This is a genomic window from Micromonospora sp. WMMD730 (assembly GCF_049178955.1).
GTDB lineage: Bacteria > Actinomycetota > Actinomycetes > Mycobacteriales > Micromonosporaceae > Micromonospora > Micromonospora wenchangensis.
Window position 1 is genome coordinate 6,701,105 of the sequence record NZ_JBMHML010000002.1, and the last position, 55,915, is coordinate 6,757,019.

Consider the following 55,915-nt stretch of genomic DNA (forward strand, 5'->3'; position numbering starts at 1 on the left):
GTGCTGCGGTCCGGGTCGCCGACGACCGCCCACCGGTAGTCGGGATCGAGCCCGATCACCACGTAGTTCGGCCCACCCAGGTAGATCCACCTACCGCCGAGCTTGAGGAAGGACACGGTCAACGCCGAGTCGGCCGGCGGGTTCTCACTGCGGGCCCGCCCGGTGACCGCGCTGGTGGTGCCCACGATGGTGCGGCAGGTGTTGCGGACCCCGATGGTGCCGTCGGGCTGGACGTCGTACCGCGCCGTCACGTTCTTGTAGCACTGGATCTCGAAGATGGCCGGGATGGCGGCGACCTGGTACCAGTCGCCCGCGTAGCGCTCGACGTCGACGTCGGCCACCGGGGTGAGCGGTCCGGTGTCGACGGCGGTCGGCGCGGCCTGCGCGGGTGCGGCGGTGGCCAGCACCGCCGCCGCGGCGACCGCGACGGCCGCGACGACCTGACGGCGTACTCCCATGGTGTCTCCTCCGGTCTGTCGGTCCGGCGCGACGCAGCGTCACGCCGTCGGCGGAATTGCCCGGACCCACCGGCCGGAAACTGTCGGCATTCTCATTCTCGTCGATGCATCCAGGCGCAGGTCAATGGCCGTATCCCTGGTGGGAGCAGTCCGTCCACACGGCACACCGTGGCCCGACTCACTCCTCCGCTCGGGTCACCGCCGCTGCGCGTACGGCCGGTCGGGGATAGGTTGGACGGGTGATCCGCGTAGCCCCCACCCAGCCGGTCTGGGTGTCGAGGCTGCGCGACCTGACCCGGCTGGCGGTCACCGCGCTGGTGCTCGCCGCCGGCCTCGGCGGGTTCCTCGCCGTCACCGGCGGCCCGGTCGCCGTCACCGCCCGACCGTCCGTGGTGACCTCGCGGGTGGCGACACTGCCCGCCGACGCCCGGCCGACCGGCGATCGGGCCGACGCCCGACCCGGTGACGGGCGGCCCGACGACGGGTCGCTGCGACCCCAGCCGCCGACGCCCGCCGTCGAGAACGCCGCCCGGCCCGTCGCGCCGGCCGCCGGGGCGACGCCGGACCCGGTCCGGGACGCCACCGGCCGCCGCGGCCCGCCCCGGAGCTGAGCCGCGCGGCACCTGCGCCGCCCGGCCGGCCACGACCGGGCCCCTGCCGACCACGGCCCCGGGTGCCCCGGCCGGCCCGACCGCGGTCCGGTCCGGCAGATCCGGTCCGCCCGACCCGGTCCGCCCGTCGCAGGACGCGCCGCCCAGCTTCCGCCCGCTGCCGGGCCCCCGTCCGTCCACATCGTTGTCCACCGTGAGGTGTTGGTGATGCAGACCGTCTTCTCCGCCGTCCTGCCCGATGTTCCCGCCGCCGCCGCGATCTGGCTGATCCTGCTCGCCCTCGCCGCCGTCGCCGTCGCGGCCCTGGTGGTCCGGCCCGGCCGGCTCCGGCTGGCGGCGGCCGGGCGGTTCCGCGACGCCGCCCTGCCCGACGACCCGGAACGGGCCGAGCAGGACCGGGAGCACACCCGGTACGCCGAGGAGGTCGCCGTGGCGGCCGAGCGGGCCGGCACCACGGCGAGCCGGCTGCGGGCCGAGTGGCTCGCCACCCAGGACGAGGTCGAGTCGGCCTGGACCGTCCTGGAGGCGGCCGAGGCGCACCTGCGCCGGCTCGCCGCCGCCGCGGTCATGCCCCTGCCGCACACCGGTCAGACCCCCGCCGAGTACGCCGACCGGGAACGCTGGCTGCACCGGGCCGCCGAGGAGGCGCACCGGCGCGGTGAGCTGTCGGACGAACAGCTCGCCGACGCCCTCGCCCACCGGGCCGGCTGGGACCCGCGCCGGCACCCGGTGGAGCAGGAACTCGTGCTGCGCCGCGCGACCCGGGACCACCTGGCGGCCCGGCACCGGGCGGCGGTCGCCCGGGAGCAGGCGGCCTGGCGGGCCGCCGATCTGGCCGGCGCGGCGGCCCGCAGCCTGCGCGACGAGGCGTTCGCCGCGCGGGAGCGCCGCCCGGAGCGGGCCGAGTCGGTGCTGCCGATGCCGGAGGCCCCACGCTCGGCGGCGGACACCACCCGGGAGAACCCGGTCGTGGCGCGCGGCCGGGCCGCCGTTCCCGCCTACTGACCCACCCCCACGACCTGACCGACCGCACGACGACGTCGCCGCCGACGCCGGGCCGCGCCACCCGCCGGTGACGGCGGCGCGTCACGTCGCGGACAGCGGCACGGTGGGCGGCGCTGCACTAGCGTTGCGGGCATGTCCCGGGAGATGTGGGCGCTCGTCGTCGTCGGCGCGGTCCTGGCGCTGGCGACACTGGTCGGCGCGGTCCTGCTGGCGGTACGGGTGGTCCGCACCCGACGGCTGCTCGGCACGCTCGGTGTGGGCGGCAAGGTGGCGTTCTACGGTGCGCTGATCTACACGATCTGCCCGGTCGACCTCCTGCCCGACCCGATCTACCTGGACGACATGGGCGTGCTGGCCGGGGCGTTGATCTACCTGACCCGGCTGGCCCACCGCCGCCGGGCCGCCGGTCGCAGCCTGCCCGGTCAACCCGGCCGCACGGGTGTCCCGCCCGGTCCGGGCCAGTCCCGCCAGATCGTGTCATGATCGGGGCCTAGCCGGGGTCACGCCGGCCCTGGGACGGGGGACGGACATGGCCGGCAGGCACCGGTTGGACCCGGACGACGAGCGGGTCCTCACGTTCTGCCGCGAGCGGCACCTGGCCACGCTGACCACCCTGCGGCCCGACGGCACGCCGCACGTCGTACCGGTCGGGCTGACCTACGATCCGGCGGCCGGGCTGGCCCGGGTGATCACGTCCGCCGGTTCGGCCAAGGCCCGGTACGTCGCCGCCGCCGGTGCGGCGGGGATCCCCGTGGCGGCGTGTCACCTCGACGGCCGCTGGTGGCTGACCGTCGAGGGCCGGGCGGTGCTGCGGACCGACGCCGCAGCGGTGGCCGAGGCCGAGCGCCGGTACGCCGAGCGCTACCGCCCGCCGCGCCCGAACCCGGAGCGGGTGGTCATCGAGATCGGCGTGACCCGCCTGCTCGGCTCCCTCCCGCCGCTCACGTCCGAATAGGACCGACCGGCGCGACGGCCGGCCGGCTGGCGGGTCGCTGACCGTCGCCAGCGGGCGGGGTCGACGGGTGGTGGCTCATCGACGGTGATGGGTTCGGGTGGCCGGCGGTGGGTACAGGCCCGCCAGGAGCCGATCCGTCCGCAACCGGTAAGGGGCACCGAGATGAGCGACCTACAGGCCACCACGGCTCAGGACGTGGTGGACGTGCTGACCGCCGACCACCACGAGATCGAGGCGATCTTCGTGGAGCTGGAGAACCCGCAGGGCACCGCCGAGCACCGCCGCCGGCTGGCCGACGTGCTGATCGCCGAACTGATCCGGCACGCGGTCGCCGAGGAGATGTACGTCTACCCGACCGCCCGTCGGGCCCTGCCCGACGGCGACCAGCTCGCCGAACACGAGATCGCCGAACACGCCGCCGCCGAGCGGACGCTGAAGGAACTGGAGCCGCTGGACCCGTCGGACGCCCGCTTCGAACCGCTGATCAGCCACCTGGCGAAGAGCATCCGGCACCACGTACGGGAGGAGGAGTCGGAGCTGTTCCCCCGGCTACGGGCGGCGGTCGCCCACGAGGAGCTGGTGGAGCTGGCCGACCGGGTGCTGGCGGCGAAGGGGCACCTGCCGACCCGCCCGCATCCCGGCGCACCTGACCACCCGCCGGCGAACCGGCTGATCAACCCCGGCGCCGGGCTGGTCGACCGGATCAGGGACTCGCTGAGCGGGCGGCCGACCAGCCGGGCCGAGCTGCTCGACGGGCAGGACTGACCGTCGCCGGTGGTCATCTCCGGGTACCCCGCCGGAGGTGACCACCGGGTCCGGTCACGGTTCCGGGGCGACCCGGCTGCCGTCCGCCGCGTCGGACACCACGATCGCCTCCATCGGGCAGGACTCGGCGGCGTCCAGCACCGCGTCCGCCGGGTCGATCCGTTCGGCCACCGGCCGGGACAACCCCCCGTCCACCAGGACGAAGTGGGCCGGGGCGTAACTCGCGCAGATCCCCGCCCCGATGCACCGGGTCGGGTCCACGTGCACCCGCCAGCCGCTGTCCCCCATCTGCTCCACCGTTCCTTTCGCTACCAGTTCACGGGCAACGCCGTCAGACCCCGGACGAGCAGGCCGCTCTTCCAGGTCAGTGCCGCCGGGGGCACCGCCAGCCGCAGGCCCGGGGTGCGGGTCAGCAGCGTCTCCAGGGCCACCTGGAGTTCCATCCGGGCCAGTTGGGCCCCGATGCAGTGGTGCGGGCCGTGACCGAAGGCGAGGTGCGGGTTCGTCTCCCGGTCGAGGACGAGCCGGTCGGCGTCGGGGAAGACGGTCTCGTCCCGGTTGGCCGAGGGGATGGAGACCAGCACCGGCTCCCCGGCGCGGACCAGCACCCCGTCGAGTTCGACGTCCGTCAGGGCGTACCGGGCGAACGCGGAGGTCGCGCCGAGCGGGATGAACCGCAGCAGTTCCTCCACGGCGGACGGCACCAGGGACGGCTCGTCGAGCAGCCGCTGCCAGACGGCGGGCTCGGTGAGCAGGACATAGACCAGGTTGGGGATCTGGGTCACGGTGGTCTCGTGGCCGGCGGCCAGCAGGCCCGCCGCCAGCCGTACCATCTCGTCCTCGGTGAGCCGGTCGGCGTTCTCGTCGCGGGCCCGGACCATCGCCCCGATCAGGTCGTCGGTGGGGGTCACCCGCCGCTTCGCGATCAGCCCCGCCATGTACGACAGCAGTTGGTCGAGGTAGCTCTCGGCCACCTCCGGCCGGAGCGAGGTGGTCGACACGATCGCCTCGGACCAGGTGTGGAACCGGTCCTGGTCGGCGACCGGCACTCCGAGCAGGTCGCAGATCACCCGGATGGGCAGCGGGGTGGCGAGGTGGGCGACCAGGTCGGCCGGTGACCCGGCGGAGATCATGCCGGCGACGAGTTCGTCGGCCAGTTCCCGGGTGCGTGGGCGCAGTTCCTCGACCCGTCGGGCGGTGAACGCCTTGGCCGCCAGCCGCCGCAGCCGGCTGTGCTCGGGCGGGTCCATCCCGAGGATGCCGGACTCCCGCTGGTAGGGGACGCTGCGCGGCTCGTCCCGTCCGACGGCGGCGGCCCGGCTGAACCGCGGATCACCCAGTACGGTCCGCACGTCCGCGTGCCGGGTGGCCAGCCAGGCCGGCTCCCCGAACGGGAGTTGCACCCGGACCAGCGGTTCGTCGCGGCGCAGCCCGGCGTAGCGGGGGTCGACGTCGAGCCGGTGCGGATCGCTGAACGGATACGGCCGGGCCTGCGTGGCGTGTGTTGTCTCGGTCACCGGGGATGCTCCCTCTCGTCGACGGCCCGCGGGCTCGCGTGCCGACCCACTCCACACGACTCCACGGTGAGTCATGCCCCGAGTGCGGATAGTAGCGAGAGTCCTCGATGGTTACCAGAGGTGATCAGCCCTTGACACGATGCTGCCGGGCCGCCCCGGACGGGGTGGCCCGACAGTGGGAAACCGGTCAGCGGCCCTGGTCGCCCTCACCGGTGTGCGCCTGGGCGGCGTCGACGCCCTTGTCGATCTGCTCGTCGTACCTGCCGCCGGTCCGCTTGTCGGCGTAGTCGCCGGCCTTGTCCAGGCCCTGGTCGACCTGCTTGTCGTGCTTGTCCGCGAAGTCCTTGGCCTTGTTCATGAAGTCACTCATGATGTCCCCTCCTCGTTCGCTGTCTGCTGCGTTCCCCGACCATCCGGGCGCAAACACCGGGAGCGCACCACGGCGCGGCAGCAGCGGGCGGTCCTCGCACGGGCGGCACCGTCCGGAAACGACCGTCCTGAACGGAACCTGCCCGCCGGCACGGCGTTGAGCCACCGGGTGTCGCGGTCGGCCCGGTCGGGTATCGACCCCGCCGAGACCGAGGAGGAACCGACGTGGTCGAGGACGGTGCCGGGCGTACGCCCGAGGTGACGGCTGCGGGCGCCCGCCCCAGCCCACGGCAGGCCTGGGCGGCGCTGCCCTGGCTGGTCCGCACGGCGGTGGTGTGGAGCGCCTGCCTGGTGGTCGTGGTGTTCGGCTGCTACCTGCTGGGCCGGGTGGCGGTGCTGCTCGCGCCGCTGGCGATCGCGATGGCGGTCACCCTCTTCCTCACCGCGCTGCTCGACCCGGTGCTGCTGGCCCTGCGCCGGCTGCGGGTTCCGGCCGCGCTCGCCGCGCTGCTGAGCGTCCTGCTGCTGCTCGGGGTGCTGGTCGGGGTGGGGGTGCTGGTGTGGAACCTGACGGCCGCCCAGTTCGGTGAGCTGAGCCAGCAGCTCGACGAGGGGCTGCAACGCTCCCGCGACTTCGTCACCGGGACGCTGCCGGTCAGTGACGCCCAACTCGACAAGCTGATCGGGCAGGTCCGCGACGGGCTGGGCGGCAGCGCCCCCGACCCGGTCGGCGGGGCCCGTACGGCGGCCGAGGCGCTCGGCTCCACCCTGCTCGCCCTGGTGCTGCTGTTCTTCCTGCTCAAGGACGGCCGGTCGATGTGGCACTGGGTGCTGCGCCGGATGACCGGGCCGAACCGTACGGTGGCCGCCGAGGCGGGCCGGGTCGGTTGGCGCACCCTCGGCTCGTACAGCCGGGGCACGATGGTCATCGCGGCCATCGACGCGATCGGGATCGGGCTGGCGCTGGTGCTGCTGGGGGTGCCGTTGGCGCTGCCCCTGGCACTGATCACCTTCCTCGGCGGTTTCGTGCCGATCATCGGGGCGACGGTGGCCGGCGCGGTGGCCGTCCTGGTGGCGTTGGCCGCGAACGGGCCGACCACGGCGCTGCTGGTGCTGGCCGCGGTGATCGCCGTCCAGCAGGTCGAGGGCAACCTGCTGGAACCGTTGATCATGAAGCGGCAGGTGCAGTTGCACCCGGCGGTGATCCTGGTGGTGGTCACGGCGGGCACGCTGATCGCCGGCATCGCCGGGGCCTTCGTCTCGGTGCCGATCGCGGCGGTCGCCTACCGGGTGGTCGACACCGTCCAGCGGCACCGGGAGCAGGTCGCCTCGACCCCGCCGGCCGACCGCCCCCACCACCGCCGCGACGAGCCCCCCGCCGCCGCCCCGGCCTGAGACACCCGGCGCTCTTCGTCGCAAGGCGGGCGATGTTGTGGCATCCGAGCCCTCGGACACCGCAACATCGCCCCCTAGCCTCCCCGGCCTGAGGCCGGCCCGCCGGCCCGCCCCGTCAGGCGGGGACGGGGAGATGGTGGGTGAACCAGTCGGCGGCCGCGTCGGCCACCTGGTCGAGCGTGCCGGGCTCCTCGAACAGGTGACCGGCGCCGGGCACCACGCGCAGTTCGTGCGGGGCGGCGAGCAGCTCGGCGGCCTGCTCGTTCATCGTGATCACCTGGTCGTCGAGGCCACCCACCAGCAGCAGCGTCGCAGCGCGTACCCCGGACAGGGCGGGGCCGGCCAGATCCGGCCGGCCGCCCCGGGACACCACGGCGGCGACCCGCTGCGGGCGGGCGGCGGCGGCCACCAGCGCGGCGGCGGCCCCGGTGCTCGCCCCGAACAGGCCGACCGGCAGCCGGCCCAGCGTGGGTTCGGCGGCGAGCCAGTCGAGGGTGCCGGTGAGCCGGTCGGCCAGCAGGTCGATGTCGAAGCGCCACTGCGCGGTCCGGGCGTCGACCTCGTCCTCCTCGGCGGTGAGCAGGTCCACCAGCACGGTCACCAGCCGGCGACGCTGGAGCACCCGGGCCACCGCCACGTTGCGCGGGCTGTGCCGGGAACTGCCGCTGCCGTGGGCGAAGAGCACCACCCCCGTCGCGTCGTCCGGCCCGTCGACGTCCGCCGGTAGCCGGACCTCCCCCAGCGACACCGTCGCCTCGGCGCGTACCCCCATGGTGGTTGCCCCTTCCCGCTCGCCGGCCGGTGGCGGTTACCCGCCCGGGGGCCGCTCTCACCCGTTGCCTTGACACCGGCGACAAGGTCTAGCGTGACGCCGGGAGACGCCGCCGGGGAGGTCGGGATGCTGATCGGCGAACTGGCGCAGCGGGCCGGGACGAGCACCCGCACGCTGCGGTACTACGAGACGCACGGGTTGGTCCGGCCCCGCCGCTCGGCCAACGGCTACCGGGTGTACGACGAGGCCGAACTGCGGGTGGTGCACGAGATCCGGGCGCTGCTGGCGGTCGGCTTCGGCCTCGACGACATCCGGCCCTTCGTGGCCTGCCTGCGGGCCGGCCACGCCTCCGGGGACGTCTGCCCCGACTCGGTGGCGGTGCTGCGCCGCAAGCTGGCCGAGGTGGACGCCTACCTCGACCGGCTCGGCACGGTCCGCCGCCGGCTGCACGACCAGCTCGCCCAGGCCATCGCACAACGGGAGGAAACATGCCTCAGGACACGGCAGCGCACCGGTTGACCGCCGTCACCGACGCCACCTTCGCCGACACGGTGCTGGCCGCCGACCGGCCGGTGGTGGTCGACTTCTGGGCCGACTGGTGCCCACCCTGCGTCGGCACCTCCCGGCACCTCGCCGAGTTGGCCGAGGAGTTCGGCGACCGGCTGCGGGTGGTCGCCCTGGACACCGACGCGAATCCCGACACCACCCGGGCGTACGGGGTGATGTCGCTGCCCACCATGCTGGTGTTCGTCGGCGGGCAGCTGGCCGGCTCGATCGTCGGCGCCCGCCCCAAGAACCACCTGCGCCTCGCCTTCGCCCGCCACCTCGACACCTGACGGACCCGCGCCCGGCGGCGGTTTGCGGGGGTGGCCGGCGGGAACACGCGCGGGACACCGGCGCAGCCGCGCCGCGCACGGATCACGAGGTTCGCCATGGCCAAGCGGAAGGCACGTCAGCAGACCCGGACCATCGAGCAGGACCGCCCCGAACCGGACGCCGGGCACGAGCCCGACTGGGCGGACGAGGCGGCGCAGGCGCGTACCCCCGAGGACCCTCGGGCGGTCGCCCCGCGCGACGCCGGTGGCCGACCCTCCAACGGCCCCCAGTTCTGACCCGCCGATCAGTCACGGGTGGCGGGTCGCCGTCGCGGTCGCGGCGGCGACCCGTCGGCGGGGTCAGCCGGGGGACTCGGGCAGCCGCAGCAGCGGGGCCCGGCCGGGCGGCTGCTCCGGTGCCGGGCCGCTCCCGTGGCGCTGCGGCACCGGCACGGTCACCGGCGCGGCGGAGGTGACCCGCACGGTCTCGCCGTGGTGCCGCAGCTCCACCACCGTGTCCGGGCCGCCGTTACGCAGCGAGTACGTCGTCTGGTGCGGTCGGACGTCCACCCGCAGCCGCATCGACCGCCACTGCAACGAGAACTCCAACCGGCTCAACCGGCTGGACAGCCGGGGGGCGAACGACAGCTCGCCGTCGTGGTCGCGCAGCCCGCCGAACCCGCCCACCAGCGCGATCCAGGCCCCCGCCAGCGACGCCATGTGCACGCCGTCGCGGGTGTTCTCGTTGAGGTCGTGCAGATCCATCAGCGCGGCTTCCCGCAGGTAGCTGTGCGCCAGCTCGGCGTGGCCCACCTCGGCCGCGAGCACCGCCTGGGTGCAGGCCGACAGGGACGAGTCCCGCACGGTACGCCGCTCGTAGTAGAGGAAGTTGCGCAGCTTCTGCGCGTCGGTGAAGGCGTCCCCCCGCCAGTGCATGGCCAGCACCAGGTCGGCCTGCTTGACCACCTGCTTGCGGTACAGGTCGAAGTACGGGTAGTGCAGCAGCAGCGGGTACTTCTCGGTCGGGGTGTGCGCGAAGTCCCACTCCTGGAGCCGGGTGAACCCCTCCACCTGCTCGTGCACGTCGAGGTCCTCGTCGTACGGGATGTGCATGGCGGTGGCGGCGTCCCGCCACTCGGCCGCCTCCTCCTCGGACACCCCGAGGTCGAGGGCCTCGTCGCGCAGTCGCATCGCGCAGTCGGCGGCGGTGAGCAGGTTCCGCTGCGCCATCAGGTTGGTGTAGATGTTGTCGTTCTTGACGGCGGTGTACTCGTCGGGGCCGGTCACCCCGTCGATGTGGAACCGGCCGTACCGGTCGTGGTGGCCCAGGGAACGCCACAGCCGGGCCGTTTCCACCAGCAGCTCCAGGCCGATGTCCCGTTCGAGCTGCTCGTCGCCGGTGACCAGGACGTAGCGGCGCAGCGCGTCGGCGATGTCGGCGGCGATGTGGAAGGCGGCGGTGCCGGCCGGCCAGTACGCCGAGGACTCCGGCCCCTCGATGGTGCGCCACGGGAACGCCGCGCCGGCCAGGTTCAACGTCCGGGCCCGCTCCCGGGCCTGCTCCAGGGTGGCGTGCCGCCAGTACAGGGCGTCGCGGACCGCGCCCGGCTGGGTGTACGTCAACACCGGCAGCACGAACATCTCGGTGTCCCAGAACGCGTGCCCGTCGTAGCCGGGACCGGTCAGCCCCTTGGCGGAGATCGGCCGGCGTTCGGCCCGCGCCCCGGCCTGGAGCACGTGGAACAGTCCGAACCGGACGGCCTGCTGCACCTCCGGGTCCCCCTCGACCCGCACGTCGGCGGCGTCCCAGAATCCGTCGAGGTATTCGCGCTGCTCCCGGTGCAGCCCGTCCCAGCCGGTCAGCCGGGCGGCGGCCAGCGCCGCGCCGACCTGGTCGCGCAGCGCGGGCAGCGAACGTCGGCTGGACCAGCCGTACGCGAGGTACTTGACCACCCGCACCGTCTCGCCGGGCTGGAGCACGCAGCCGATGGTGGTCCGGACCCAGTCCTCGTACCCCTCGGACTCGAGGGTGGTCCGGCCCGGGGCGTCCACGTCGTGGCCCATGCCGGCGGCCACCCGCAACCCGCTGACCTTGGTGCGGTGGATGAGCAGGCCGCCGTCGTCGGTGGTCAGCTCCTCCTCGGCCTGCAACGGCGACTCCAGCACGGCGGCGACCCGGGGGTCGCGGCTCTGCGCCGGCAGGTTCTCGTTGGCGACCAGCTCGGACTGGAGGATCAGCCGCAGCGGGCCGCTGACCGCCTCCACCTCGTAGTGGATCGCGGCGACCGACCGTTGGGTGAAGGAGACCAGCCGGGTGCTGCGGACCTTCACCTCCCGGCCGGCGGGCGAGTGCCAGTGCATCTCCCGGTGCAGGGTGCCGGCCCGCAGGTCGAGGACCCGTTCGTGGCTCAGCAGCTCGCCGTAGCGCAGGTCGAGCGGTTCGTCGTCGACGAGCAGCCGGATCAGCTTGCCGTTGGTGACGTTGACGATGGTCTGCCCCGACTCGGGGAACCCGAACCCGGCCTCCGCGTACGGCAGCGGACGCAGCTCGTAGAACGAGTTGAGGTAGGTGCCGGGCAGGCCGTGCGGCTCGCCCTCGTCGAGGTTGCCGCGCAGCCCGATGTGGCCGTTGGAGAGCGCGAACACCGACTCGGACTGGGCCAGCACGTCCATGTCGAGGCGGGTCTCCCGGATGTGCCACGGCTCGACCGGGTAGGCGCGTTCCCGGATCATGCGGCCGGCCCGCGTAGCAGCTCGGCGAGGTCGGTGACGACCACGTCGGCGCCGTGGGCGCGCAGCTCGTCGGCCTGGCCGGTCCGGTCCACGCCGATCACGTGGCCGAAGCCGCCGGCCCGGCCGGCGGCCACCCCGGCCAGCGCGTCCTCGAACACGGCGGCGTCGGCGGGGGCCACCCCGAGCAGCTCGGCGGCGGCGAGGAAGGTGTCGGGATGCGGTTTGCCGCGTAGCCCCTCGGCACGGGCGACCAGCCCGTCGACGCGTACCTCCAGCAGGGGTTCCAGGCCGGCGGCGGCGACCACGTCGCGGCAGTTGGCGCTGGCCGAGACGACCGCGCGGCGCAGCCCGGCCTGCTCGGCCGCCTTCAGGTAGGCCACCGACCCGGGATACGCCTGCACGCCGTCGTGGTGGATCCGGTCCAGCAGGACGACGTTCTTGCGGTTGCCGACCCCGTTGACGGTCTCCGCGTCGGGCGGGTCGTCGGGGCTCCCCTCGGGCAGGGTGATGCCCCGGGAGGCGAGGAAGGAACGCACCCCGTCGGCGCGCGGTTTCCCGTCGACGTAGCGGTGGTAGTCCGGGCCGGGGTCGAACGGCCGGAACGGTTCGCCGCCGGCCTCGGCGTGCCGGCGCAGCAGGTCGTCGAAGGTCTGTTTCCAGGCGGCGTTGTGCACCTTGGCGGTCTGGGTCAGCACGCCGTCGAGGTCGAAGAGGCAGGCGGTCACATGAGCAGGTAGGCCCAGCACGCTACGAATCTATCCAGCGCCCCCACCGGGCAAACCCCCGCCACGCGGGTCAGCGGTTGGGGCGCAGCGTCCACAGGACGGTCATGGTGGCGGTGACGGTGCCGTCGGGGGTGCCGATCTCCACCGCCACCGGGAACTCGGGGCGCTGGCCGGCGTCCAGCTCGGCGAGCACCTCGGCCGGGGGGCGGCCGAGCCGTGCGGTGGCCCGCACCTCGCCCGTCGCCACCCGCCGGTACGCGATGTCGGCCCGGACCGCGAGCGGCACCGCCCGGTCGAGCACCTGCCCGAACGCGGCCATCACCACCGCGCCCGAGGCGGTCTCGCCGAGGGTGAACATGGCACCGGCGTGCGGGCCGCCGACGTGGTTGTGGGTGGCCGGCGAGTCGGGCAGCCGGACGACGGCCCGGATCCCGCCCTCGGCCTCCGGCGCGACCTCGACGATGTCGAGCGCGAGTGTGCGGGCGAACGGCACGGCCCGGAGGACCTCGGCCGCCACCTGGCGCGAGTCGATGAACATGCCCCAACGTTACTAGCCGGTAACTTTATGGACAAGGCCACCGGATCGCGCTCCGGCGTGCGGCACGGGAAGCCACCCGGGACGGAGGGCCGGCCGACCGGCCGGCGCACCCCGCCGCGCCCGGGAGAGGTGGTGTCAGCTGACGTTGTAGCAGTAGAACTGCACGCTGGCGGTGTAGTAGTAGTCGCTGATCTTCGTGCTGGTGCTGAAGATGGTGTGACAGTCGATGATGGGGTTGAAGCCGCCCAACTGGGCCTTCCACTTGGCGTCGTTCTCCGCCGACCAGACGGCGAACGTGGGCGAGGAGCCCGACCCGTAACCCGAGTAGTAGCCGACCCCGTTGGCGGCGGCGGACGCGGGGGCCGCACCGGCCAGCAGGGTCACCGCGGTCGCGCCGGTGACGGCGGTGGCCGCGAGAATCTTGTGGATCACGCGCATGACAGCTCCGTTCTGCGTGGAGGGGTTCTCTCGAACCTCACACAGACACCGAGAGTAGGCAATCGATTACCGAATAGTCGACAACCAATTGACGGCACGGGCGGGTTCCGTCCGGCAACCCCGGCCCGGACGGAACCGGGTACCCAGCCGGTCCCGCCCCGCCGACCGTGCGCACGACGGCGCCCGTCACCGGACGGGTCAGCGCCAGCCGACGTCGATCCGGTCGCCGCGTTCGTCGAAGAAGTGCAGGGCGTCCATCCGGACCGCGACCGCCATCGGGTGCCCCGCCGAGATCGCCGGGTACGGGGCCAGCCGGACCGCCAGTTCGGCCGGGCGGCGGTGGTGGCGGCCGGGGTCGTTGAGCACGCTGGTGCGGTTGCCGTCGGATGCCCTGTCGTTCTCCTCCGGGTCGGTGGCCCGCCCGGTGAGCCGGGACATGACCTGGCCGAACCGGCGCAGCCCGCGCTGGCCGGGGACCGCGTCCTCGGCGGGAGCGCTCATCTCGTCGACCATGATGGCGGTGGCGCCGATGTCGAGGAAGGCAAGCGACTCGTGCCCGTGGTGCTCCAGGTAACGCACCCGGCCCTGGAGCACGTCACCGGGGGTGTCCGGGGCGACCGGGGTGAGCGCCTCGGCCCGCATCCCGACCACGATCCGCTCGCCGTGGTAGTGCGCCACCGCCCGACTGCGGATGTCGTCCCACGGCAGGTAGAGCGCCTGGTCACCGAGAGTCAGCGTGACGTACCGGTCGAGGTGGACGTAGACCGACGCCTCCAGCAGGTTCATCCGGGGGCTGCCGAGGAACGCCGCGACGTAGAGGGTCGCCGGGCGGCCGTAGACCTGGGTGGGAGTGCCGACGTCCTGGAGCACGCCCTTGCGCATGATGGCCACCCGGTCGGCCATGGTCAGCGCCTCGGCCTGGTCGTGGGTGACGTAGATGGTGGTGACGCCCAGCTCGCGGGTCAGCGCGGAGATCTCGGCGCGCAGCTCGGCCCGCAGCCCGCTGTCCAGGTTGGACAGCGGCTCGTCCATCAGGAACAGCCCCGGCCGGCGGACGATCGCCCGACCCATCGCGACCCGCTGCCGCTGGCCGCCGGAGAGCTGGCTCGGCTTGCGGCCGAGCACGTCGCCGATGCCGAGCGCGCTGGCCACGTCCTGCACCCGCTCGCCCCGGGGCACCGGCTCGACCCCGGACAGCTTGAGCGGGAAGCCGATGTTGTCGCCGACGGACATGTGCGGGTAGAGCGCGAAGTCCTGGAAGACCATGGCGATCTTCCGGTCGCGCGGCGGCAGGTCGTTGGCGACCTCACCGTCGAGCATCACCGCACCGGTGGTCGGCTCCGCCAGGCCCGCGATCATCCGCAACACGGTCGACTTCCCGCAACCGGACGGGCCCAGCAGCACCATGAACTCCCCGTCGACGACGTCGAGACTGACGTTGTCGACGGCAATTGTCCCGTCCGGGAATACCTTTGTGACGTCCTTCAGCGCGACGGTGGTCACCGTCTCCTCCCCCAGCTTGGCCGAACCCCGGGGTTGACTGTGGCGAGCATCATGGGGTTAGCACATCGGGTAAACGTGCCATGTTCGGCTGATGACAGCCCTATTACGGGCCAGTACGGCGATCCGCCCGGATCCTCACCCTGATTCGCCGAGAAACACCCGCCGGACCACCCGTTCCGCCGCGTGCCCGTCGTCCCAGCCGCAGAACCGCTCCCGGAACGCCCGTCGGGCCCGCTCGGCCGACGCACCGGTCACCGCGTCGGAGCGGAAGACCTCCCGGAGTTCGTCGAAGGTCAGCGCGACCGCGCCCGGCGGCTCGGCGGTCACGTCGAAGTAGACCCCCCGGGCCAGCCGGTAGGCGTCGTGGTCCGGCGCGTAGATCACGATCGGCCGGTCCAGCACGGCGTAGTCGAACATCGCCGACGAGTAGTCGGTGACCAGCACGTCGGCGGCCAGGTAGAGGTCCTCGACGGTGCCGACGTCGCTGACGTCGACCACCCGGCCCTCGGCCCGCCGCCGGACCCGGCCCTCCCGGTCGTGAAAGTAGTGGCTGCGCACCAGCAACCGGCCGGCCGGCTCCAGCACGTCCAGCAGCCGGTACGGGTCGAACGGCGGCCGGTAACCGGGCAGGTGCTCCCGGTGGGTCGGCGCGTACAGCACCACCCGCTCGTCCGGGGCGATCCCGAGCCCGGCCCGGACCGCGCGCACCTCCTCGGCGGTGGCGGTGACCAGCCGGTCGTTGCGCGGGTAGCCCACCTCCAACCGGACGTAGTCCGCCGGGTAGGCGCGGTCCCACATCTGGGTGGAGAAGGCGTTGGAGGTGATGCTGTAGTCCCAGCGGTCCACCCGGCGCAGCAGCCCCGCGAAGTCCATCCCGACCGCGCCGAGCGGATACCGCTGCTGGTCCAGGCCCATCACCTTGACCGGGGTGCCGTGGTGGGTCTGCACGTGCACCTGGCCGGGACGCTTGCGCACGAAGTCCGGGAAGTTGACGTTGTTGACCAGCCAGCGGGCCCGCGCCAGCGCCCGCTGGGCGTCGCGGGTGCCGGCGACGACGTACTCGGTGCCGGGCGGGAGGGTGTCGACCCGGTCCCGGCGGACGATCCACACCCCCCGTACCTGCGGGGCGAGCCGGCGGGCGGCGGCGTGCACCGCCGCCGGGTTGCAGGCGTAGCCCCGGTACCAGTAGGCGGCGTAGACGGCGAGCGTCGGGTCGATCGGCCGGCGCAGCTCGGCCCGGTAGTACTCGTGCAGCAGCGCGTCGCGGGCCAGCCGCGCGGTCCGCCGGGCCACCGGCCGGACCCGCCGCCCGGTCAGCCGGGTGGTCTCCCGGGCCTGGCTGACGGCGCGCAACGCGCTGAAGGTGTGCCACCGGCCGGCGGCGACCAGCCGGTGCTTGAGCCCGTCCCCGCCGTCCGGCACCGGGTAGCCGCCGGGCGGGCGGAAGCGCCTGTGGTCGGCGGTGATCCGCCTGAAGAACGCCGGCCGCAGCGCCGGGGCGATCCGGTCGCCGTTGCCGAGCACGGTCAGGTAGTGCCAGATCATCCGCTCGAAGACCACCGGGCGCAGGCCGGCCAGGTCGGGCCGCCCGTCGAGGAAGGCGAACACCCGGTGCCACTGGCCGAAGACCTCGAAGTGCCGGTCGTCGAGGGTCCGGGTGATCGCGCCCGCCCGGCGCTGCCGGTAGTGCACGCAGACCCGGTCGAGCACGCCGATCCGTCCGGCGGCCAGCAGCACCGGGTAGCTGAACGCGACGTCCTCGTACCAGCCGGGGGCGAAGCGCAGCCCGAGGCCGGTCAGGAACTCCCGGCGGACCAGCCGGTTCCAGGCGGTGTGCAGCAGGCGCAGCGCCTCGGGCCGCTCCGCCAGCCGGAACGTCGCCGCGCCGGGCGGATCGGGGAAGACCTCCGGCAGGGCGCTGCGGGTGGCGTGCTCGTCCCAGTGCACCCGGACGTGGTCGACCAGCAGCACGTCGGGGCGGGTGGCGGTGAGCCGGTCGGCGACCTCGGGCAGGCAGTCGGGGGCGAGCCGGTCGTCACCGTCGAGGAACCAGACGTACTCGCCGGTGGCCCGGTCCAGCCCGATGTTGCGGGCCGGACCGAGCCCGACGTTGCGCGGCAGGCGTACCGCCCGGACCCGGGGGTCGCGGGCGGCGTACTCGTCGAGGATGTCGCCGCAGGCGTCCGGGGAGGCGTCGTCGACCCCGATCACCTCGATGTCCCGGTACGGCTGGCCGAGCAGCGAGTCCAGGCATTCGCGCAGGTAGCCCTGCACCCGGAAGGCCGGTACGACGAAGCTGATCAGCGTCATCCGGCCGCCCCCCGTCGTCAGCCCGGCGAAGCACCCCGCACCGGTACGGCCGCCGCCCGGCCCGCGCGGGCCGGCAGGACCACCCAGGCCAGAACGACACTCGCCACGAAAACCACCAGAAGGTACGTACCGATTGTAGCCATGGCAGGGGTGGCAAATCCGGCGATCGCCGCCACCGCCAGCAGCACCGAACGCCCCTCCCAGCCCAGCGTCCAGGCGTGCAACGGCGGGGCAGCCTGCCGCTTCTCCAACCGGGCGGTCAGGTCGTAGTGGTGCACGGTCAGCACGAAGACGTACCCGAAGACCAGCCACGCCGGCACCCCGCCGACCACCCCGACCACGGCGGCGAACAGGTACTCGCCGGCCCGCAACGCCGCCGGCACCAGCCAGTCCAACGGCCCGTTGTGCGCCGCGCCCGCACCCAGCCCGGCGACCAGCAGCACCACCAACGCCACCGGCAGCCACCAGCGCAGGCCACCCGGGTCACCGTCGCCGACCGCCCGGAACAACCCCACCGCCAGCAGCACCGCCGGCCCGAGCGCCCCGAGCACCGCCAGGGTCAACGGGCCCATCGGCCGGACCACCGGCAGCCGGGCCGCCAGCGGACCATCGTCGCGGTGCAGCGTCGCGTCGACGGTGTCCAGCACCGGCACCCACATCCAGCGCGCCCGCAGGGTCCGCAACGCGCCCGTGTAGCCGAACGCCAGCACCCCCCACACCAGCACCGAGACCAGGCTGACCAGCGGCCCGAACAGCGCGGCGGTGACCGCGATCAACGCCCACCGCTCGCCGATCGGGAAGACCACCGTGCGCTTCAGCCAGTACGACACCGAGCCGGTGTCCGCCTGCACCCGGGTCGAGGCGGCGTTCAGCTTCCCGCCGATCCCCCCGGCGGCCGGGCCGGCCGGGCGCGGACGCCGGGCCGCCTCGTCGTGCAGCACCCCGTACCAGGCGTCGGTCATGTGCCGGACGGTCTGCAATGTCATCGCGGCGATGGCCAGCGCCCAGCCGTACCGGAACCCGGCGTGCGTCGCGCCGTAGCCCAGCCCGGCGTAGACCAGGTACTCCTTGGCCCGGTCGGCCATCGTGTCCAGCCAGCCGCCCCAGGCGCTGAAGTGCCGGGTGTACCGGGCCAACTGCCCGTCCACGCAGTCCAGCACGAACCCCAGGTAGAGCAGGACCGCACCGGCCACCAGGGCGGGCCGCCCGCCGGCGCCGAAGAGCACCGCCGCGACCACCGCGAACAGCACCGAGATCATGGTGACCCCGGTCGGCGTCAGACCCAGCCGGGCACACGCCTTCGTCACGTACGGCGACCAGGTGCTGACGAAGTAGGTGGTGAAGAAGTCGTCGCGTTCCTTCACCGACAGCCGCAGCTGCGCCCGGTCCTCGTCCACCCCGGCCAGGGCCGTCTCGGCGACTGCCAGCCCGGCCGGGTCGGCGACCCGGTGCGCCACGAGCAGGCGTACCCGGTGGGCGAAGGTCAGGGTGCCGAGGTCGGTGAGCGCGGCGAACAGCCGGTCCACGGCGGCACCGGCCGCCGGGGCGACGGCCGCCGAGCGGGCGGCGGCGGCCAGCGCCGGCAGGTCGTCCGCGCCGACCCGCAGCGCGCCGCCGAAGACGCCGGTGGCGTCGGGCAACTCCGGACCGGCGTCGACCACCTGCCCGCGCTCCTCGCGCACCTGCGTCCGGCCGGCGGCCGGCGGGTCGGTGAGCACCAGGGCCACCGTCGGGCCGACCGGACTGGTCGCCAGGTGCCGCAGTACGGCGGTGTGCGCTACCAGGTCGGCCCCGGTGACCAGGACCGGTCCGGTGAGGGTGTCCACCAGGGCGGCAAGCGCCTGCAGGTCGGTGACGGTGTGCACCCGGTCCGCCCCGGCCCGGTGCAACTGCCCGGCGAGCCGGTCGGCCAGCGGTTCGCCCGTGCCGGTGGGCAGGCCCGCGGCCGGCGCACCGGCGGCGAGCACGATCGCCACGGTCATCGCGGCACCGCGGCGTGGTACGCGTCGAGCGCCTCGGCGACCGTCCCGTCCACGGTCAGCCGCCCGCCGTCGAGGTAGAGCCCCCGACGGCAGAACCGGGTCAGGTCCTTCTCGTTGTGTGACACCAGCACCAAGGTGCGCCCCTCCGCGAGCAGTCGGTCGATCGTCGAGTAACACTTCTGGCGGAACTCCGCGTCGCCCACCGCGGTCACCTCGTCCATCAGCAGGATCGGGTGCGGCAGGTGCGAGATGATCGCGAACCCGAGCCGCACCTTCATCCCCGACGAGTAGTGCCGCACCGAGGTGTCGATGGCCCGTTCCACCTGCTCACCGGCGAACCCGACGATGTCGTCGAAGTGCCGCCGCAGGTAGCCCGTGGAGAGCCCGTGCAGCCCGCCGACCAGGTAGAGGTTCTCCCGGCCGGTCAGGTCGTTGGAGAAGCCGGCGGAGAGTTCCAGCAGCGGCGCGACGTCACCGGAGACGGTGATCCGCCCCTCGTCGGGGATGAGCACCCCGGCGATCAGCCGCAGCAGGGTGCTCTTGCCGGTGCCGTTGCGCCCGATCACGCCGAGCGTGTCGCCCGGCGCGACGGTGAACGAGACGTCCCGCAGCGGCCAGAACTGGTCGGTGGCGGCCCGCCCGCCCCGGTGGATGAACAGTTCCCGCAGCCGGAGCTGCCGACGCCGGTTGCGGACGAACCGGATGCCGAGCCCCTGCGCCTCGATGATCGGCGGCACCTACAGTTCCTTCAGCACGGCCGGTTCGAGCCGGCGGAACGCCCACCAGCCGGCCGCCAGCACCAGCAGGCTCCCGGCGATCGTGGTGGTCAGCAGCCGGGCGTCGGGGAACTCGTCCGGGTACCAGATGGCGTGCTGGAGCTGGAAGATGCCGACCAGCGGGTTCAGCTCGTACGCCACCTTGATCCAGCCCGGCATGCCCGACTCCCGGACCAGGCTCAGCGGGTAGATGATCGGGGTGGCGTAGAACAGCACCCGGATGACCAGCCGCATGAACCGCTCCACGTCGCGCATCAGCACGTTGACCGCGGACAGCAGCAGGGCCAGCCCGATCAGCAGGGTGCCCTGCACGGCGACGGCCAGCGGCAGGCTCAGCAGCGACCAGCCCAGCGTGATCCGGCCGTTGGCGGCGTAGACGACCGCGACGGCCAGCAGGATCGGCAGGCCGGCGACGTACTCGGCGAACCGGCCGGTGACCCGGCCGATCGGGAAGACCTGTCGGGGCACGTTCATGGTGGTGATCAGGCGGGACTGCCCGGTCAGCGCGTTGGTCGCCTCGCTCAGCGCCGAACTCGTCCACATCCAGGCGAAGATGCCGGTGATCAGGAACAGTGGGTACGACCCGGCAGCCTCGCCGAGGTGCCTGTTGGTCGGCCCGGAGTAGAGCACCCCGAAGACGAAGAAGTAGATCGCGCCCATTCCCAGCGGCTCGATCAGCGACCAGAGGTAACCGAGCACGGACTGCTGGTACTTCACCGCGAGATCGCGTCTGACCAGGATGCGCAGTGAGTTGCGGTGCGACCACAACGCCGTGACGCCTGCGGTCACCGTCGCCTCCCGCCTGACAACAACGGACGACAGGTTAGCAGTCGGTGAACGAACGCCCCTCAGCACTCGATCACGTTGACGGCCAGGCCGCCGCGTGCCGTCTCCTTGTACTTGACCTTCATGTCCGCCCCGGTCTCGCGCATGGTCTTGATGACCTTGTCGAGCGAGACGTGGTGCACCCCGTCGCCGCGCAGCGCAAGCCGGGCCGCCGTGATCGCCTTGATGCTAGCCACCGCGTTGCGCTCGATGCAGGGGATCTGCACCAGCCCCCCGACCGGGTCGCAGGTCAACCCGAGGTTGTGCTCCATGCCGATCTCGGCGGCGTTCTCCACCTGCTCGGGGGTGCCGCCGAGCGCCTCGGCCAGCCCGGCGGCGGCCATCGAGCACGCCGATCCGACCTCGCCCTGGCAGCCCACCTCTGCCCCGGAGATCGAGGCGTTCTCCTTGAACAGCACCCCGATCGCCCCGGCGGCCAGCAGGAACCGCACCACGCCCTCGTCGGAGGCGTCCGGCACGAACCGGGTGTAGTAGTGCAGCACCGCCGGGATGATCCCGGCCGCGCCGTTCGTCGGGGCGGTCACCACCCGGCCACCGGCGGCGTTCTCCTCGTTGACCGCGAGCGCGAACAGGGTCACCCAGTCCATCGCGCGCAGCGGGTCGGTCGAGCCGGCGTCGGCCTCCAGGCTGCGGCGCAGCTCGGCGGCGCGCCGCCGGACCCGCAGCCCACCCGGCAGTACGCCGTCGCGGGTGCCGCCCCGGGCCACGCACTCCCGCATCACCCGCCAGATGTCCAGCAGCCCGGCCCGCACGTCCGGCTCGCTGCGCCAGGACAGCTCGTTGGCGAGCATCACCCCGCTGATCGACAGGCCGGTGCCGGCGGTGACGTCGAGCAGTTCGGCACCGGTCGAGAAGGGGTGCGGTACGGCGGTGGTGTCCACCGTGATCCGGTCCGCCCCGGCCGCCGCCTCGTCCACCACGAACCCGCCACCGACCGAGTAGTAGGTCCGTTCGCGGACCTGCGCCCCCGCCGCGTCCCAGGCCGAGAAGACCATCCCGTTCGGGTGGTACGGCAGCGACCGGCGGCGGTGCAGCACCAGATCCCGGTCCGCTTCGAAGTCGATCTCCTGGGTGCCGAGCAGGGCGAGCCGGCCCCGGGCGCGGATCTCGGCGACCCGGGGGCCGACGCTGTCGGTGTCCACCGTCTCCGGGCTCTCGCCGGCCAGGCCGAGCAGCACGGCCCGGTCGCTGCCGTGGCCGTGGCCGGTGGCGCCCAGCGAGCCGAACAGCTCGGCCCGGACCCGGGTGACGGTGTGCAGCAGCCCGTCGGCCTTCAGCCCGGTGACGAAGGTGCGCCCGGCCCGCATCGGGCCCACCGTGTGGGAGCTGGACGGGCCGATGCCGACACTGAAGAGGTCGAAGACACTGATCATCGCTGCGCTTCCTCGCCGTCGCCCGGGTGGTGCCGGGTCCGGCCGGGTCCGTGGCCGCCGGGGTCGCCGGTGACCTGCTGATCCCGCCCGGGATGGGGGCGGTGTCGACCGGCGAGCCTACCCGCCCGGCCCACCGCACCCCGTCGTCGCTGCGGGTAGGCGTCGGCCGGGGTCGACTCGGGTAACCACCTACGGGTACGGGGTCACCGGATCACCCTCGGGACGGAGGGCACGGTGGCCGCCCCTTCCTACCGTGGAATGCAGCGCGGCGGATCGCCGCAGAGTGGGAGTACGACGATGAGTCGCAAACTGGTCCGACCCCGCGAGGGGCGCATGCTCGCCGGTGTCTGTGCCGGCCTGGCCCGCCGGTTCAACACCTCGGCCACCCTGGTCCGGCTGCTGTTCCTGCTGTCGCTGCTGCTGCCCGGCACCCAGGTGATCGTCTACCTGGTGCTGTGGATCCTGATGCCCAACGAGGACCGCTACGCAACCACCAGCCACTGACCGCCCCGGGCGTCACCCGGCGGGGTCACGCCCGGCGGGGTTGCGCCCGGTGATCAAGAGGTTGGCGTCAACTTGGAGATCAACACTGACGCCAACCTCTTGATCACCAAGACCGCCCTACAGCGCCACCGCCACACGGCACCGGGGCCGCGTGGCGGTGGCGCTTCGGGTCAGGGGGCCGTGTAGGTGATGGTGATCTTCTCGTAGCCGAGCGAGCGGAGCAGGCCCTCCAGCATCTTGCGGGTGTTCTCCTGGGCGCGCTGGGCCAGGCCGCTGTCCCGGGCCGCCGTGGTGATCCGCTCCTCGGCCATCCGGTAGACCTGCTGCTGCCGGTTGGGGTCGCCCTTGACCAGGTCGCCGATCCGGTTGAACAGGCCGCGCTCCTCGGCGAAGACGTAGCTCTTGTCCATGTCGAGGTTGGTCTGGCCGAGCTGCGGCGCGGGCAGCTTGATCTCGACGGACTTGCCGTCGGCGGACGGCACCACCGCCCCCTCGCCGATCTTGCCGAAGTCGACGTACGCCTCGACGCTGCCCGCCCCGACGAACAGCGTCCGCTGGTTGAGCAGGAACTCCGGCACGTTGTCGCGGTCGTTCTGCAGGTCGACCACGACCTGGAAGTTGCCCTCGGCCGCCACGTAACGGCTCAGATCCTGGATCGACTTGAGCAGCGGCGGCTGGCTGCGGTCGGTCTGTTCCTTGGCGAACGGGTTGCGGAACTCCGGGAAGATCCCGGTCACCTGCGTGCCGAGCAGCACCACCACGACCAACGCCGCCGCGCCGAGCACCCAGAGCAGCCCCCGGGCCGGGCCGCCGCCCGAGCGGGGCGGGTCGGCCGGTGGGGTGTCGGGGTCGACCGGGTCGCCCGACCGGGTGCGCAGTGTGTCGGCGGTCGGGTAGCCGGGGAACTCACTCTGGGGGGTTTCACCGTCGCGGGCCATCGCCCTCACCGTCCTCGTCAGACACGTGCCTCTGTCGATGACGGTACGGCCACCGTACGACGAGCGCGCGGCGAGCGACCCGAACGGGTGACGGCGGTGGTCAGCCGAAGGCGGACAACCCGGTGAGCCGCTGCCCGACGACCAGTTGGTGGATCTCGGAGGTGCCCTCGTAGGTGAGCACACTCTCCAGGTTGTTGGCGTGCCGCATCACCGGGTACTCGCCGGAGACCCCGTTCGCGCCGAGGATCGTCCGGCACTGCCGGGCGATCGCCAGCGCCTCCCGCACGTTGTTCAGCTTGCCCAGACTGACCTGGTCCGGGCGTAGCGTGCCCGCGTCGGCCAGCCGGCCCAGGTGCAGGGCGAGCAGCAGGCCCTTGTTCCACTCCACCGCCATGTCGGCGAGCTTGGCCTGGGTGAGCTGGAAGCCGGCCAGCGGACGGCCGAACTGGGTCCGGGTGCCGGCGTAGGACAGCGCCGTCTCCAGACAGTCCCGGGCCGCGCCGAGCGCGCCCCAGACGATGCCCTGCCGGGCCTCGGTCAGGCAGCTCAGCGGCGCCTTGAGCCCGACCGCGCCGGGCAGCAGGGCGTCCGCCGGCAGCCGCACCCCGTCGAGGGCGATCTCGCCGGTCACCGAGGCCCGCAGCGACATCTTGCGGCGGATCTCGCGCGCCGTCACCCCGGGGGTGTCCATCGGTACGAGGAAACCCCGTACCCCCTCGTCGGTGCGCGCCCAGATCACCCCGACGTCGGCGATCGGCGCATTGGTGATCCACATCTTCGCGCCGTCGAGGACCCAGTCGTCGCCGTCGCGGCGGGCCCGGGTGGTCATCGAGGCCGGATCGGAGCCGTGGTCGGGCTCGGTCAGCCCGAAACAGCCGATCGCCTCACCGGCGGCCATCGCGGGCAGCCAGCGCTGCTTGTGCTCCTCGCCGCCAAAGCGCCAGACGGCGTACATGGCCAGCGAACCCTGCACCGACACCAGGGAGCGGACACCGGAGTCGCCGGCCTCCAGCTCCAGGCAGGCCAGCCCGTACGCGACCATCGAGGCGCCGGCGCAGCCGTACCCGGTCAGGTGCATGCCGAGCAGTCCGAGGCGGCCGAACTCGCGGGCCAGTTCCCGGGCCGGGACGTCGCCGTCCTCATACCAGCCGGCGACGTGCGGGCGGACCCGGTCGTTGACGAGCCGGCGGACGACGGCCCGGATCTGACGCTCCTCCTCGCTCAGCGAGGCGTCCACGTCCAGCAGGTCAAGCGGGGTGCCCATGGCCGCCACCTTAACGACTGCTCAGGCAGGCGTCACTCGGGCTGGCCGTTGTAGACCAGCACCCGGGCGTGGATCTGGTTGCGCTGCTGCAGGGCCGCGCGCAACGCCCGGTGCAGGCCGTCCTCCAGGTAGAGGCCACCGTTCCACTGCACCACGTGCGGGAACAGGTCGCCGTAGAACGTGGAGTCCTCGGCGAGGAGCTTGTCCAGCGCCAGCTCGCGCTTGGTGGTGATGAGCTGATCCAGCCGCAACGGGCGGGGCGGGATCTCCGACCACTGCTTCAGCGTCAGGTTGTGCTCCGGATAGGGACGCCCGTCCCGGACCGCCTTGAAGATCACGGCACGCTCCCCTCCCCGTGGTCGGGCCGACCCTCGGCGTGGTGCCGGGTCACGCCGAGCTGCCGCACCGTGCGGCACCGATCACGGTGCCAGCCTATCCGCCCTCGCCACACCACGTTCTGCTCCCCGTTGTCGGTTTCCCTCGCCCCGAGACCCACCGCGCAGGGTACGAACCGGCATCAACTCCACCGGCCGCGCCGGACCACCTCGTCGACCGGCCGACGCCCCCGCCGCAACGACGGTGACCGGTGATCGACCGCACGGTAACCTACCGTGACCGCACCGATCGGGTGGTATTCCTCCGGCACCCCGAACGCCTCCCGGTACGCCGCCAGCCGGTCCGGCGGGATGCCGAAGAAACACGCCCCCAGCCCCTCGTCCACGGCGGTGAGCAGCATCAGCAGCGCGGCGAAGCCGGTGTCGACGTACCAGTAGGGCACCGGCCAGCGGTCCTCCGAGCGGTCCACCCAGCCCTTGTCCGGTTCGGCGTACCGCTCCAGGTAGGCCGAGCGGTTGGCGTGCGGCACCACGATCAGCGGGGCCCGGCGCATCCCGGCCAACCACCGCTCCCGCCCACCACCGCCGGGCGTGGCCGCCGCCCAGAACCGGTCCCGGTCCGCCGGCTCCTCCAGCACCAGGAAACCCCAGCCCTGGGCGAAGCCGGCCGACGGCGCCCGGACCGCGTGGTCCAGCAGCCGCTGCACCACCTCCGGTGGGACCGGACGGTCCGGGTCGTAGTTGCGCACCATCCGGCGACGCCGGACCACCTCGCCGAACTCCACGCTCAGACCCCGGGCCGGATGCCCCAGATGCCCCGCCAGGTCTCCCCCGGGGCCAGCGCGATCACGTCCCTACCGGACCGGAACGCGTCCGGTGGGCAGGTCATCGGCTCCACCGCCACCGACCGGCGGTGCCGCTCGCCGGTCAACGCGTCACCGGTGAAGACCTGCCACCAGCCGAACTGGTGGTCGGCCCACAGGCACACCCCGTCCGCGTCGTCCGGGGCGGTCAGGGTCACCGACGAACCACCGTCGTCACCCCGGATCACGTCCCCGAAGCAGAGGTCGAGCTGCGCGGCGCCGATCGGCCGGGCGGTGGTCCAGTCGTACTCGGTGCCGGCCACCGGGGTCGCCCCGATCGGCAGCAACCGGGCGTCGACCTGGAGCCGGCTGCGGGCCGGCAGCCGCATCGTCAGGTCGTCCACGGCCACCCCGGCCAGCCGCAGGTACGGGTGGACGGAGAAGCCGAACGGCGCGGCCTCGGCCCCCGTGTTGGTCACCTCGTGCTCGCCGCGCAGCCCGTCCGCACCCACGCTCCACCGGCTCCGCAGCCGCAGCGACCACGGGTAGCCGGGGGTGGGCGGCAGGTCGTAGCCGAGGGTCACCGCGTCGGCCGACTCCTCGATCGGCTGCCAGCGCACCCAGTTGACCAGGCCGTGCAGGGCGACCCCCCGGGTCGGCTCGGTCAGGTCGAGCTGCAACGACCGGCCGCCGAAGGAGTACTGCCCGTCCCTGATCCGGTTCGGCCAGGGAGCGAGCACCTGCCCGGCGCTACCGGGGGTGATCTCGTCCTCGGCGTACCCGTCGAGGTAGTCGACCCCGTTGCGCCGGTAGGTCCGAACCCCACCGCCGACCTCGACGATGACGGCCTCGTGGCCGTCGGCGGCGATCGTCCACTGTGTTCCCGAGGGCGGGCGGTGCGCAGCGTTGTCCATGCCGTGACCTTAGTCCGTGCCCTGTCCGGCCCGCCGGACCCGGCGCACCCGTCCCACGTCAGCCACGGCCCTGTGCCGCCGTGCCCGCCCGGTAGCGCAGCAGGGCCGGGAAACCCACCACCAGCAGCACCGCCAGCCCGGCCGAGAGCAACCCGCCGGCCACCCAGGCGACCGAGCCACCGAACCCGGCGGCCATCGCCCCGGCCCGCAGGTCGCCCAGCCGGGGCCCGCCGGCCACCACCACCGTGTTCACCCCCTGGAGCCGGCCGCGCATCCGGTCCGGCGCGTAGATCAGCAGCATCGACTGCCGCAGTACCGCGCTGACCAGGTCAGCCGCCCCGGCCACCGCGAGCAGCAGCACCACCAGCCAGAGCTGCCGGGCCAGCCCGGCCGCCGCGATGGCCAGCCCCCAGCCGACCACCGCCACCACCAGGGCGAGCCCCTGCCGCCGCAGCCGGCCGATCCAACCGGAGGTCAGCCCGCCCAGCATCGCGCCGATCGCGATGGCGCTGTAGAGCCACCCGACCGCCGCCCCGCCGCCGAACCGCTCCTGCGCCACCTCGGGGAAGAGCGCCCGGGGCATGGCCAGGATCATCGCGATCAGGTCGATGGCGAACGAGGAGAGCAGCACCGGCGTGGTGGCCAGGTAGCGGAACCCGTCGAGGATGCCCGCCAGGCCACCCCGACGCGCCTCACCCTCGGCCGGTGGGGCCGGGGGCATCGCGGGCAGTCGTACCGTCGCCACCACCAGCCCGGTGAACAGCAGGGCGTCGGCCGCGTAGGCGACCGGCAGCCCGGCGTCGGTGCCGAACCCGGCGAAGACCAGGCCGGCGGCGAGCGGGCCGGCCACCGCCGCGGCGGTGAAGGTGGTGTAGTTCAGGGTGCTGCCCGCCGGGACCAGCTCGGGCGGGAGCAGCCGGGGCAGGATCGCCGACCGGGCCGGCGAGCTGATCGCGAACGCGATCGAGTGCACCGTCACCAGCGCCAGCAGCAGCACCGGGCTGCCGAGCCCGGACAGCGCGTGCCCGAGCAGGCCGAGCATCGACAGCCAGAGCAGCGCCGAGCCGGCCAGCAGCACCCGCCGCCGGTCCCGGGCGTCGGCCACCGCCCCGCCCCACAGCCCGAAGACCAGCAGCGGCAGGAACCCGGCCACCCCGAGCAGCCCGACCCAGAAGGAGTCCCGGGTCAGCGCGTACATCTCCACCGGTACGGCGACCGCGGTGAACTGGAACCCGAACATCGCCACCGTGTTGCCGAGCCACATCCGGCGGTACGCGGGGACCCGCAGCGGGCGCAGGTCGATGGCCAGCCGACGGGCCCGCCCCGGCCGGGTCGGTGTGACGGCGGTCACGGGGCCAGCCGCTCGACGGCCCAGCCGTCCCCCTCGACCCGGCGGAACCGTAGCCGGTCGTGCAACCGGCCGGCCCGGCCCTGCCAGAACTCCACCGTCTCCGGATGGACCCGGAACCCGCCCCAGTGCGGGGGCGCCGGGACCGGCGTGCCGGCCGGGAACCGCTCCGCCGCCTCCCGGTACGCCTCCTGGAGCGCGGCCCGGTCCGGCACCACCGCCGACTGGCTGCTCGCCCAGGCCCCGAGCTGGGAGCCGCGTGGCCGGGACGCGAAGTACGCCTCGGTCTCACCCCGCCCGACGTGCGCCACCCGACCGGTCACCACCACCTGCCGCTGCATCGGGAACCAGGGGAAGACCAGGCTGGCCCACGGGTTGTCGGCCAGTTCGGTGCCCTTGCGCGAGCCGTGGTTGGTGAAGAAGACGAACCCCTGCGGGTCGTACTCCTTGAGCAGCACGGTCCGGCCGCTGGGCCGACCGGCGGCGTCGGCGGTGCCGAGGACCATCGCGTTCGGCTCGGGCAGGCCGGCGGCGACCGCGTCGGCGAGCCAGCGGCCGAACTGGGTGGGCCAGTCGGCGGCCAGGTCCGTCTCGGAAAGCCCCAGGTCGGCGGCGTACTCGTGCCGCATGGCCGCCAGGGCGGGTGTGTCGCCCGTCACGTCGTCCTCCTCACGCCGGCCGTCCGCGTCCCGACGACGCTGGTCAGCCCACCGATCAGTCTCACGGAGCGCACCCCGGCGTCCAGCGGCGGGGATGTCGCGTGCAGCACAGTCGCAGCGGGTCGCGCGCTTGGTTACTCACCAGGCAAGATGGCGAGAACCACATCACTGAGGGTCGCCTTAGGTACCGGGCCGGACCGAGCCCGTGGCGGGCGCACCGAGCCAGAAGCCAGGAGACGACATGGCCGACTTCAAACCGGGCCTCGAAGGCGTCGTGGCCTTCGAGACAGAGATCGCCGAACCGGACCGCGAGGGCGGCGCGCTGCGCTACCGGGGCGTGGACATCGAGGATCTGATCGGCCAGGTCTCCTTCGGCAACGTCTGGGCCCTGCTGGTGGACGGGCGTTTCGGCCCCGGCCTGCCGCCCGCCGAGCCGTTCCCGGTGCCGGTGCACTCCGGTGACATCCGCGTCGACGTGCAGTCCGCGGTCGCGATGCTCGCCCCGTACTGGGGGCTCAGTCAACTGCTCGACATCTCCGACGCCCAGGCCCGCGCCGACCTGGCCCGGGTCTCGGTCACCGCGCTGTCCTTCGTCGCCCAGTCCGCCCGCGGGCTGGGTCTGCCGGCGGTGCCGCAGAAGGAGATCGACAAGGCGGAGACCATCGTCGAGCGGTTCATGAAGCGCTGGCGGGGTGAGCCCGACCCCCGGCACGTCAAGGCCGTCGACGCGTACTTCATCTCGGCCGCCGAGCACGGCCTGAACGCCTCCACCTTCACCGCCCGGATCGTCGCCTCCACCGGGGCCGACGCGGCGGCCTGCATCTCGTCGGGCATCGGCGCGCTCTCCGGCCCGCTGCACGGCGGCGCGCCGTCGCGGGTGCTCACCATGCTGGAGGCCGTCGAGCGCAGCGGCGACGCCGAGGGGTACGTCAAGGGCGTCCTCGACCGGGGCGAGCGGCTGATGGGCTTCGGCCACCGCGTCTACCGGGCCGAGGACCCGCGCGCCCGGGTGCTCCGGCGCACCGCCCGGGAACTGGGCGCACCGCGCTTCGAGGTCGCCGAGGCGCTGGAGAAGGCCGCCCTGGCCGAGCTCCAGGCCCGCCGCCCGGACCGGGTCCTCGCCACCAACGTCGAGTTCTGGTCGGCCGTCGTACTCGACTTCGCCGAGGTGCCGGCGCACATGTTCACCTCGATGTTCACCTGCGCCCGGATGGGCGGCTGGTCGGCGCACATCCTGGAGCAGAAGAAGCTCCAGCGGCTCGTCCGGCCGTCGGCCCGCTACGTCGGGCCCGGCACCCGCAAGCCGCAGCAGGTCGAGGGCTGGGACGCCATCCCGCACGGCGTCTGAGCACACCTGCCCGCAGGGGGCGTCGACCGGCCGGTCGACGCCCCCTGCGCGTGGCCGGCCGGTCGCCCCCGGTGTGTCCGACGCCTCAGCCCCGGGCCTGGGACCAGCCGGCATCCGGGCCGCCACGGGTGCGAGGATGAAGGCCGGCAGTGTCGCCGGACCAGGCCCGGACCCGGCCACGACGTGCGCCAGCGCGCGTCCGCCGCGGCACCGCGCCCGTTGAAGGGCCCGCCCTCGCCCATGCGGAAGGATCGAGAAAACCGTGGCTGACGCACCGACCATTCGGATTCCCGACGACATCAAGCCCGCCGACGGGCGGTTCGGCTGCGGGCCGTCCAAGGTCCGTCCGGCGGCGGTCTCCGCGCTCGCCGACGTGGCGACCAGCTTCCTGGGCACCTCGCACCGGCAGCAGACCGTCCGGGCCGAGGTCGCCCGGCTCCGCCGGGGCCTGGCCGAGTTCTTCTCCCTCCCCGAGGGCTACGAGGTGGTCCTCGGCAACGGCGGCACCACCGCCTTCTGGGAGGTCGCCACCTTCGGGTTGGTCCGTGACCGGGCCCAGTTCGCCAGCTTCGGCGAGTTCGGCGCGAAGTTCGCCAAGTCGGTCTCCGACGCGCCGTTCCTCGGCGAGCCGACCGTGCGCAAGTCCGAGCCGGGCAGCGCCCCGAGCCTGGTCGCCGAGGCCGGGGTGGACGTCTACGCCACCCCGCACAACGAGACCTCCACCGGTGTCGCGGTGCCGATCGCCCGGGTCGCCGACGCCGACCCGGGCTCGCTGCTGCTGGTCGACGCCACCTCCGGGGCCGGCGGTCTGGACGTCAACGTCGGCGAGACCGACGTCTACTACTTCGCCCCGCAGAAGTGCTTCGGCTCCGACGGCGGGCTCTGGCTGGCCCTGATGTCGCCGGCCGCCCTGGAGCGGGCCGCCGAGATCAAGGGCTCGGGCCGCTACATCCCGGCCTTCCTCGACCTGGTCACCGCGATCGACAACTCGCGGCTGGAGCAGACGTACAACACCCCGGCGCTGGCGACCATCTTCCTGGCCGCCGAGCAGACCGACTGGATGAACTCGCAGGGCGGCCTGAGCTGGGCGGCCAAGCGCACCGCCGAGAGCGCCGGGATCGTCTACGGCTGGGCCGAGCGGTCCGCGTTCGCCACCCCGTTCGTCACCGATCCGACGCTGCGCTCCAACGTGGTCGCCACCGTCGACTTCGCCGACGGGGTCGACGCCGCCGCGATCGCCAAGGTGCTGCGGGCCAACGGGATCGTCGACACCGAGCCGTACCGCAAGCTCGGCCGCAACCAGCTGCGGGTCGCGCTCTTCCCGGCGGTGGAACCGTCCGACGTGGAGGCGCTCACCGCCGCCATCGACTACGTGGTCGAGCGGCTCTGATCACATCCGTCACGGTGGGTGGTCGCAGCGGCTGCTGCGGCCACCCATTGTGATCATTGCCGCAGCTCAGTCGCGACATGCGGATTCACCTCCCCCACCTGTGGGCAGATGGGCGTACGGTGGTGCGAGGACGCCCGGGTGGCCGGCTCGTGGCGTGACGGCCAGCGAAGCGGGACGGAGGCTACGCCATGCGCCCAGTACGCTTCGTCGCCCTCTCCGAGGACGGCCAGGCGCTGGTGCTCGCCGACGAGGTCGGGCGCCTGCTCGCCCTCCCCATCGACGAACGCATCGCGACCGTGCTGCACGCCGAGCCCGGCACGCCGCCGCTCGCCGTCGTCCCGGTCGGGGCCGATCCGACCCCGTCGCTGTCCCCCCGGGACATCCAGGCCCGCATCCGCTCCGGCGAGTCCGCCGAGGACGTCGCCCGGATCGCCGGCGTCCCCGTCGACCGGGTGCTGCGCTACGCCGGCCCGGTGCTCCAGGAGCGGGCCATGCTCGCCCAGCACGCCCGGCGCACCCGGCTCAAGGGCGCCGAGAAGGCCACCCCGCTGGCCGAGGTGGTCAACGGCCGGCTGGCCCAGCACGGCATCGACACCGAGAAGATCTCCTGGGACGCCTTCCGGCGCGACGACGGCACCTGGCGGATCATCGCGACCTGGCCGTCCGGCAAGGCCACCGCGCAGGCCGTCTGGGATCTCGACAAGCTCCGGCAGAACGTCACCCCGCACGACGACATGGCGCAGTACCTCTGCGCCGAGCGTCCCACGCCGATCCTCGGCCAGGAGCCGGCACCGGAGCGGGGCGGTCACGCGCTGCCCGGTCCGTCGCGCGGTGAGCCGAGCCGGGGCGGGCACGGCCTGCCGGCCGCCAACGAGCAGGCCCGACCGGGCCGGGACCCGATCCGGGCCGGCCGGGACGCGCTGCTCGCCTCACTGGACCGTCCGCTCGGCGGCACCTCGGGGCGGGGTCTCGACCCGCGGTCCCCGGCCGCGCTGGCCGGTGCCGACGCCCCCCGTCATCGGGCCGTCGGCGGTGGCGCCGCCGCACTGCTCGGCGGCGGGCAGGGTTCCGCCTTCGACGACGACTCGGACGCGCCGAAGGAGGTCCCGGCCGTGCCGTCGCTGGCGGTGCTCCGGCCGCGTCGCACCGGCGCGGCGGCGGCTGCCGGTGGCGAGTCGACGGACGCCTCGGGCAAGCCGCGCAAGCGCCTCCCGAGCTGGGACGATGTCCTCTTCGGCAGTGGCCCGGCGGCCCGCGAGTCCTCCTGACCCGGGGCTCCACCCTGGCAGTGCCCGGCGGCGTTCCGCCGCGCGTGTCAGGGTGGGGTCATGGAGTACACGAATCTGGGACGCACCGGCCTGTCGGTGAGCCGGCTCTGCCTCGGCACGATGAACTTCGGGCCGCAGACGTCCGAGCCGGACAGCTTCGCCGTCATGGACCGGGCGCTCGAACACGGCATCAACTTCTTCGACACCGCCAACGTGTACGGCTGGCAGACCGGTGAGGGGATCACCGAGCAGATCATCGGCCGCTGGTTCGCCCAGGGCGAGGGCCGGCGGGACAAGGTCGTCCTGGCCACCAAGGTCTACGGCAAGATGAGCGAGTGGCCCAACGACCAGGGCCTGAGCGCCCGACACATCGTCCGGGCCTGTGAGGACTCGCTGCGTCGGCTCCAGACCGACGTGATCGACCTCTACCAGATGCACCACGTCTCCCGGAGCACCCCGTGGGAGGAGATCTGGCAGGCGATGGAGACCCTGGTCGCACAGGGCAAGGTGATCTATGTCGGGTCATCCAACTTCGCCGGTTGGCACATCGCCCAGGCGCAGGCCGCCGCCGGGAAGCGCAACTTCCTCGGTCTGGTCGCCGAGCAGTCCATCTACAACCTGCTCACCCGGCACGTCGAGTTGGAGGTGATCCCCGCCGCGCAGCACTACGGGCTCGGGGTCATTCCGTGGTCGCCGCTGCACGGCGGGCTGCTGTCCGGGGTGCTGCGCAAGATGGCGGAGGGTGGGGCCGCGCGGGGCACCGCCGGTCGCGCCGCCGACGGGCTCGCCGCACACCGGCCGGCCATCGAGGCGTACGAGAAGTTCTGCGCGGAGCGGGGTCAGGACCCGGCCGACGTGGCGCTGGCCTGGCTGCTCTCCCGGCCCGGGGTGACCGCCCCGATCATCGGTCCGCGTACGGTGGCGCAGCTCGACAACACCCTGGGTGCACTCTCGGTGGAGATCGACGAGGCGACGGAGCAGCGGCTCGACGAGCTGTTCCCGCCGGTCGGCAACGGCGGCCCCGGCCCGGAGGCCTGGGCCTGGTGACCCACCCGCCGGGGTGATCAACTCAACGGGGGCGATGTGGCGGTGTCCGAGCGCTCGGACACCGCTGTGTCGCCCCCGTCGCGCCGGGGCAGCGCGTCGGGGCGGGGCAGCGCGTCGGGGCGGGCAGGCGGGCGCGGTGCCAGGGGCCAGCTGGTCAGGGGGGTGTGGTGCGGGCCGGGGCGGCTGTGGACCAGCACCAGGTCGGTGGCCGGCCACGACGGGCCGAGGTGGGCGTCGAGGGCGAGCCGGTCGGCCTCCACCTCGGACGGGGTGAGCCGGTCCCCGGGACGGGCCACCGTCAGGTGCGGGCGGAACGGCTTCCCGTCGTACGGCAGACCGGCCCGGTCCAGCTCGGCACGGATCAGCCGGGCCAGGGTACGCAGCGCCGGCACCTCCCCCAGCACGTCCACCCAGAGCACTGTGGAGCGGCCCTGACCGAAGCAGCCCCCGCCGCCCAGCCGCAGCCGGGGCGGGTGCGTCCAACCGGCACGGGCGGTCCCGGCCGCCGCCGCGAGGGCACCCTGGACCCCGGGTAGTCGACCGGGTGCCACCTCACCGAGGAAGGCCAGCGTGACGTGCAGGTGCGCCGGCTGTGTCAGGCGTACGTCGAGGCCGGCGGCGGTGGCCGCGCCCACCCGCAGCCGGGCCGTCCGGGCGGTGAGGTCGGCGACGGCGGACGGCGGTGGGTAGACCGCGACGAAGAGTCTCACGCCCGCCGGTCACGGGGGCGACGGTCGGCGCGGGTGGCCGGCAGCCCCAGCCCCGCCCCGGCGAGCAGCCCTTCGACCCGGACCCGTTCGATCTCCCGGTCAACCCCGGCCAGCTCGGCCAGGTGCTCGGCGATCCCCAGTGCCCGGCAGGCGGCACGCAGCCGGTCGTCGTACGCCTCGATGACCGAGCTGTGCCAGACCACCGAACGGCCGCCCGCGGCGAGCCGGTGCCGGCCGAGTCGGCGCAGGTCGGCGGCGAGGAGTTCGAGGGGGCGGCGGTCGGCCCGGTCCAGCTCGGTCAGGTCGAGGTCGCCGGTGACCGGGTCGGTGGCGAGGGCCCGGTCGAGCCGGGCGATGGTGCGGCGTTCCCGACGGCGTTCCCGCCACTCGGCCCAGCCGCAGGCCACCCGGTCGAGAATTTCGTCATAGCAGAAGACCAGGGCGAACGCCGCCGGCAGGCAGGCCACGGCGAGGATAGCCAGTACCAGCGTCAGTGCGCTCTCGCCTGCCACACCTCGACGCTAAGGCCCGCCGGGGCCGCGCGCCACCGCTTTGTTGCTATCTGAACGCTGTGCGTGTCCGCCCTGGGACGGACCGCGCCGCTCACCGCCCGCTGGGGGTGAGCAGCCCGGTGCGGGACACCACGTAGAAGCGGGGCATGGGCAGCACCCGGAAACGCAGCCGGGCGCCGGAGCGGCGGAGCTGCCAGGCGAGCGCGAGCAGGGCGGTGGCCAGGGAGATGAGCCCACCCATCCAGATGCTCGCCCCGGCGCCGAAGGTCTCGGCGACCCAGCCGATGATCGGCGCGCCGACCGGGTTGGTGCCCAGGAACACCAGCACCCACAGCGCCATCACCCGGCCCCGGAAGGCGGCGTCGGTGCCGAGCTGAACCCGCTGGTTGGCCGCCTGGGCGAAGAAGACCATGAAGAAGCCGGTCGGCAGGAGCAGGGTCACCACCAGCCAGTACGCCGGGGCGAGGCCGACCAGGGTGCCGAAGACCGCACAGCCGACGGCCGCGCCGAGCACCAGCCAGACCGAGGGGCGGCTGCGTCGGCCGGTGCCGGCGAGCGCCCCGACCAGCGCGCCGACCGCCAGCGCGGTGCTGAACAGGCCGAACGAGGCGGCCCCGGTGTGGAAGACCGTCTTGGCCAGCGCGGCGAGGGTGAGTTGGAAGTTGAACAGCGACATCCCGATCACCGACATGACCACCATCGGCAGCAGCAGGTCGGGGCGGCTACGGACGTAGCGCAGCCCGTCGATGATCTTGGCCGAGTCCCGTTCGCCGAGCGGCGGGAGTTCCTTGCGGTACAGCTCGGCCGGCCGCATCCGGACCACGTTGGCCAGCGGTGCGACGGAGCTGACGGCGGTGAACAGGAAGACCGGGCCGACGTCGAACGCGGCGATGGCCAGGCCGGCGACGGCGGGACCGATGATCCGGGCCGAGTTGAACACCGCCGCGTTGAGCGAGAGCGCGTTGGGCAGCAGGGTGGTGCCGACGAGTTCGCTGACGAACGCCTGCCGGACCGGGGTCTCCACCGCGTTGGCGATGCCGAGCAGGGCGGCGAACGTGAAGACGTGCCACAGCTCGACCAGGCCGGTGAGCACCAGCAGGCTCATCCCCAGCGCCAGCACCGTCCAGAAGGCGTTGGCGACGAACAGCAGCATCCGCTTGTCGTACCGGTCGGCGAGCCGGCCGGAGAGCAGGGTGAGCAGCAGCACCGGGGTGAACTGGAGGGCGGTGACCACGCCGAGCGCGGTGGCGGAATTGTCCGAAAGCTCAAGGACGAGCCAGTCCTGGGCGATGAACATCATCCAGACGCCGATCAGTTTGACCAGCTGTCCGGTGGCGAAGAGTCGGTAGTTACGGACTCGTAGGGACTGGAACATCGTGCTCAGCTTCGCCTGCACTCTTGGTGCGCCTCCTCGGGCCGGGTACGCGTCATCGACGGCGGACGGCGCGGACCCGGTGGGGCGTCAGGCGCGGGCGAGCTGCTGGAGGATGTCGGCGGCCCGCCGTAGCGTGTCGCGTTCGTCCTCCGTGAGCGCGGCCAGCCGGCTGGCCAGCCACTCGTTACGGGCCCGCTCGAACTGGTCGAGCACGGCCCGGCCTCCCTCGGTGGCCGCCAGGATGACCTGCCGGCCGTCGGTCGGGTGGGGGGTGCGCTGCACCAGGCCGCGCTCCTCCAGCTTCGCGACGATCTTGGTCATCGTCGGTGGCTGGACCCGTTCGACGTCGGCCAGTTCCCGGGGCGTCAGCGCGCCCGCCAGCCGGAGGCTGGTGAGCGCGGAGAGCTGGGTGACCGTCAGGTCGCCGACCGGGCGGGCCTGCCGGACCCGCCGGTTGAGTCGGGTGATCGCATCACGCAGCTGGGGTGCCAGCTGCGCCGGTGGCACGCGGTTCGCCGTCACCGTCCGCTCCGTCACAGTCGTTAGCCTAACTAATGAGCCTGGCTAATGACATGCCATATGACCATGCTCACGAGGGGGAATGCCGCCGCCCCGGGCCGGGCATCCCGACGGGTCGCCCGGCCCGGAGGCCGACGGGTGGGGCTACATCACCGCGGACTCGATCGGCCCCCGCAGGAAGTAGAGCACGAACAGCACCGCCACCGCGTAGAGCAGCGGATGGACCTCCCGCGCCTTCCCCTTGGCCAGCTTCAGCACCACGTAGCTGATGACGCCCGCGCCGATGCCGTTGGAGATCGAGTAGGTGAACGGCATCAGGGTGATGGTGAGGAACGCCGGGATGGCGATCTCGTAGTCGGTCCAGTCGATCGTCCGTACCGCGGTCATCATCAGGAACCCGACCACCACCAGCGCCGTCGAGGCCGCCTCGAACGGCACCACCGTGGACAGCGGCGCCAGGAACATCGCCAGCAGGAACAGGGCGCCGGTGACCAGGTTGGCCACCCCGGTCCGGGCACCCTCCGCGACCCCCGACGCGCTCTCGATGTACGACGTGTTGCTGGAGACGCTCGCCGCGCCACCCGCCGCCGCGGCGATCGAGTCGACCAGCAGGATCTCCTTCGCCCGGGGTGGGGTGCCCTGCTCGTCGAGCATGTCCCCCTCCTGGCCGATCGCGACCATCGTGCCCATCGTGTCGAAGAAGTCCGTGATCAACAGGGTGAAGACGAACATCAGCGGGATCAGCCAACCGGCCCGGCTCCACGAGCCCAGCACGTTGAAGTTGCCCAGCAACGACAGGTCGGGGATGTCGACGAGCCGCTCGGGCAGCTTCGGCACGTTCAACGACCAGCCGTGCGGGTTCGGCTTGTCGTCGACGAACGACGGACCCACCTTGGCGACCGCCTCCACGATGATCGCCAGCACGGTCGAGGCCAGGATGCCGATCAGGATCGCACCGCGTACCCGGCGCACCACCAGCACCAACGTCACCAGCAGGCCCACCACGAAGACCAGCATCGGCCAGCTGACGATCTTGCCGTTGATGCCGAGGCCCACCGGCACGGTGCTGTTCGCCGCGTCCGGCACCCGCCTGACGAAGCCGGCGTCGACCAGCCCGATGATGGTCAGGAACAACCCGATGCCGACCCCGATCGCGGTCTTGAGCTGCGTCGGGACCGAACGGAACACCGCCGTACGCAGGCCGGTGAGCACGAGGATCGCGATGAGCACACCCTCGATCACCACCAGCCCCATCGCATCCGCCCAGGTCATCTGCGGGGCGATCTCGAACGCGACGAGCGCGTTCACCCCCAGACCGGCGGCCAGCGCCATCGGGAACCGCCCGACGACCCCCATCAGGATCGTCATCAGGCCCGCCACCAGCGCGGTCGCGGCGGCCAGCGCGGGGATCGAGAGCTTCTTGCCGTCACCGTCGGCGGCTCCGCCCAGGATCAGCGGGTTCAACACCACGATGTACGCCATCGTGAAGAAGGTCGCCAGGCCACCCCGTACCTCGCGGCTCATCGTCGAGCCACGGGCGGAGATCTCGAAGAACCGGTCGAAACCGTTCCGGGGTTGAGCGGGATCAGAGGGAATGCCGTTGTCCGGCGGCGCAATGGCCATCAGGTCCTCGCAAATGATCTACCGTTGTCGCGCGCATCGTCCCAGATCAACGGCGGGCCGGGAAAGTACTTCGCGGTACGCTTCTGCCCGTGCCGCAGGAGCAACCACCCCGACCCGAACCACTCGACCCGCCGATGGTCCCGTTCGCCGTCGCCGGGCTGATCGCCTGGGCGGTGGCCGGACTCCTCCTGCTGGTCTTCTTCCGTGACTGGCTCACCGAACACGGCCACCAGGACTGGCTCTGGACCTGTCTGGCCGGGTTCCTGTGGGGCTTTCCCGGTCTGGTCACGATGATGCGGCACGACGCCCACCGGCGTCGCCGTCGGGAATCCGCCCCCCGGGGCTGACCGTCCGGCGGTCAGGCGGGGTCGGTCGACTCCACCGGCACCGGCTCGGCGGTCGTCGGCGCGACGTCCACCGTCATCGACTCGACCGCGCTGTCGTCGTACACCGTCGGAAGCTCGTCGACCACCGGCTCGGGAGTCTCCACCAGGGTCTCCGAGTGCGCGCCACAGCCGTGGTCGGCACTGACCACCCGACCGTCGTCGGGGGCGTAGAAGTTGCCGCAGGCCCCGAACGCCTGCCGGAGCGCACCGGCCAGCGGCAGGTAGAAGCCGCAGGTGCCGCAGCGGGCCGACGCGGGGGCGGCGGTGGAGATCGGCGCCGACGGGCCCTGGTCGCCGTCGTACCAGCGTTGGGCCGTCTCGGCCCGTCCCTCGCGGGACAGCACCCGGGGGCGGCCCAGGCCCAGCTCCCAGGAGGTCTCCTCGACCGCCGGGTCGTCGGAGAGCAGGTAGCCGGGGGCGAGCCGGTCGTCGTCCGACGGGGTGGGCAGCAGGTCACCGGGGCCGAGGTCACCCGGCTGGAGGCGTTCCTGCCAGGGCAGCCAGCCCGGCGCGAGCAGCGCGTCGGAGCCGGGCAGCAGCACCGTCTCACAGACGGTGACCTGCCGGCTGCGCGGCACCCGGGTGACCGTCACCGCCCAGCGCCAGCCCCGGTAGCCACCGAGCAGACACTCGAAATAGTGGGTGACGACCCGGTCACCCTCGGCGACGGCCCGCAGGTGGTCGCCGATGTCGGAGGGCTCCACCTCGGTGATCGCGTCGCGGGCCACCTCGACGGCGGCGGCGCAGACCTGGTCGAGGCGGGCGGCACGGGCGGGAGCGGGCCTGGTCACCCGACCATTGTTCCCCATGCGCGCCGCGCGCCGACAGGCACTCCCCGAGTGAGTCTTCCCCCGTGGTGCGGCGTACCTGGAGCAGATGGGCAAGGATGGTGCACATGCCGCTGTTCTCCCGCTCCGGGTCGTCCGTCCTGGGACGGACCGTCGGCACCGGCATCCGCGCCACCCGCCTGCTGCTGCGTGGCTCGGTCAACGGCGGACGCTGGGTGACCCGCCGCGCCGGCTCGGCCCGCGCACGGGGGGCCGGCGGCGAGACCGGCATGGTCCGCCTGTTCGACCTGCACGCCGTCTCCTGCGCCGGGGACACGTTGATCGCCATCGGCCTGGCCGGGACCATCTTCTTCGACGTCCCGCTCGGCGAGGCCCGCAGCAAGGTCGCGCTCTACCTGCTGGTCACGATGGTGCCGTTCGCGATGCTGGCCCCCGTGGTCGGTCCGCTGCTCGACCACTTCCGGCACGGCCGCCGGTACGCGCTGGCCACCACCATGCTCGGCCGGGCCTTCCTCGCCTGGCTGATCTCCGACTACCTCGGCAGCCTCGGGCTCTATCCGGCCGCGTTCGGCGTGCTGGCGCTCTCCCGGGCGTACGGGGTGGCCCGGTCCGCCGCCGTACCCCGGTTGCTGCCGGAGGGTCTCGGGTTGTCCCAGGTGGGGGCGCGGGCCAGCGTCTACGGCACGGTGGCCGGGGCCCTGGTGGCCCCGCTGGGACTGGCGGCGTTCTGGTTCGGGCCGCAGTGGCCGCTGCGGGTCGCCTCGGTCATCTTCCTGGTCGGCATGGTGATCGCGCTGCGGCTGCCGCCCCGGGCGGACTCCGAGCCGCCCGAGCGGGTGCCCCGACCGCTGCGGGCGCTGCGCCGCAAGGGCGACCGTCCGCTGGGTAGGGGACGACCGGCGGGCCGGCTGGTGATCGCCACCCTGATCGGGGCGGCGGGGCTCCGCGCGCTCTACGGCTTCCTCCTGCTCTTCCTGGCGTTCGCGCTGAAGAAGGGGGACCTGACCAACGACCTGTTCGGCCGGGAACTCAACGACCAGGCGGCGCTGGGCCTGATCGGCGGGGCGCTGGCGGTGGGCGGTTTCCTGGCCACCGCGGTCGGCACCCGGCTGCGCATCCACCGGCCGGCGGCGATCCAGTCCAACACGATGATCATCGTGGCCGGGGTGGGCATCCTGACCGTGTTGAAGTTCTCGCTGCCGATGGTGGCGCTGTTCTGCCTGGTCGCCGCTCTGTCCAGCGGGATCGCCAAGCTCGCCGTGGACGCCTCGATCCAGGAACGGATCCCCGAACGGCTGCGGGCCAGTTCCTTCGCCCACTCGGAGACCGTCCTGATGCTCGCCTTCGTCGCCGGGGGTGGGCTCGGCCTCGTCCCGTTCGAGGGTCGGATCGGCATCGCGGTCGCCGCCGGGGTGGGTGTCCTCGCCGCCGTACGGGGGGTCGTCGTGGCCGGTCGGCTCCGCGCCCAGCGGCTGCTCGGCCGGCCGCTCACCGACGAGGAACTGGCCGCCCAGGACCAGGCCGACGTTGCCGCCGACGAGGCCCGCCGCGCCCGCCGCGCCCGTGGCGCCACCGACGGCGCGGCGGCCCGTACCGGCGGGGACGCCGCCGACCGACCGGACGGCGACCACGCCGACCTGACGACCGATCAGCTGGCCGACAGCGCCGACGACGCGGCGGCCGAGGCGGCGGCCCGCGCCGCACCCACCTCACCGGCACCGAGCGGGGCGGGCGACTCCAGGCGTTCCGCCGACGGGTTGGCCCCGCCGGGTTACCACATCTACCGGCCGTCCTCGGCCGTCCCGGGCAGCGGCAGCGGCAGCGGTGTCGACGACGACCAGCGACGACAGTCGCCGGGGTCGGTGTCATGACGGGCCTGCTGGTACTCACCGCCGTACCGGCCGAGGCGGAGGCCGTCCGGGCCGGGCTGACCGATCCGACGGTGACCGTCCGGGCGATCGGCGTGGGTCCGGCCGTGGCCGGTGCCACCACGGCCCGGATGCTGGCCCTCGCGGAGGCCGCCGGCCATCCCTACCGCGCGGTGGTCAGCGCCGGGATCGCCGGCGGTTTCGCCGGCCGCGCCCCGGTCGGCGCCACGGTGCTCGCCTCCCGCAGCGTCGCCGCGGACCTCGGGGCCGAGTCCCCGACGGGCTTCATCCCCGTCGACGAGTTGGGCATGCCACCGGAGTTGCTCGGTGGCGGCCCCACCATCGACGTCGACCGGGCGCTGCTGGGCGCGCTGCGCGCCGCCCTCCCCCAGGCGGTCGTCGGGGCGGTGCTGACGGTCAGCACGGTCACCGGCACGGCCGCGAGCACCACCGCCCTGGCCGACCGGCACCCCGACGCGGTGGCCGAGGCCATGGAGGGGTACGCGGTGGCGGTCGCCGCCACACAGGCCGGCCTCCCCTTCGCCGAGCTGCGTACCGTCTCGAACCCGGTCGGCCCCCGGGACCGCGACGGCTGGCGGATGCGGGAGGCGTTCACCGCCCTGACCGAGGCGGCCCGCGCGCTGTCCTGAGACGCACCCGCCAGCCCGGGGGCTGGCGGATGCGGCAATCCGGCCGGCCGGGCGGCTACGGCGGTCGGGGTGTTCACGGCGGTCGGGGTGTTCACGGCGGTCGGGGTGGCCGGGGCGCGGGACCGGTCGGGCGTCTCAGGGCCATGGCGAGGGGACGGGCCGACGCGACCCGGAATCCGCAGGCCGACAGGAAACGGATGGCGATGTGCTCCTCGACCACCGTGCGGACCAGGCCGATGCCCGTCTCGTCCATCCACCGTGTCATGGCCGCCACCAACCGGTCACCGATGCCGATCCGGCGGTTCCCGGCCGCGACCAGCACCCCGTCGAGTACGAGTTCACGCGGCCAGTCCCCGTCGTCCCCACGGACCAGGTGCAGGTCACGCTCGTGGGCGCGCAGCTCCCCCAGGAGGGTGCCGTCGGGCAGCTCGGCCACGAACCGCCAGGTGGTCGCCGGTCGCCCGTCACCGTCCACCCACCGGACCCTGACGTCCCGACGGACCCGCTCCGCCGCCCGCCGCCGGTCCCGGTGTCCCCGATTCCGTTCGTACGCCGCCGGCGGCAACCGCAGCGGCCACAGCGGAGGCGGCAAGTTGTACCAGTCCGCCCACCAGGCACCCGGCCAGTCCTTCGGCTCCCGCACCGGCCAGACGTCGAGGTGGGCCGGATAGCGCCGTCCGGCGGTGTCCCGCAGGTCGTCGTGCGGCACCGGCGGCAGCGCACAGGTCACCTCGGCAGCCGACGCCGCAGTCAGGGCTGAGGTCGGCGCTGAGGTCGGCGCTGTGGTCGGGGCCACCGACGACGCCGGCTCGACCGGCAGTGCGACCGTCAGGGTCCCGCCGACCGCCCGCACCAGGCGCTCGACCGTGTGGAACCGTGGGTCGGTCGCCCTGCCGGACTCGATCCGGGCAATGGTCGCCTGGGGCACCCCGGAACGCCGGGCCAGCTCCCGCTGGCTCAGGTCGGCCTCACGGCGCAGCGCCCGGACCGTCCGGCCCAGGTCGGCCAGCGGGGCATCCTCCGTCGTCACCCCGCCATGTTCCCGTTGCGTCGGCGCTGTTTCAACAGCCCCGCCCGACCTGTGGATAACCCTGTGGAAACGTGCTGGAGCTGGGGACAAGGTACCGAGGTCGCGTCCTTTCGAGCTGATGACCTCACCGAATCACCAGGGCTACAGGGCCAGGGCCAGGGCCAGCCAAGCACCCGGCGGGGCAGCTGCCCAGACTCGGGAGCCGGTTCCTGAATCGCTGACGCCGTCAGATCGAAAGGACGCGTAGGAGTACCTCCCAGCCCGGCTCTGCCCGGAACCCGCCCCCGACCGGCCCTGCGGAGCGATCGGAGCATGCGGCGAGCGGCCCCGCCCACGCCGGACCGGGGCCGGGGCCGAGGCCGAGGCAGGGGCAGGGGCAGGGTCGCAGCGGCCCCCGACCACGGCGGACCGCCGAAGGGACGGATGTCGTCGGCAGGGGGCGGGGTCACATCGGGGCGGGCTCGGCGGGAGGACGGTCGGAAGCGGCGTTACCGTGGGGACGTGGCGCTCTCCCTGGCGATCTCGCCCTGCCCCAACGACACCTTCGTCTTCGACGCGCTGGTGCACGGCCGGGTGCCGGGCGCGCCGCCGGTCGAAGTCACCTTCGCCGACGTCGACGTCACCAACACGGCCGCCGAACGGGGCGCCTTCGATCTGGTGAAGGTCAGCTACGCCGCGCTCCCCTGGCTGCTCGACGACTACCACCTGCTGCCCTGCGGCGGTGCGCTCGGCCGTGGCTGTGGCCCCCTCGTGCTCACCCGTGGGGAGAGCGACCGGGTCGACCTGGGCGGCGCCACGGTGGCGGTGCCCGGTGACCGGACCACGGCGTACCTGCTGTTCCGGCTCTGGTCGGCCGGACGGCCGCCGGCCCGGATCGAGATCGTGCCGTTCCACGAGATCATGCCCGGCGTCGCGGCCGGCCGGTACGACGCCGGGCTGGTGATCCACGAGGCCCGCTTCACCTACCACCGGCACGGGCTGACCGCGCTGGTGGACCTGGGCGAGTGGTGGGAGGCCGACACCGGCCTACCCATCCCGCTCGGGGCGATCCTGGCCCGCAAGGGTGTGGTGGACCCGGTGGCCGCCACCGGCTGGGTCCGCGAGTCGGTACGCCAGGCGTGGGCCGACCCCTCGGCCAGCCGGGAGTACGTGCTCGCGCACGCGCAGGAGATGGAGCCCGACGTGGTGGACCGGCACATCGGCCTCTACGTCAACGAGTTCACCGCCGACCTGGGGGACGCGGGGTTCGCCGCCGTGGAGGCGTTGCTGGGCCGGGCCGCCGACGCCGGGCTGGTGCCTCAGACCTCCAACTCGCTGGCCACCGCGTGGACCAGCTGAGCGATCTTCTGCGCGGTCTTGCGGTCGGGGAAGCGGCCCCGGCGCAGGTCCGGCTGCACCTTCGCCTCCAGCACCTTGATCATGTCCTCGACCAGGCCGTGCAGTTCCTCGGCCGGCCGGCGGCGCAGTTCGGCCATGGACGGCGGGGCGTCCAGCAGCTTGACCCCCATCGCCTGGGCACCGCGCCGGCTGTCCACCACGCTGAAGTCGACCCGTTGCCCACCCTTGAGGTCGGTGACACCCGCCGGCAGCGCGCCCTTCGGCAGGAACACGTCGCCACCCTCGTCGCTGGTGACGAACCCGTATCCCTTGGCCGCGTCATACCACTTCACTCGACCCGTCGGCACCTTGGAGACCCCTGCTTCACTCGATACGACTACTGCTCCAAGGCTAGCCCGATGATCCGGTCGAGCGCCGCCGGGAATCCGGTGAGGTCGTCGAGCACCACCTGCGCCCCGGCCGCGCGCAGGTCGTCCGCCGGGCAGGGGCCGGTGGCCACGCCGACGCCCGGGATGCCGGCCGCCCCGGCCGCCACCATGTCCGCCACGTGGTCACCGACGTAGAGCGCGGCACCGTGCTCCCGCAACGAGGTCGCCTTCTGCTCGGCGAAGAGGTCGCCTGCCAACTCGTCGACCGCCAGCCCGAGGTGGTCCAGGTGCAGCCGGGCCAACCGGCCGATCTTCGAGGTGACGACCATCACCCGGCCGCCTTGGGCGTGCACCGCGTCGACCGCCTCCCGCGCGCCGGGCATCGGCACCGACGGGGTGATCGCGTACGTCGGGTACAGCTCCCGGTAGAGCGTCACCGCCTCCTCGACCTGCTCCGCCGGGAACCAGTGGGCGAGTTCGGTGCGCAGCGGCGGGCCGAGCCGGGAGACGGCCAGCTCGGCGTCGACCGGCACACCCGTACGGGCGGTGAGCGCCCGGTAGGCGGCGGCGATGCCGGGGCGGGAGTCGATCAGGGTCATGTCGAGGTCGAACCCGACCATCAGCGCGGACATTCTGCGAAGGTACCCGGACAGGTCGCCCGAGCCGGACGTCCGGGCGGCGCGATCGGGCGCCCGCGGGCTAGCGTGGAACGACGATGACCACCTCACTCGCCGACCAGCTGCGCGCGCTGCCCGACGAGGCTCTCGCCGCGCTGCTCCAACTGCGGCCCGACCTCGTCGTGCCGGTGCCGGCCGACGTCTCCGCGCTCGCCCTGCGGGCCGAGTCGCGGGTGTCGGTCGCCCGCGCGCTCGACGGGCTGGACCAGTTCACCCTCCAGATCCTCGACGCCGCCCGGCTCACCCGGGACCAGTCGGAGGGCACCACCTCCACCGAGGCGGTCCTCGCCCTGGCCGCCGCCGGGCCGCACCCGCCCGCCCCGGCCACGGTCCGTGGCGCGGTCGACCGGCTCCGCGCCCGGTTCCTGCTGTACGGCCCGGAGCAGGCGCTGCGGGTCACCGGGAGCGTGGACGAGCTGGCCCCGTACCCGGCGGGGCTCGGTCGGCCGGCGGAGGAGCTGGACCTGCGGGCGGCGGCGCTCTGCGCGGACGCCGCGAAACTGCGCCGGACGCTGCTCGCCGCGCCCCCGTCGGCGCGGGCGATCCTGGACCGGCTCGCCGCCGGTCCACCGGTCGGCAGCGTGCCGCCCGGATCGCTGCAGGCGCCGGCGCTCGGCGCGGAGGACGACGTACCGCCCGACCCGACCAACGGTGGCGCCCCGACCGGGTCGCCGGTGCGCTGGCTGGTCGAGGCCCGGCTGCTGGTGGCGGTCTCCGCCGGGACGGTCGAGCTGCCCCGCGAGGTGGGGCTGCTGCTGCGCCGGGACACCGGCCCGCTCGGACCGCTGCGGATCGACCCGCCGCCGGTCGCGGCGCCGCCCCGGGAAGCCAAGGCCGTCGACTCCGCCGGGGTCGGGCAGACCATGGAGGTGGTACGGCACACCGAGGCGCTGCTGGAGGCGCTGACCGCCGAGCCGGCGCCGGTGCTGCGCTCCGGCGGGATCGGGGTACGCGACCTGCGCCGGCTGGCCCGCACGGTGGCCCTGGACGAGTCGACGACCGCGCTGCTGGTCGAGGTGGCGTACGCGGCAGGTCTCCTCGGCGAACTGGACCTCCCCGCCGCCGCGAGCCGGTACGGCGGCGAACAGCAGGTGCTGCCCACCGGGGCTTACGAGGTGTGGCGGGCGGTGTCGCTGGCCCACCGCTGGGAGCAGCTGGCCCGCGCGTGGTTGACGATGAGCCGGCAGGCCGGTCTGGTGGGGCAGCGCGACGACCGGGACCGACCGGTCACTGTGCTCTCCGCCGAGGCGGAGCGGGCCGGTGCGCCGGCCGCCCGTCGGGCGGTGCTCGGGGTGCTGGCCGAGCTGGAACCGGCCACCGCCCCCACCGCCGAGGAGGTGCTGGCGCTGCTCGACTGGCGGGCCCCCCGACGTAGTCGGGGGCGGGAGGCCGCGCACCGGGAGGTGCTGACCGAGGCGGCCCGGCTGGGGGTGACCGGCCTCGGCGCGCTCACCTCGTACGGGCGGCTGCTGCTCGCCGACGTGACGGACACCGACGAGCGGGGCGGGGACGACCCGCTGGGGTTGCGCTCCGACGTCGACAGCGGTGACCCGTCGGGCACCGTCCGGACGCTGGACGCCCTGCTTCCCGCACCGGTCGACCACTTCCTGGTGCAGGCCGACCTGAGCGTGGTGGTGCCCGGCCCACCCGACCCGATGCTCGCCGCCGAACTGGAGACGGTGACCGAGCCGGAATCGGCGGGTGGGGCCAGCGTGCACCGGGTCACCACGGCCAGCGTCCGACGGGCCCTGGATTCCGGCTACACGGCCGACGACCTGCACGACCTGTTCCGGCGGCGGTCGCGCACCCCGATCCCGCAGGGGTTGACCTATCTGGTGGACGACGTGGCCCGGCAGCACGGTGGGCTGCGGGTCGGCTCCGCCGGCGGGTACGTGCGCAGCGACGACGAGGCGCTACTCGCGGAGGTGCTGGCCGACCGGCGGCTGACGGCGTTGACGTTCCGCCGGCTGGCTCCGACGGTGCTGTGCACCCCGTACCAGGTGGGGCGGATGCTGACCGCGCTGCGTGACGCCGGCTACGCCCCGGTGCCGGAGGACGCCACCGGCACGACGGTGCTGGCCCGGCCCCGGGTGCGACGGGCCCCGGCCCGGGTGCTGACCGGGCGGGCGGTGGACCCGCTGGCCACGCCCCGGTTGGCGCTGCCCCGGCTGTTGGGTGTGGTGGAGCAGATCCGGCGGGGCGAGGCGGCGGCGCGGGCGGCGCGGCGGGCCCCGGCGGTGGTACGCGGCGGTGCGGCCCGCGCGGCGGCCGGCCCGATGCCCGCGCACGGTCACGCCGAGGCCCTGGCGGTGCTCCAGCAGGCGGTCCGGGACAAGGCGCTGGTCTGGGTCGGCTACGTCGACGCCCACGGGGCGACGCTGTCCCGGCTGCTGCGGCCGGTGTCGATCGGCGCGGGTTACCTGCGTGCCGAGGACGAGCGGACCGAGATGCTGCACACCTTCGCCCTGCACCGGATCACCGCGGCCGTCCGGGAGAACTGACCGCCCGGCGGCGACGTCCTCCGCTGTCGCTCAGCGGCGGCTGCGGCGGACGGTGCCGACGACGGAGACGATGAGCAGCAGGGCGAAGCCGGTGCCGGCGGCCTCACCGACCGAGTCGATGAAGCCCTGCCGCTGCACCAGCCATCCGAAGAGGAACCAGCCGAGAACGGCGATCCCTGCGACGGCGTACCCGACCATGGTGGCCGTGGACACCTCGTCGGTCGGTGTCACCTGCTCGCCGTTAGCCGCGTCCTCGGCGATCATCTCGTGGTCGACGCTCATCCCAGCCCTCCCACCCCGTCCGGCCCCCGGCTTCCAGGGTGGCACCCGGTCGCCAGGACGGACAGGGGGAAATACCCCCGATCCGGCCCCTACGGACAACTACCGAGGGGCCGGAGACGAGACGGGCAGGGTGGACGGAAGGCTCAGGTGCCAGGGCGACGACCGACCAGGACCACCCGGGAGCCGACCTTGCCCAGCTCCCACCAGCGCACCGCGTCGGCATGCAGCAGGTTGACGCAGCCGTGCGAGCCGATGCCCGCGTTGTGCAGGTAGGTGGTGGTCTCGTGGAAGCCGATCCCGCCGTTGAAGCGCTGCCAGTAGGGCAGCCACACCTCGTACGGGTTGGACCACTCCTTCAGGTTGCGCAGGTTCACCTTGTACGTGCCGGCGGGGGTGGCGTAGCCGGCCATCCCGGTCCGGGTGACGGTGGGCTTGGCGACCACCTTGCCGTCGCGCATCACCCAGGTGGTCTGCCGGGTCAGGTCGACGCAGAAGGTGGTGCCGGAGCCGGCGGAGCAGCGCTTGACGTCGGTGGTGGCCAGTCGCTTCGCCACGTCGAGCGTCAACGGGCCGGCGCGACCCTCGGCGGGGCGGATGTCGTACCGCTGCTGGAACTTCTTGATCGCGGCGCAGTCGGCGTCGGTCTGCCGGCCGTCCACGGTGACCGTGCCGAACCCGCCCAGCCGGGCCAGGTACGTCTCCACCTCACGCTGGTGCTCGCCCACCTGGCAGCGGGTCTGGTTGGACTTCTGCGGGACGCGCGGGCGACGCCCGGTCGACGCCTTCGGGGTCTTGCTGGCGCGGACCTTCGGCTGCGGCTTCTCCCGGTGCCGGGGCTTCGTGTCGGACCCGGTCAGCTGGTCGGGCAGGGAGGAGGCACCCGCCCCCGTTACCTGTTCCGCACTGCCGACCGGGGCGAGCCCTCCTCCAGTGCCACCCGGATCGGCCTGCGGCACGGACGCACACCCACCGGCGCCGACCAGCATGACCATGGCCAGGGCGACGACCCGGGCTCTGTGGCGGACCTGCATAGTGTGCCTCCCCGGATCGGTCGTCCCACTGGTAGACGTGTGTCCCCCGGGAAACGTTGCACCCATTGCGAAGATTTTCTGGCAGTCTCCCACCCCCGTGCAACACTGGATGGTCGGCCTGCGGCGGGATTCGCCGCCGGTCGGGGAATCCGGCCGAGGAGGGGGACCTGGCGTGAGCGGTGGACCACTGATCGTGCAGTCCGACAAGACGCTGCTGCTGGAGATCGACCACCCGGACGCGCAGTCCTGCCGGATGGCGATCGCGCCCTTCGCCGAGCTGGAGCGTTCCCCGGAGCACGTGCACACCTACCGGCTCACCCCGCTGGGGCTGTGGAACGCCCGCGCCGCCGGGCACGACGCCGAGGCCGTGGTCGACGCGCTGCTGAAGTTCTCCCGCTACCCGGTGCCGCACGCCCTGCTGGTGGACGTGGCCGACACGATGGACCGGTACGGCCGGCTCCAGCTCGCCAACGACCCGGCGTACGGGCTGGTGCTGCGCGGGCTGGACCGGATGGTGCTGATCGAGGTCGCCAAGAGCAAGAAGCTCGCCGGGATGCTCGGTGACAAGATCGACGACGACACGATCCGGGTGCACCCGTCCGAGCGGGGTCGGCTGAAGCAGGCGCTGCTCAAGCTGGGCTGGCCGGCGGAGGACCTGGCCGGGTACGTCGACGGTGAGGCGCACCCGATCGAGCTGACCGAGGCCGGCAAGGACGGCGGCAGGCCGTGGACGCTGCGGTCGTACCAGCGGGAGGCGGTGGAGGCGTTCTGGGCCGGCGGGTCCGGGGTGGTGGTGCTGCCCTGCGGGGCGGGCAAGACCATGGTCGGCGCGGCGGCGATGGCCGAGGCGAAGGCGACCACGCTGATCCTGGTCACCAACACGGTCGCCGGCCGGCAGTGGAAGCGGGAGCTGATCGCCCGCACCTCGCTCACCGAGGAGGAGATCGGGGAGTACTCGGGCGAGCGCAAGGAGATCCGTCCGGTCACCATCGCCACGTACCAGGTGCTCACCTCGCGGCGCGGCGGCGCGTTCACCCACCTGGACCTGTTCGGCGCCCGCGACTGGGGTCTGGTCGTCTACGACGAGGTGCACCTGCTGCCCGCGCCGATCTTCCGGTTCACCGCGGACCTGCAGGCCCGCCGCCGGCTGGGTCTGACCGCCACCCTGGTCCGCGAGGACGGCCGGGAGGGTGACGTGTTCAGCCTGATCGGCCCCAAGCGGTACGACGCGCCGTGGAAGGACATCGAGTCGCAGGGCTGGATCGCCCCGGCCGAGTGCACCGAGGTCCGGGTCACCCTGACCGACGCGGAGCGGATGTCGTACGCGACGGCGGAGGCCGAGGAGCGTTACCGGATGGCGGCGACCGCCCGCACCAAGCTGCCGGTGGTCCGCGCCCTCGTGCAGCGGCACCCCGACGACCAGGTGCTGGTGATCGGGGCGTACATCGACCAGTTGCACCAGCTCGGGGAGTACCTGGACGCGCCGATCATCCAGGGTTCCACCACCAACAAGGAGCGCGAGCGGCTGTTCGACGCGTTCCGCTCGGGTGAGCTGCGCACGCTGGTCATCTCCAAGGTGGGCAACTTCTCCATCGACCTGCCCGAGGCGGCGGTGGCGATCCAGGTGTCCGGCACGTTCGGCTCCCGGCAGGAGGAGGCGCAGCGGTTGGGCCGGGTGCTCCGGCCGAAGGCCGACGGCCGGCAGGCGCACTTCTACACGGTGGTCTCCCGGGACACCATCGACACCGAGTACGCGGCCCACCGGCAGCGCTTCCTCGCCGAGCAGGGGTACGCGTACACGATCGTCGACGCCGACGACGTCCTCGGCCCGAAGCTACCCACGGTCGACTGACCGGCACCGCCGTATTCCCGTCGGCCGGGCTGCTCTCGTTCCGCCCGACCGGCGCAGCTCCCCCGCGACGGCTAATCTGTCCACAGTCGACGGTCGACCGTCGATGCCGGCACGTCGAAGGGAACCAGAGTGAAGCGCCGAATTCTGCACGTCCTGACGATCGCGGTCGTCGCCTTCCCGGGCACCGCCGTGGCCGCCGCACCGGCCTCGGCCAGCGATACGCCCGGCTTCCTCTGCAACCTCACCCAGAACACCTGGCTGCGCACGGCACCGCACGGCCAGGTGCTGCGCACCCTGACCGCCGGTCGTGGGTTCCGCTGGCACGGGCAGGGCTGGTCCGAGGACAACGACACCTGGATCTACGGCCACGGTGCGGAGGACCCGTCCCTGGACGGCTGGGTCCCCGCCGGCAACACCACCTGCTGACCCCACCGCCCGGCACGCCATCATGATCCACTCAGGAGAGCCGATGCAGCGCCATCAAACTCAACCCGATACCGCTACACCAGCCCCCTTGAGTTGATCACAACCCACCCAGCCACCCCCACCCCCACCCGGCCCCACCCGGCCCGGTGATCAAGAGGTTTGCGTCAACTTGAAGATCAAGACTGACGCAAACCTCTTGATCACCACGCGCACGCCCAGCGGGGTGAGGCGGGTGGGTCAGAGGGTGCGGGTGGCGTGTTCGGTGGTGAGGCGGGTGGGGCGGGTGGCGGGGTCGAGGTTGGCGCAGACGACCACGGAGGCGCCGGCCGCCAGCGGGGCCAGCAGCCACTTCACCGGTTGCTCGTGTTCGGCGGCGTCGACCAGCAGCCGGTCGCCGGGGCGCAGGTCGAGTTGGGCGGCGACCTCCTTCGCCAGGCGCCCCCAGACGGCGTAGCTCGTGCCGTCGGGGGTGGCCGGAGCGGCCGGGTGAACGGCGGCGTAGTCGGGCGGGGTGTCGGTGTGCCGCAGCACCTCGGCGGACCAGTCCAGCCAGCCCACCGGCACGTCGGTCAGCGGCCCGGGGGCGGTGCCGACGAGGTAACGGTGCACCCCGTCGGGCACGTCCTCCAGCCAGTCGTCGAGGCGTTCCGGGGTGACGAAGACCGCGTCGTACGGCCGCTCGCCGCCCGGTTCGAGGACCGGCAACCCGGCGGTGGCGCGCGGCCGGAACGACACCGCCATCCCCACCGACCAGGCCCCGAGCAACACCGCAGCGGTACGCCAGTGTGGCGGCAGCAGCACCGCGACCCGGCTGCCCGGCCCCAGCCCGCACCCGTCGCGCAGCAGGCCGGCGGTGCGCGCCGCCCAGTCACCGAGCTGCTTCGCGGTCAGCTCCGTCCGCTCCCCGGTTGCGTCGTCGCAGTAGGTCAGCAGTGGCTGTTCTGCCTGCTCAGGCAGGTCGGTCGACGTGGTGACGGCGAGGTGGGCAACCATCGGTCCTCCTGTCCGGACGGAACGCCCCACCCTACCGAGCCGGGAAGAGTTGAGTACGCGTGCGCATGACAGCGCCGCCCGTCGCCACGAGACTCGACCCATGCGTACGCGGATCATGATCGTTCTTGCCGGGGTGGGCCTGGGCGGCCTGCTGTTGACCAGCGGCTGCGGCTACCGGGAGAGCATCTGCAGCGATGGCGAGTACCCGGCGATCGCGGTGGGTGGACAGGGCGGCAGCGCCTGCTTCCCCGACGGCCAGGAGCCGACCGCGCCGTACGTCCGGTACCCGCAGGGCAAGGTCCCGCAGCACGTCGACGACGAGTGGGACGTCTACTGGCGGGACCACGGCATCGACGCGAACGGCGTCATCATCGAGCGCTGACCGGATCGGCCGTCGTCGTGCGGTGACCGGGTCGGGCCGCCCGGCCACCCCTTCGACCAGGCAAGAGGGACCGAAACGACGAGGCCGGCGAGCCAGCTCACCGCCGGCCCGTCGCCGGCCGTTAACCCGCTGGTCGACCTGCGCTCGGTCACGCCTGCCAGCCTCCGTCCGAATCGAAACGTTCGGAGGAGCAGTGACAGCGACAAGAGTGTTCGCCTCGACAGTGGTGGCCGGCCTGGCACTGGCCACCCTGACCGCCCCGGGCAGTGCGGTCGCCGCGCCGGACCACACCGCCCCGGGCAGTACGGCGGCCAGCCAGGGTTACCCGGACCGGAAGCTCACCTTCGACCGCACTGCCACCTACCCGGTGTTCCAGAACCGGCCGGCCGGCGAGGACCCGGCCACCGCGACGGTGGCCGAGATCGCCGCGGTCAGCCCGAACGGCCGTACCCTGGTCTACACCGACGCGGCGGCCCGGCGGATCGGCTTCCTCGACATCGGCCGGCCGGACCAGCCGCGCGGTCTCGGCACCCTCTCCCTGGCGCAGCTCGGCGACGCCGAGGACGAGCCGACCTCGGTGGCGGTGGTCGGCCGGTACGTGCTGGTCGTGGTGAACACCAGCGCCAGCTACACCGCCCCCTCCGGTCGCCTCGACGTGATCGAACTGGCCACCCGGCAGCGGGTGCGCAGCATCGACCTCGGCGGGCAGCCCGATTCCATCGCGATCAGCCACGACGAGCGGTACGCGGCGATCGCCATCGAGAACGAGCGGGACGAGGACGCCACCCCGTCCGGCGGCAGGAAGGGTGACCTGCCGCAGGCGCCCGCCGGTTTCGTCCAGCTCATCGACCTTGACGGGAAGACGACGCCGCAGCGGTGGAAGCTGCGTACCGTCGCACTGACCGCGCCCGACGGCCGGGCGTTGCCGGTGCTGGCCGCCGCCGGGATCACCGAGCCCACCGATCCGGAACCCGAGTACGTCTCGATCAACGGGCGTAACCAGCTCGCGGTCACCCTCCAGGAGAACAACGGCGTCGTGCTGGTGGACGTGCCGACCGGCCGGATCACCCGGGCGTTCAGCGCCGGCACCGCCTCGGTCAGCGGCATCGACACGGTCAAGGACGGCCGGATCGAGCTGACCCGCTCGATCACCGACGTTCCCCGGGAACCCGACGCGGTGGCCTGGATCAACGACCGCTACCTGGCCACCGCCAACGAGGGTGACTGGCGGGGCGGCACCCGGGGCTGGTCGGTCTTCGACAGCCGGACCGGCCAGGTGGCCTGGGACGCCGGCAACACCTTCGAGCGTCTCGCGGTCCGCTACGGGCTGCACAACAACGACCGGGCCGCGAAGAAGGGCACCGAGCCGGAGGGCGTGGCCGTCGCCGAGTACCACGGCGTGCGGTACGCGTTCGTCGGGTCGGAACGGAGCAACTTCGTCGCGGTCTACGACCTCACCCGGCCCACCGCCCCGGTGCTGCGCCAGGTGCTGCCCACCACCAACGGCCCGGAGGGGCTACTCCCCATCCCCTCCCGTGACCTGCTCGCGGTGTCCAGCGAGACCGACGACGCCTCGGTGGGTGTCCGCGCCTCGGTGTCGCTCTACCGGCTGGGTGCGGACAGGCCGGGCTTCCCGAGCATCGTCTCGGCCGACGACGCCTCGGGCGCGCCGATCGGCTGGGGGGCGCTGGGCGCGCTGTCCGCCGTACCGGGCCGGCCGCAGCAGCTCTACAGCGTCACCGACGCCGCGTACACCCCGACCCGGATCCTGACCGTCGACACCCGACGCTCGCCGGCCGTGGTCGCCGACGCGACCACCGTGACCGACGCCGCCGGCACCCCCGTCGGGTACGACGCGGAGGGGATCTTCGCCCGGCCGCAGGGCGGCTTCTGGCTGGCCGCCGAGGGCGCGAAGGGCAGTGAGAACAGGCTGGTCCGGTTGAACGGCAACGGGCGTACCGAGCAGGTCGTGCCGCTGCCGGCCCAGGTCGCCGCCGGGCTGGGCAAGCAGGGCTTCGAGGGGGTCACCGCGAGCACCGGCCGCGACGGTCGGGAGATCGTCTGGGCGGTGCTCCAGCGGGAGGTCGTCAGCGACCCGGCCGGCATCGTCCGGATCGGCCGGTACGACGTGACGGCCGACAGTTGGAGCTGGTTCGGCTACCGGCTGGAGGGCACCACCGTCCCCGGTGACTGGATCGGGCTCTCCGAGGTCACCGTGGTCGGTGACCGGCTCGCCGTGATCGAACGGGACAAGCTCACCGGCCCGGCCGCCGTCGTCAAGCGGATCTACACGGTGCCGCTGCCGACCGGCCCGGCCGCCGCCGGCCCGCTGACGGTGCTGCCCAAGACCCTCGCCGTCGACGTGCTGCCGGCGCTGCGGGCCACCAACGGCTGGACCCAGGAGAAGTTGGAGGGGCTGACCGTCGGCGGTGACGGCCAGGTCTACGCGATCACCGACAACGACGGCGTGCTCGACGCCACCGGGGAGACCGTGCTGCTGCGCCTCGGCACGTACCGGAAGGTCTTCGGACAGCGCTGAGTCGACCGATCGGCCCGGCCGACCCGCCACAGCTCACGCGGGTCGGCCGGGCCGTCGCGCGGCTCACGCCGTCGGCAGTGCCGGGCCGCCGTCGAGCAGCGGGGCGAGCAGGTCGCCGGACTTCTCCACCCGCCGCAGCACCTCCCCGGCGGTGTACGGCTTCGCCGCAGGCCGTTTCCCGGCCGCCCCCGACTCGACCTCGTCCCAGGTCAGCGGCGTCGACACCGCCGGCACCGCCTGCGCCCGCAGCGAGTACGGCGCAACTGTCGTCTTCGCCGCGTTGTTCTGACTCCAGTCGATGAAGACCTTCCCCGGCCGCAGGTTCTTCGCCATCCGGGACACGACCAGGTCAGGGTGTGCC

General features: G+C 73.3%; 57 protein-coding genes and 1 pseudogene (2 of these 58 cut by a window edge). 23 read left to right on the forward strand and 35 right to left on the reverse strand.

From position 1 onward, the window contains the following. Nucleotides 1-458: the 5' portion of a lipocalin family protein gene (locus ACN265_RS28540; protein ID WP_420118799.1), read on the reverse strand. 145 nt of this gene lie to the left of the window's left edge; only the first 458 of its 603 coding nucleotides appear in the window; its start codon is at nt 456-458; the stop codon falls past the left edge of the window. 239 nt (nt 459-697) lie between these two features. On the opposite strand from ACN265_RS28540, the gene ACN265_RS28545 reads away from it, so the two are divergent. From ACN265_RS28545 to ACN265_RS28565, 5 genes are all read left to right on the forward strand, one after another. Next, entirely contained in the window at nt 698-1,069 is a 372-nt protein-coding gene (locus tag ACN265_RS28545; protein ID WP_204925893.1) for a hypothetical protein, read from the forward strand. Nucleotides 1,070-1,276: 207 nt separating this feature from the next. Then, on the forward strand, nt 1,277-2,074 hold the full coding sequence (locus ACN265_RS28550; RefSeq protein ID WP_421410650.1) for a hypothetical protein: 798 nt from the start codon (nt 1,277-1,279) through the stop codon (nt 2,072-2,074). 132 nt (nt 2,075-2,206) lie between these two features. Then, nucleotides 2,207-2,557, forward strand: a complete 351-nt coding sequence (locus tag ACN265_RS28555) for a DUF1232 domain-containing protein (RefSeq protein ID WP_204925891.1) — start codon at nt 2,207-2,209, stop codon at nt 2,555-2,557. A 46-nt stretch (nt 2,558-2,603) separates the two neighbouring features. Further along, on the forward strand, nt 2,604-3,029 hold the full coding sequence (locus ACN265_RS28560; RefSeq protein WP_204925890.1) for a TIGR03618 family F420-dependent PPOX class oxidoreductase: 426 nt from the start codon (nt 2,604-2,606) through the stop codon (nt 3,027-3,029). A 162-nt stretch (nt 3,030-3,191) separates the two neighbouring features. After that, the gene (locus ACN265_RS28565; protein ID WP_421410651.1) at nt 3,192-3,794 is read left to right on the forward strand and encodes a hemerythrin domain-containing protein; all 603 of its coding nucleotides are present in this window, start codon (nt 3,192-3,194) and stop codon (nt 3,792-3,794) included. 54 nt (nt 3,795-3,848) lie between these two features. On the opposite strand, the gene ACN265_RS28570 is transcribed toward ACN265_RS28565, so the two are convergent. From ACN265_RS28570 to ACN265_RS28580, 3 genes are all read right to left on the reverse strand, one after another. Continuing rightward, complete coding sequence (locus ACN265_RS28570) at nt 3,849-4,082, reverse strand: ferredoxin (RefSeq protein WP_204925989.1); 234 nt, start codon at nt 4,080-4,082, stop codon at nt 3,849-3,851. A 20-nt stretch (nt 4,083-4,102) separates the two neighbouring features. Next, nucleotides 4,103-5,311, reverse strand: coding sequence for a cytochrome P450 (locus ACN265_RS28575; RefSeq protein ID WP_421410652.1), 1,209 nt, complete (start codon nt 5,309-5,311; stop codon nt 4,103-4,105). A gap of 187 nt (nt 5,312-5,498) precedes the next feature. After that, complete coding sequence (locus ACN265_RS28580; RefSeq protein WP_420117259.1) at nt 5,499-5,681, reverse strand: antitoxin; 183 nt, start codon at nt 5,679-5,681, stop codon at nt 5,499-5,501. A gap of 224 nt (nt 5,682-5,905) precedes the next feature. Here ACN265_RS28580 and ACN265_RS28585 point away from each other — a divergent pair, with 224 nt between their 5' ends. After that, nucleotides 5,906-7,075, forward strand: a complete 1,170-nt coding sequence (locus ACN265_RS28585) for an AI-2E family transporter (protein WP_420117260.1) — start codon at nt 5,906-5,908, stop codon at nt 7,073-7,075. A gap of 115 nt (nt 7,076-7,190) precedes the next feature. On the opposite strand, the gene ACN265_RS28590 is transcribed toward ACN265_RS28585, so the two are convergent. After that, the gene (locus tag ACN265_RS28590) at nt 7,191-7,847 is read right to left on the reverse strand and encodes a dienelactone hydrolase family protein (protein WP_421410653.1); all 657 of its coding nucleotides are present in this window, start codon (nt 7,845-7,847) and stop codon (nt 7,191-7,193) included. Between the two features lie 126 nt (nt 7,848-7,973). Between ACN265_RS28590 and ACN265_RS28595 the strand changes: the two genes are divergently transcribed. The 3 genes from ACN265_RS28595 to ACN265_RS28605 all read left to right on the forward strand — a co-directional run bounded on the left by ACN265_RS28595 (nt 7,974) and on the right by ACN265_RS28605 (nt 8,959). Next, nucleotides 7,974-8,366 (forward strand): MerR family transcriptional regulator, encoded by a 393-nt coding sequence (locus ACN265_RS28595; protein WP_363791450.1) that lies wholly within the window; start codon nt 7,974-7,976, stop codon nt 8,364-8,366. Beyond that, a complete protein-coding gene (locus tag ACN265_RS28600) occupies nt 8,336-8,683 on the forward strand; it encodes a thioredoxin family protein (RefSeq protein ID WP_421410654.1) in 348 nt (115 codons plus the stop codon). The genes ACN265_RS28595 and ACN265_RS28600 overlap by 31 nt, the downstream gene beginning before the upstream one ends. Nucleotides 8,684-8,779: 96 nt before the next feature. Further along, nucleotides 8,780-8,959, forward strand: coding sequence for a hypothetical protein (locus tag ACN265_RS28605; RefSeq protein WP_145917639.1), 180 nt, complete (start codon nt 8,780-8,782; stop codon nt 8,957-8,959). A gap of 63 nt (nt 8,960-9,022) precedes the next feature. On the opposite strand, the gene ACN265_RS28610 is transcribed toward ACN265_RS28605, so the two are convergent. From ACN265_RS28610 to ACN265_RS28655, 10 genes are all read right to left on the reverse strand, one after another. Next, entirely contained in the window at nt 9,023-11,395 is a 2,373-nt protein-coding gene (locus tag ACN265_RS28610) for a glycoside hydrolase family 65 protein (protein ID WP_421410655.1), read from the reverse strand. Beyond that, nucleotides 11,392-12,141: a beta-phosphoglucomutase family hydrolase gene (locus tag ACN265_RS28615; RefSeq protein ID WP_363791441.1), complete on the reverse strand. Its 750-nt coding sequence runs from the start codon at nt 12,139-12,141 to the stop codon at nt 11,392-11,394. Before ACN265_RS28615 ends, ACN265_RS28610 begins: the two co-directional genes overlap by 4 nt. A 49-nt stretch (nt 12,142-12,190) precedes the next feature. Then, nucleotides 12,191-12,658 carry a DUF4442 domain-containing protein gene (locus ACN265_RS28620; RefSeq protein ID WP_421410656.1) on the reverse strand — a complete coding sequence of 156 codons (468 nt, stop codon included), beginning with the start codon at nt 12,656-12,658 and terminating at the stop codon, nt 12,191-12,193. Between the two features lie 135 nt (nt 12,659-12,793). After that, nucleotides 12,794-13,096: a hypothetical protein gene (locus ACN265_RS28625; RefSeq protein WP_420116354.1), complete on the reverse strand. Its 303-nt coding sequence runs from the start codon at nt 13,094-13,096 to the stop codon at nt 12,794-12,796. Nucleotides 13,097-13,294: 198 nt separating this feature from the next. Further along, nucleotides 13,295-14,599, reverse strand: a complete 1,305-nt coding sequence (locus ACN265_RS28630) for an ABC transporter ATP-binding protein (RefSeq protein WP_204925882.1) — start codon at nt 14,597-14,599, stop codon at nt 13,295-13,297. A gap of 135 nt (nt 14,600-14,734) precedes the next feature. Next, a complete protein-coding gene (locus ACN265_RS28635) occupies nt 14,735-16,909 on the reverse strand; it encodes a bifunctional glycosyltransferase/CDP-glycerol:glycerophosphate glycerophosphotransferase (protein WP_421410657.1) in 2,175 nt (724 codons plus the stop codon). 17 nt (nt 16,910-16,926) lie between these two features. Continuing rightward, nucleotides 16,927-18,891: a DUF5941 domain-containing protein gene (locus ACN265_RS28640; RefSeq protein WP_421410658.1), complete on the reverse strand. Its 1,965-nt coding sequence runs from the start codon at nt 18,889-18,891 to the stop codon at nt 16,927-16,929. Continuing rightward, nucleotides 18,888-19,628 (reverse strand): ABC transporter ATP-binding protein, encoded by a 741-nt coding sequence (locus ACN265_RS28645; RefSeq protein ID WP_420116350.1) that lies wholly within the window; start codon nt 19,626-19,628, stop codon nt 18,888-18,890. The genes ACN265_RS28640 and ACN265_RS28645 overlap by 4 nt, the downstream gene beginning before the upstream one ends. Then, nucleotides 19,629-20,456: an ABC transporter permease gene (locus tag ACN265_RS28650; protein ID WP_420116349.1), complete on the reverse strand. Its 828-nt coding sequence runs from the start codon at nt 20,454-20,456 to the stop codon at nt 19,629-19,631. A gap of 59 nt (nt 20,457-20,515) precedes the next feature. Further along, a complete protein-coding gene (locus tag ACN265_RS28655; RefSeq protein WP_421410659.1) occupies nt 20,516-21,886 on the reverse strand; it encodes an L-serine ammonia-lyase in 1,371 nt (456 codons plus the stop codon). Between the two features lie 297 nt (nt 21,887-22,183). Between ACN265_RS28655 and ACN265_RS28660 the strand changes: the two genes are divergently transcribed. Next, the gene (locus ACN265_RS28660; RefSeq protein ID WP_204925876.1) at nt 22,184-22,390 is read left to right on the forward strand and encodes a PspC domain-containing protein; all 207 of its coding nucleotides are present in this window, start codon (nt 22,184-22,186) and stop codon (nt 22,388-22,390) included. Between the two features lie 170 nt (nt 22,391-22,560). Here ACN265_RS28660 and ACN265_RS28665 read toward each other — a convergent pair whose 3' ends face one another. The 7 genes from ACN265_RS28665 to pdxH all read right to left on the reverse strand — a co-directional run bounded on the left by ACN265_RS28665 (nt 22,561) and on the right by pdxH (nt 28,621). Next, the gene (locus ACN265_RS28665; RefSeq protein WP_420116347.1) at nt 22,561-23,328 is read right to left on the reverse strand and encodes a DUF4230 domain-containing protein; all 768 of its coding nucleotides are present in this window, start codon (nt 23,326-23,328) and stop codon (nt 22,561-22,563) included. Nucleotides 23,329-23,428: 100 nt separating this feature from the next. Beyond that, nucleotides 23,429-24,592 (reverse strand): acyl-CoA dehydrogenase family protein, encoded by a 1,164-nt coding sequence (locus tag ACN265_RS28670; protein ID WP_421410660.1) that lies wholly within the window; start codon nt 24,590-24,592, stop codon nt 23,429-23,431. 32 nt (nt 24,593-24,624) lie between these two features. Next, nucleotides 24,625-24,930, reverse strand: coding sequence for a type II toxin-antitoxin system VapB family antitoxin (locus tag ACN265_RS28675; RefSeq protein ID WP_088643534.1), 306 nt, complete (start codon nt 24,928-24,930; stop codon nt 24,625-24,627). A gap of 179 nt (nt 24,931-25,109) precedes the next feature. After that, a complete protein-coding gene (locus tag ACN265_RS28680) occupies nt 25,110-25,712 on the reverse strand; it encodes a nitroreductase family protein (RefSeq protein WP_421410661.1) in 603 nt (200 codons plus the stop codon). 2 nt (nt 25,713-25,714) lie between these two features. Next, a complete protein-coding gene (locus ACN265_RS28685; protein WP_204925872.1) occupies nt 25,715-26,644 on the reverse strand; it encodes an aldose 1-epimerase family protein in 930 nt (309 codons plus the stop codon). A 58-nt stretch (nt 26,645-26,702) separates the two neighbouring features. Beyond that, nucleotides 26,703-27,995 (reverse strand): MFS transporter, encoded by a 1,293-nt coding sequence (locus tag ACN265_RS28690; protein WP_204925871.1) that lies wholly within the window; start codon nt 27,993-27,995, stop codon nt 26,703-26,705. Then, on the reverse strand, nt 27,992-28,621 hold the full coding sequence (pdxH, locus tag ACN265_RS28695) for a pyridoxamine 5'-phosphate oxidase (RefSeq protein ID WP_421411674.1): 630 nt from the start codon (nt 28,619-28,621) through the stop codon (nt 27,992-27,994). Before pdxH ends, ACN265_RS28690 begins: the two co-directional genes overlap by 4 nt. A 271-nt stretch (nt 28,622-28,892) precedes the next feature. Here pdxH and ACN265_RS28700 point away from each other — a divergent pair, with 271 nt between their 5' ends. From ACN265_RS28700 to ACN265_RS28715, 4 genes are all read left to right on the forward strand, one after another. Continuing rightward, on the forward strand, nt 28,893-29,999 hold the full coding sequence (locus ACN265_RS28700) for a citrate synthase 2 (RefSeq protein WP_145917623.1): 1,107 nt from the start codon (nt 28,893-28,895) through the stop codon (nt 29,997-29,999). 262 nt (nt 30,000-30,261) lie between these two features. Next, nucleotides 30,262-31,389, forward strand: a complete 1,128-nt coding sequence (gene serC / locus ACN265_RS28705) for a phosphoserine transaminase (protein WP_421410662.1) — start codon at nt 30,262-30,264, stop codon at nt 31,387-31,389. 188 nt (nt 31,390-31,577) lie between these two features. Then, on the forward strand, nt 31,578-32,657 hold the full coding sequence (sepH, locus tag ACN265_RS28710) for a septation protein SepH (RefSeq protein WP_421410663.1): 1,080 nt from the start codon (nt 31,578-31,580) through the stop codon (nt 32,655-32,657). A 60-nt stretch (nt 32,658-32,717) separates the two neighbouring features. After that, complete coding sequence (locus ACN265_RS28715; RefSeq protein ID WP_421410664.1) at nt 32,718-33,704, forward strand: aldo/keto reductase; 987 nt, start codon at nt 32,718-32,720, stop codon at nt 33,702-33,704. A gap of 140 nt (nt 33,705-33,844) precedes the next feature. On the opposite strand, the pseudogene thpR reads toward ACN265_RS28715, so the two are convergent. The 5 genes and pseudogenes from thpR to ACN265_RS28740 form a co-directional block, all read right to left on the reverse strand. Beyond that, a pseudogene (gene thpR / locus ACN265_RS28720) lies at nt 33,845-34,414 on the reverse strand (RNA 2',3'-cyclic phosphodiesterase); the annotation flags it as partial. Beyond that, nucleotides 34,411-34,926: a hypothetical protein gene (locus ACN265_RS28725; RefSeq protein WP_357925688.1), complete on the reverse strand. Its 516-nt coding sequence runs from the start codon at nt 34,924-34,926 to the stop codon at nt 34,411-34,413. The pseudogene thpR and the gene ACN265_RS28725, both read right to left, overlap by 4 nt. Before the next feature lie 91 nt (nt 34,927-35,017). Beyond that, nucleotides 35,018-36,322: an MFS transporter gene (locus ACN265_RS28730; RefSeq protein WP_357925685.1), complete on the reverse strand. Its 1,305-nt coding sequence runs from the start codon at nt 36,320-36,322 to the stop codon at nt 35,018-35,020. A 66-nt stretch (nt 36,323-36,388) separates the two neighbouring features. Next, entirely contained in the window at nt 36,389-36,838 is a 450-nt protein-coding gene (locus ACN265_RS28735) for a MarR family winged helix-turn-helix transcriptional regulator (RefSeq protein ID WP_204925864.1), read from the reverse strand. Between the two features lie 126 nt (nt 36,839-36,964). Beyond that, complete coding sequence (locus tag ACN265_RS28740; protein WP_420116341.1) at nt 36,965-38,443, reverse strand: NCS2 family permease; 1,479 nt, start codon at nt 38,441-38,443, stop codon at nt 36,965-36,967. Between the two features lie 89 nt (nt 38,444-38,532). Between ACN265_RS28740 and ACN265_RS28745 the strand changes: the two genes are divergently transcribed. Then, nucleotides 38,533-38,790, forward strand: coding sequence for a DUF2530 domain-containing protein (locus ACN265_RS28745; protein WP_204925862.1), 258 nt, complete (start codon nt 38,533-38,535; stop codon nt 38,788-38,790). 11 nt (nt 38,791-38,801) lie between these two features. Here the strand turns inward: ACN265_RS28745 and ACN265_RS28750 are convergent, their stop codons facing one another. Next, nucleotides 38,802-39,638 carry a DUF3027 domain-containing protein gene (locus tag ACN265_RS28750; RefSeq protein WP_421410665.1) on the reverse strand — a complete coding sequence of 279 codons (837 nt, stop codon included), beginning with the start codon at nt 39,636-39,638 and terminating at the stop codon, nt 38,802-38,804. An 86-nt stretch (nt 39,639-39,724) separates the two neighbouring features. Between ACN265_RS28750 and ACN265_RS28755 the strand changes: the two genes are divergently transcribed. Beyond that, entirely contained in the window at nt 39,725-41,488 is a 1,764-nt protein-coding gene (locus ACN265_RS28755; RefSeq protein ID WP_421410666.1) for an MFS transporter, read from the forward strand. Continuing rightward, on the forward strand, nt 41,485-42,135 hold the full coding sequence (locus tag ACN265_RS28760) for a futalosine hydrolase (protein WP_204925859.1): 651 nt from the start codon (nt 41,485-41,487) through the stop codon (nt 42,133-42,135). The genes ACN265_RS28755 and ACN265_RS28760 overlap by 4 nt, the downstream gene beginning before the upstream one ends. 91 nt (nt 42,136-42,226) lie before the next feature. On the opposite strand, the gene ACN265_RS28765 is transcribed toward ACN265_RS28760, so the two are convergent. Then, nucleotides 42,227-43,165, reverse strand: coding sequence for a GNAT family N-acetyltransferase (locus ACN265_RS28765; protein ID WP_421410667.1), 939 nt, complete (start codon nt 43,163-43,165; stop codon nt 42,227-42,229). A 501-nt stretch (nt 43,166-43,666) separates the two neighbouring features. On the opposite strand from ACN265_RS28765, the gene ACN265_RS28770 reads away from it, so the two are divergent. Next, nucleotides 43,667-44,503: a 1,4-dihydroxy-6-naphthoate synthase gene (locus ACN265_RS28770; protein WP_421410668.1), complete on the forward strand. Its 837-nt coding sequence runs from the start codon at nt 43,667-43,669 to the stop codon at nt 44,501-44,503. Here the strand turns inward: ACN265_RS28770 and ACN265_RS28775 are convergent. After that, on the reverse strand, nt 44,464-44,850 hold the full coding sequence (locus ACN265_RS28775) for a cold-shock protein (protein ID WP_204925856.1): 387 nt from the start codon (nt 44,848-44,850) through the stop codon (nt 44,464-44,466). The two genes, ACN265_RS28770 and ACN265_RS28775, sit on opposite strands and share 40 nt — an antisense overlap. A 29-nt stretch (nt 44,851-44,879) precedes the next feature. Continuing rightward, nucleotides 44,880-45,503, reverse strand: a complete 624-nt coding sequence (locus ACN265_RS28780) for an HAD family hydrolase (protein WP_204925855.1) — start codon at nt 45,501-45,503, stop codon at nt 44,880-44,882. Nucleotides 45,504-45,586: 83 nt separating this feature from the next. Between ACN265_RS28780 and ACN265_RS28785 the strand changes: the two genes are divergently transcribed. Beyond that, complete coding sequence (locus ACN265_RS28785) at nt 45,587-48,049, forward strand: helicase-associated domain-containing protein (protein WP_421410669.1); 2,463 nt, start codon at nt 45,587-45,589, stop codon at nt 48,047-48,049. Nucleotides 48,050-48,079: 30 nt separating this feature from the next. Here the strand turns inward: ACN265_RS28785 and ACN265_RS28790 are convergent, their stop codons facing one another. Continuing rightward, nucleotides 48,080-48,313, reverse strand: a complete 234-nt coding sequence (locus ACN265_RS28790; protein WP_421411676.1) for a hypothetical protein — start codon at nt 48,311-48,313, stop codon at nt 48,080-48,082. A 161-nt stretch (nt 48,314-48,474) separates the two neighbouring features. After that, complete coding sequence (locus tag ACN265_RS28795) at nt 48,475-49,362, reverse strand: L,D-transpeptidase family protein (protein ID WP_204925852.1); 888 nt, start codon at nt 49,360-49,362, stop codon at nt 48,475-48,477. A gap of 172 nt (nt 49,363-49,534) precedes the next feature. On the opposite strand from ACN265_RS28795, the gene ACN265_RS28800 reads away from it, so the two are divergent. Both ACN265_RS28800 and ACN265_RS28805 read left to right on the forward strand, forming a co-directional pair. Next, nucleotides 49,535-51,214: a DNA repair helicase XPB gene (locus ACN265_RS28800; RefSeq protein WP_421410670.1), complete on the forward strand. Its 1,680-nt coding sequence runs from the start codon at nt 49,535-49,537 to the stop codon at nt 51,212-51,214. Nucleotides 51,215-51,343: 129 nt separating this feature from the next. Beyond that, complete coding sequence (locus tag ACN265_RS28805) at nt 51,344-51,640, forward strand: hypothetical protein (RefSeq protein ID WP_421410671.1); 297 nt, start codon at nt 51,344-51,346, stop codon at nt 51,638-51,640. A gap of 237 nt (nt 51,641-51,877) precedes the next feature. On the opposite strand, the gene ACN265_RS28810 is transcribed toward ACN265_RS28805, so the two are convergent. Next, the gene (locus ACN265_RS28810) at nt 51,878-52,633 is read right to left on the reverse strand and encodes a TIGR03089 family protein (protein ID WP_421410672.1); all 756 of its coding nucleotides are present in this window, start codon (nt 52,631-52,633) and stop codon (nt 51,878-51,880) included. A gap of 100 nt (nt 52,634-52,733) precedes the next feature. On the opposite strand from ACN265_RS28810, the gene ACN265_RS28815 reads away from it, so the two are divergent. Then, nucleotides 52,734-53,015: an SCO0607 family lipoprotein gene (locus tag ACN265_RS28815; protein WP_363650272.1), complete on the forward strand. Its 282-nt coding sequence runs from the start codon at nt 52,734-52,736 to the stop codon at nt 53,013-53,015. 193 nt (nt 53,016-53,208) lie between these two features. Continuing rightward, a complete protein-coding gene (locus ACN265_RS28820; protein WP_421410673.1) occupies nt 53,209-55,554 on the forward strand; it encodes an esterase-like activity of phytase family protein in 2,346 nt (781 codons plus the stop codon). 63 nt (nt 55,555-55,617) lie between these two features. Here the strand turns inward: ACN265_RS28820 and ligD are convergent, their stop codons facing one another. After that, a protein-coding gene (ligD, locus tag ACN265_RS28825; RefSeq protein ID WP_421410674.1) for a non-homologous end-joining DNA ligase crosses the window boundary here: on the reverse strand, nt 55,618-55,915 show its 3' portion. Its footprint extends 614 nt past the window's final position; 298 of the gene's 912 nt are visible here — the last part of the coding sequence; its start codon lies beyond the right edge, outside the window; its stop codon occupies nt 55,618-55,620.

Coding starts and splice junctions, on each gene's coding strand:
- ACN265_RS28565 (WP_421410651.1), top strand. CDS start 3,192: ATGAGCGACCTACAGGCCACCACGGCTCAGGACGTGGTGGACGTGCTG.
- ACN265_RS28600 (WP_421410654.1), top strand. CDS start 8,336: ATGCCTCAGGACACGGCAGCGCACCGGTTGACCGCCGTCACCGACGCC.
- ACN265_RS28785 (WP_421410669.1), top strand. CDS start 45,587: ATGACCACCTCACTCGCCGACCAGCTGCGCGCGCTGCCCGACGAGGCT.
- ACN265_RS28605 (WP_145917639.1), top strand. CDS start 8,780: ATGGCCAAGCGGAAGGCACGTCAGCAGACCCGGACCATCGAGCAGGAC.
- ACN265_RS28555 (WP_204925891.1), top strand. CDS start 2,207: ATGTCCCGGGAGATGTGGGCGCTCGTCGTCGTCGGCGCGGTCCTGGCG.
- ACN265_RS28655 (WP_421410659.1), bottom strand. CDS start 21,886: ATGATCAGTGTCTTCGACCTCTTCAGTGTCGGCATCGGCCCGTCCAGC.
- ACN265_RS28620 (WP_421410656.1), bottom strand. CDS start 12,658: ATGTTCATCGACTCGCGCCAGGTGGCGGCCGAGGTCCTCCGGGCCGTG.
- ACN265_RS28760 (WP_204925859.1), top strand. CDS start 41,485: ATGACGGGCCTGCTGGTACTCACCGCCGTACCGGCCGAGGCGGAGGCC.
- ACN265_RS28755 (WP_421410666.1), top strand. CDS start 39,725: ATGCCGCTGTTCTCCCGCTCCGGGTCGTCCGTCCTGGGACGGACCGTC.
- ACN265_RS28550 (WP_421410650.1), top strand. CDS start 1,277: ATGCAGACCGTCTTCTCCGCCGTCCTGCCCGATGTTCCCGCCGCCGCC.
- ACN265_RS28590 (WP_421410653.1), bottom strand. CDS start 7,847: ATGGGGGTACGCGCCGAGGCGACGGTGTCGCTGGGGGAGGTCCGGCTA.
- ACN265_RS28625 (WP_420116354.1), bottom strand. CDS start 13,096: ATGCGCGTGATCCACAAGATTCTCGCGGCCACCGCCGTCACCGGCGCG.
- ACN265_RS28595 (WP_363791450.1), top strand. CDS start 7,974: ATGCTGATCGGCGAACTGGCGCAGCGGGCCGGGACGAGCACCCGCACG.
- ACN265_RS28560 (WP_204925890.1), top strand. CDS start 2,604: ATGGCCGGCAGGCACCGGTTGGACCCGGACGACGAGCGGGTCCTCACG.
- ACN265_RS28815 (WP_363650272.1), top strand. CDS start 52,734: ATGCGTACGCGGATCATGATCGTTCTTGCCGGGGTGGGCCTGGGCGGC.
- ACN265_RS28640 (WP_421410658.1), bottom strand. CDS start 18,891: ATGACCGTGGCGATCGTGCTCGCCGCCGGTGCGCCGGCCGCGGGCCTG.
- ACN265_RS28665 (WP_420116347.1), bottom strand. CDS start 23,328: ATGGCCCGCGACGGTGAAACCCCCCAGAGTGAGTTCCCCGGCTACCCG.
- ACN265_RS28810 (WP_421410672.1), bottom strand. CDS start 52,633: ATGGTTGCCCACCTCGCCGTCACCACGTCGACCGACCTGCCTGAGCAG.
- ACN265_RS28660 (WP_204925876.1), top strand. CDS start 22,184: ATGAGTCGCAAACTGGTCCGACCCCGCGAGGGGCGCATGCTCGCCGGT.
- ACN265_RS28700 (WP_145917623.1), top strand. CDS start 28,893: ATGGCCGACTTCAAACCGGGCCTCGAAGGCGTCGTGGCCTTCGAGACA.
- ACN265_RS28685 (WP_204925872.1), bottom strand. CDS start 26,644: ATGGACAACGCTGCGCACCGCCCGCCCTCGGGAACACAGTGGACGATC.
- ACN265_RS28790 (WP_421411676.1), bottom strand. CDS start 48,313: ATGATCGCCGAGGACGCGGCTAACGGCGAGCAGGTGACACCGACCGAC.
- ACN265_RS28570 (WP_204925989.1), bottom strand. CDS start 4,082: ATGGGGGACAGCGGCTGGCGGGTGCACGTGGACCCGACCCGGTGCATC.
- ACN265_RS28635 (WP_421410657.1), bottom strand. CDS start 16,909: ATGACGCTGATCAGCTTCGTCGTACCGGCCTTCCGGGTGCAGGGCTAC.
- sepH (WP_421410663.1), top strand. CDS start 31,578: ATGCGCCCAGTACGCTTCGTCGCCCTCTCCGAGGACGGCCAGGCGCTG.
- ACN265_RS28780 (WP_204925855.1), bottom strand. CDS start 45,503: ATGTCCGCGCTGATGGTCGGGTTCGACCTCGACATGACCCTGATCGAC.
- pdxH (WP_421411674.1), bottom strand. CDS start 28,621: ATGCGGCACGAGTACGCCGCCGACCTGGGGCTTTCCGAGACGGACCTG.
- ACN265_RS28610 (WP_421410655.1), bottom strand. CDS start 11,395: ATGATCCGGGAACGCGCCTACCCGGTCGAGCCGTGGCACATCCGGGAG.
- ACN265_RS28580 (WP_420117259.1), bottom strand. CDS start 5,681: ATGAGTGACTTCATGAACAAGGCCAAGGACTTCGCGGACAAGCACGAC.
- ACN265_RS28750 (WP_421410665.1), bottom strand. CDS start 39,638: ATGGGGAACAATGGTCGGGTGACCAGGCCCGCTCCCGCCCGTGCCGCC.
- ACN265_RS28740 (WP_420116341.1), bottom strand. CDS start 38,443: ATGGCCATTGCGCCGCCGGACAACGGCATTCCCTCTGATCCCGCTCAA.
- ACN265_RS28670 (WP_421410660.1), bottom strand. CDS start 24,592: ATGGGCACCCCGCTTGACCTGCTGGACGTGGACGCCTCGCTGAGCGAG.
- ACN265_RS28795 (WP_204925852.1), bottom strand. CDS start 49,362: ATGCAGGTCCGCCACAGAGCCCGGGTCGTCGCCCTGGCCATGGTCATG.
- ACN265_RS28715 (WP_421410664.1), top strand. CDS start 32,718: ATGGAGTACACGAATCTGGGACGCACCGGCCTGTCGGTGAGCCGGCTC.